The organism is Nonomuraea sp. B208 (assembly GCF_057536035.1).
The window spans coordinates 334,669-389,550 of record NZ_BAAJOU010000023.1 but is presented as its reverse complement, the minus strand read 5'-3'; the positions used below and the strand labels follow the sequence as shown (position 1 = coordinate 389,550).

Here is a 54,882-nt window from a genome sequence, read left to right as displayed (position 1 = left end):
TCTCCAGCGCGTCCCAGGTGCGCTTGGCGATCGTGCTGGTCGGCTTGATCCCGTTGACCTTCTGGAACGCCCACACGGCGGCCAGCGTGGTGCCGCCGTAGCTGCCGTCGGCCTTGCCGGGACGGTAGCCCAGCTCCGTGAGCCGCCGCTGCACCCAGGTGACGGCCTTGCCCTTGGCGCCCAGCTTCAGCGTCTTGCGCGGGGCTGCGGGAGCGGTGGTCGCGGGACCGGCCTGTGCCCCCGCGGGCGCGACCGCCGTCGCGGGGGTGGAGAGGCTCCGCGCGGGCGGGCTGAGCGCCGCCGTGCCGCATCCCGAGAGCGTTAAGGCTCCGGCCGTCAGCAGAGCCGCCATTCCGGGCAGTCGCGAAACTCCCACCCGTACCACCTCTCATGCCGTGGACAACGGATCACAGGACCCTACACCAGTCACCATGAACGGGTAATGAAGCCGTCAACCTGTTTAGAGTGTCCCCATGTCTGAGAAGTTGCCACCAAACGCCGTCGTCGTGCAGGCCGCCCTGCGCGAGCTGGGCGCGGACGGCGAGGTCATCGTGCTGCCGGAGAAGGCGCCCACGGCGGCCACCGCGGCGGCGCAGCTCGGCTGCGAGGTCGGCGCCATCGCCAACAGCCTGATCTTCGACGCCGACGGCGAGCCGCTGCTGGTGCTGACGAGCGGCGCGCACCGCGTCGACACCGCCCTCATCGCCCGTACGGCGGGCGCGGCGCGGGTGCGGCGGGCCACCCCCGAGTTCGTCCGGGCGGCGACCGGCCAGCCCATCGGCGGCGTGGCCCCGGTCGGGCATCCCGCGCCGGTGCGCACGCTGGTGGACAACTGGCTGGGCAAGCACGAGGTGGTGTGGGCGGCGGGCGGGCATCCGCTGACGGTGTTCCCGACCACGTTCGAGGAGCTGGTGGGGATCACCGGAGGCGTCGCGGTGGACGTCGAGTAGGGTGCGACGGTGATCGAGTTTCGCGGGGCGGGACCGGCCGAGTTCACCGAGCGGCTGGACACGGTGATCGGCATTTACACGGCCGCGATGCGCCCGCCCGCGGACCAGATCGCCGGCCGCAAGACCATCATGCGCAACCACGCGTCATATCCCTATTTCCAGGCTTATTTCGCAGAATTGCGCGATTCGTCCCTTTCGCCGGGTCACCGCGAGAAGCCGTACGTCGTCGGCTTCGCCTACGGTTTCCGCGGCGCGCCGGGGCAGTGGTGGCACGACGTCGTGCTGCGGGCGCTCACCGAGCGGACCGGGCCCGAGGCCGCCCACGCCTGGCTGGGCCACGCCTTCGAGCTGGCCGAGATCCACGTGCACCCCGACTACCAGGGCAAGGGCATCGGCCGCGCGATGATCAGGACGATCTGCGCGGGCCGCCCCGAACGCTCGGCCGTGCTGTCCACCCACGACCAGCCGACCGCCGCCCGCCACCTCTACGCGAGCCTCGGCTTCGTCGACCTGCTGTCCGGGTTCGTCTTCCCCGGCGGCTACGAGGAGTACGCCATCGCGGGCCGCCCGCTCCCTCTCCCCTGAATCGTGGTTTACCGCGTGATGACCTCGGGCATGAGTCATCACGGAAAGTGACCGACCCTTTACCGACCGATCCGGTTACCCTGCCGTCATCCGCCCGGTCCCCCTGCGGGCGGATGACGGCCCGCACCCGCTCATGGACGAGCCTTTACGCGGGCCTCTCAGGCGGGCCTCTCAGGCGGGCAGCGAGGCCGGCTCCAGGCGCTGGAACACCTCGCGGGAGGCGCTGGAGCGGTTGAAGGTGATGAAGTGGATGCCCGGCGCGCCCTCGTCCAGCAGCCGCTGGCACAGCTCGGCGCCGTGGTCGATGCCGAGCCGCCGCACCGCCGCGGGATCGTCCTTGACCGCCTCGAAGCGCGCCGCCACGTCCGCCGGGAACGGCGCGCCCGACAACTGCTCGGAACGCGCGATCGTGCTCATCTGGGTGACCGGCATGATGCACGGGATGATCGGCGTGTCGCAGCCCTGGGCCGCCACCCTGTCGCGCAGCCGCAGGTAGTCGTCGGCCTGGAAGAACATCTGGGTGATGGCGTAGTCGGCCCCGGCCCGGCACTTGCGTACGAAGTAGTCGGTGTCGGACTCGATGGACTCCGAGCGCGGATGTTTGTACGGGAACGCCGCCACGCCCACGCAGAAGTCGCCCGCCTGGCGGACCAGGCGTACGAGCTCCTCGGCGTAGAGCACGCCCTCGGGATGCCGCACCCACTCGCCCGTGGGGTCGCCGGGCGGGTCGCCGCGCACGGCCAGGATGTTGCGCACCCCGGCGTCGGCGAAGCGCCCCACCAGGTGGCGCAGCTCGCGAACGGAGTGGTTGACCGCGGTGAAGTGGGCCACGGGGGTCAGTGTGGTGTCGTGCGCGATGCGCTCGACGATGTCGACGGTGCGGTCACGGGTGGAGCCGCCGGCGCCGTAGGTCACCGACACGAACGTCGGCCGCAGGGACTCCAGCTCCCTGATCGCCTTCCACAGCTGCCGCTCGCCCTCGTCGGTCTTCGGCGGGAAGAACTCGAACGAGAACGTGCGTTTGCCGGAGGCGAGCATGTCGCGGACGGTGGGGACACGTCCCGGCAGGACGGAGGGTCGACCAAGCGCCATGCCCCACAGGTTACAGGCAGCGGCGCGGCCCGCCGTGGCCGCGGATCGGCGCCGCTCGCGCGCGCCCCGATCGGAACCGCTCGAACCGGCCACTAGTCTCGGAGTCATGACCAGTGACGCCGCGAGCATGGACGTCCTGCGCACGCGGGTTGAGCGTGCCCTGGGCGCCTTCGTCGAACGCCAGCTGCCCGCCTCCGGTGACCCCGACTTCCAGCCGCTCCGCACGGCCGCCGAGGACCTGCTGGCCGGCGGCAAGCGGCTGCGGCCCGCGTTCTGCTACTGGGGGTGGCGCGGCGCGGGCGGCGCGGACGGCCCCGGCATCTTCACCGCCGCCGCCTCCCTTGAGCTGCTGCAGGCCAGCGCGCTCGTGCACGACGACGTGATGGACAAGAGCGACCTGCGCAGGGGCATGCCGGCGGCGCACCGCCGCTTCGAGGCGCTGCACGAGAAGGAGAGCTGGCACGGCTCGGCCGCGCAGTTCGGCGAGGGCGCCGCGATCCTGCTGGGCAACCTGCTGCTGATCTGGTCGGGCGAGATGTGGCGCACGAGCGGGCTGCCCCGCGAGTCGCTGGAGGCGGCCCAGCCCGTGCACGACCACATGCGCACCGAGCTGATGTGCGGCCAGTACCTCGACCTGCTGGAGCAGGCCCACGGCGAGAACACCTTCGACTCGGCGCTGCGGGTGGCGCTCTACAAGAGCGGCAAGTACTCCGTCGAGCAGCCGCTGCGGCTCGGCCTCGCGCTGGCCGCCCGCGAGCTCGCGCCCTGGATGGACGAGCTGTGCACCGGCTACGGGCGGCGGGTCGGCATCGCCTTCCAGCTCCGCGACGACATCCTCGGCGTCTTCGGCGACCCGGCGCAGACCGGCAAGCCCGCGGGCGACGACCTGCGCGAGGGCAAGCGCACCATGCTCGTGGCGCGCACGCTCTCCGCCGCCTCCCCCGTCGAGGCCGCGACCGTGCGGCGCCTGCTCGGCGACCCCGGCCTCGACGAGGACGGCGTCGCCACGCTGCGCGGCGTCATCGAGGGCACCGGCGCGCTGAGCGCGTGCGAGGGCCTCATCGGCGACTACCTCGGCGAGGCGCTGGCCGCGCTCGACCGGGCCCCGGTCACCGAGGAGGCGCGCACAGCGCTGAAGGAGCTGGCGATCGCCGCCACGTCCCGCACCACCTGAGCGGCCGCGCAGGACAGCTGAAGGAGCTCGCCATCGCTGCCACGTCCCGCACCACCTGAGCGGCCGCGCCGGACAGCCCAAGGAGCCGGCGATCGCCGCCACCTCCCGCACCACCTGATCAGCCGCGCAGGACATGCGAGCGCCGCCCCGCCGGAGGGCGGGGCGGCGCGAGGGTCGGGTGGGTGGGTCAGGCCGCCGCGGCCAGGCGCTTGGCGAACTCCGCCGCCGCCGCGCCGGGATCGTCGGCCTCGGTGATGGCGCGCACGACGACGACCCGGCGCACGCCGTACGACAGGACCTCGTCGAGGTTGCCGAGGTCGATGCCGCCGATGCCGAACCACGGCCGCGCCTCGCCCAGCGACGCCGCGTGCCGCAGCAGCGACGGGCCGGGGGCCGGGCGGCCGGGCTTGGTCGGCGTGGGCCAGATCGGCCCGCAGCAGAAGTAGTCGACGCCCTCCTCCACGGCCGCGGCGGAGGCCTCGGCGGCGGAGTGGGTGGACCGTCCGATGACGATGTCGTCGCCGAGTATCTCTCGCGCGACCGTCGTGGGAAGGTCGTCCTGCCCCAGGTGGAGCACGTCGGGACGGGCGGCGTGGGCGATGTCGGCCCGGTCGTTGACCGCCAGCAGCTTGCCGTGCCGGTCGCAGGCGTCGCGGAAGACCTCGAGGAGGGCGAGCTCTTCGCGGGCCTCCAGGCCCTTCTCCCGCAGCTGGACGATGTCCACGCCGTTAGCCAGCACCGTGTCGAGGAACTGCGCGAGGTCGCTGCGGTCGCGGCGGCCGTCGGTGCAGAGATAGAGGCGGGCGTCAGAAAGCGAGGGCCTGGGCACGCCGCTTGACCTCTGTGTGACGGCCGGCCTTGATCGCCTCGATGGGCGAGCCTGGCAGCGAGTCGTCGGGGGTGAAGAGCCAGCGCAGGGACTCGGCGTCGTCGTAGCCGGCGTCCTGCAGCACGGTCAGGGTGCCGGGCAGGCCCTTCATCACGTCCTTCCCGTCGAGGAACACCGCGGGCACCTGCGGGGACCCGCTGCCCTCCCGGCGTACGCCGAGGAGCTTGTGATCCTTGAGGAGTTGCTTGGCCCGCCCGATCGGGAGTTCCAGGCGCTGGGCCACTTCGGGGAGCGTGAGCCACTCGCTGACGAGCTGGTCGGTCTCCCGGTCGATCTGTGCAACAGAAAGCGTCACGGAACCACAACTACCACATGCCGTGCTTGCTCAAACAACACAATCCCGTAGGGGGACGTCTGGATCTACCAGGCGTTCCGCGTCCAGCCGGGAGCCCGCGCCGATGATGCGGCGGCCCTGGACGAGGTCGCGCGGCCGGTCGACGGCGAACACCGCGGCGAGGGTGTCGTCGTCCCTCAGCCAGACGGCCGACCACTTGCCCTCGGGGCCGCCGCGGTAGAGCAGGCGCTCGCCCGCGGGGTGATGGCCGGCGTACTGGACCATGTGCCCGAACTGCTCCGACCAGAAGTACGGCACCGGGTCGTAGACGGCGTCCTCGCCGAGCAGGCTCGCGGCGGCGACCTCGGGGGCGTTGAGCGCGGTGTCCCAGTGCTCGACCCGCAGCCGGTCCTGGAAGCGGCGCGACCACCAGGCGGCGCAGTCGCCCACCGCGACCGTGCCGGGCAGCGAGGCGCGCAGGTGCTCGTCCACGACGACGCCGTTGTGCAGGTCGAGGTCGGCGTCGGCCAGCCACTGGACGGCCGGGCGCACGCCGATGCCGGCGACGACCACGTGCGCGTCGAGGAACTCGCCGCCGACCAGCTCGACGCCGCCCTCCTCGACGGAGTGGACCATGGCGCCGAGCCGCAGGTCGATGCCGTCGTACCAGCGTTCGGTGCGGGCGCCGATCTCCGGGCCGACGGCGGTGGCGAGCGGCGCGGGACCGGCCTCGACCACGGTGACCGCGCAGCCGGCCCGGCGGGCGGCCGTGGCCACCTCGGCCCCCACCCAGCCCGCGCCGGCGACCACGACGCGGGCGCCGGGCACGAGCGCGGCGCGCAGCTCGTGCGCGTCGTCGAGGGTGCGCAGGACGTGCTGCGGGCCGTCGCCGGGCAGCCGGACCGGGTCGGCGCCGGTGGCGATGACCAGGCCGTCGTAGCGCAGCTCGCCCTCGGTGGTCTCGACGGCGCCCGGCCGCAGCGCGGTGGCGGACACGCCGGGACGGAAGGCGACGCGCAGCGCGGCGAGGTCGGTGTCGACGAACGTGGTGTCGGACTCCCCGAGCAGCACGCTCTTGGTCAGGGGCGGACGGTCGTAGGGGCGATGGCGTTCCCGCCCGACGAGGGTGATCCTGCCGCCGAATCCGCGCCCGCGCAGCGCCTCGACCGTGCGTACGCCGGCCAGGCCCGCTCCCACCACCACGACATGGTCCACGACCAAGACCATAGACGGGTACGGGGCCCGGCGGCGAAGGGGGGCGTGTCTGGCGCCGCCGGCGAGGTCGTAGGCTGGGGGCGTAAGACGCGCGGGAGTCCGGCCGTGACCGGGCTGAGAGGAAGGCTGCACAGGGCCTTCGACCGCAAGACACCTGATCCGGATCATGCCGGCGAAGGGAGCGCATGGTGGAGGTCATCGTCGGCGGCGGGGTCGTCGGGCTGTCGGTCGCGTGGCGGCTGGCGCGGGCGGGGCGGCCGGTCACCGTGGTCGATCCCGACCCCGCGGGCGGGGCCTCGCACGCGGCGGCGGGCATGCTGGCGCCGGTCAGCGAGGTGACCTACACCGAGGAGCCGCTGTTGCGGCTGGGCCTGGCGTCGCTGCGCCGCTGGCCGGCCTTCGCGGCCGAGCTGGCCGCCGACGCGGGGCTGCCCGAGGGGGCGCGCGGGGTGGACCTGCGCGCGGAGGGCACGCTCGACGTGGCGTTCGGGGCCGACGACCTCGCGGCGCTGGACGAGCTGGCCGCGTTCATGGACAAGCTGGGGCTCCCGGTGGAGCGGCTGACCGGGCGTGAATGCCGCCGCCTGGAGCCGATGCTGGCGCCGTCGGTGCGCGGCGGCCTGCTGGCCGCCGGCGACGCCTGGGTGGACCCGCGCCGGGTGACGGCGGCGCTGCTGGCCGCGCTGGAACGGCGGGAGGTGCCGCTCGTCCGCGCCCGGGTCACCGCGCTGCTGCGCGAGGACGAGAGGGCGGGCCGGGTCACGGGTGTGCGGCTGGAGGGGGGTGCCGAGTTGCCCGCCACGACGGTGGTGCTGGCGGCCGGGGCCTGGAGCGCGGCGCTGGCCGGGGTGCCGGTGCGGCCGGTCAAGGGGCAGATCCTGCGCCTGCGCTCGCCGCAGCCGCTGCTGACCCGGTGCGTACGCGGCTCCGTGCACGGCTCCCCCGTCTACCTCGTCCCCCGGGGCGACGGCGAACTGGTGGTCGGCGCGACCCAGGAGGAGCTGGGCTTCGACACCCGGGTGACCGCCGGCGGCCTGTACGAGCTGCTGCGCGACGCCAGGGAGCTGGTGCCCGGCGTGACCGAGCTGGAGCTGGCCGACGTGGTGGCGGGCCTGCGCCCCGGCACGCCGGACAACGTGCCGATCGTCGGGCCGGCCGGGGACGGGCTGGCGCTCGCCACCGGACACCACCGGGGCGGCGTGCTGCTCGCGCCTCTGACGGCGGCCCTGGTGGCCGGGGAGGCGGGCGGCGAGGAGGGCGGGCTGGCGGCGTTGTGCTCGCCGGCGAGATTTGGAGAGATCGCATGATGGTGCAGATCAACGGGGCCACGCACGAGGTCGCCGACGGGACGACCGTGGCGCAGGCCGTACGGGCCCTGACCGCGGCGACCACCGGGGTCGCCGTGGCGGTCAACGACGAGGTGGTCACGCGCGGCGCATGGGAGACCACGGCGCTGCGCGAGCGCGACCGCGTGGAGGTGCTGACGGCGGTGCAGGGTGGATGATCTGATCATCGCCGGGGAGAAGTTCTCCTCCCGGCTCATCATGGGCACCGGCGGCGCCCCCTCGCTGGAGGTGCTGGACCAGGCGCTGGCGGCCTCCGGCACCGAGCTGACCACGGTCGCCATGCGGCGGCTCGACCCGCACGCCCGCGGCTCGGTGCTCGACGTGCTGCGCGAGCGCGACATCAAGGTGCTGCCCAACACGGCCGGCTGCTTCACGGCGGGCGACGCCGTGCTGACGGCCCGGCTGGCCAGGGAGGCGCTCGGCACGAACTGGGTCAAGCTGGAGGTCATCGCCGACGAGCGGACGCTGCTGCCCGACCCCATCGAGACCTTCGACGCGGCCGAGCGGCTGGTGGCCGACGGGTTCGTGGTGCTCCCGTACATCGGCGACGACCCGGCGCTGGCGCGGCGGCTTGAGCAGGCGGGCTGCGCGGCGGTGATGCCCCTGGGCGCGCCGATCGGGTCGGGCCTCGGCATCCGCAACCCGCACAACATCGAGCTGATCGTGGAGGCCGCGTCGGTACCGGTGATCCTCGACGCGGGGATCGGCACGGCCAGCGACGCCGCGCTGGCGATGGAGCTCGGCTGTGACGCGGTGCTGCTGGCGACGGCGGTCACCCGGGCCCAGCGCCCCGACCTCATGGCGGCGGCCATGAAGGCGGCGGTGACGGCCGGGCGGCTGGCGCGGCAGGCGGGGCGTATCCCGCGCCGCCGCTACGCCGAGGCGTCCTCCCCCATGATGCCCTGACGCGGGAGACAGGAGGGACGCGCCGGGGCTCGCGGGGCTCCGGCGCGTCGCAGGGGGCACGGCTCGGCATCGGTTTCGGGCGGCCGGGCCCTGCCGGTGCCAAAACGCCCGTAAACTCAGCGGGGTGGATACGACGACTGCGGACCCTCTGGTCGGGCGGCTCCTCGATGGACGCTATCGCATCGAGAGCCGGATCGCCCGGGGCGGTATGGCGACCGTCTACCTGGCGCTCGACGTCCGGCTGGACCGGACCGTCGCGCTGAAGGTCATGCACCGCTCGCTCGCCGAGGACCCGGCGTTCGTCAGGAGGTTCATCGGCGAGGCGAAGTCGGTGGCCAGTCTCTCCCATCCCAACGTCGTGCACGTCTTCGACCAGGGCACCGACAACGACGTCGTCTACCTGTCGATGGAGTACGTGCCGGGCCGCACGCTCCGCGACGTCCTGCGCGAGCGCGGCCGGCTGCCCGCCCGCGAGGCGCTGGAGATCCTGATCCCGGTGCTGGCCGCCCTGGGCGCGGCCCACCAGGCCGGCATGGTGCACCGCGACGTCAAGCCCGAGAACGTCCTGATGACCGACGACGGGCGGGTCAAGGTCGTGGACTTCGGCCTGGCCAAGGCCATCGAGGCGACCAACCAGACGCGCACCGGCGTGATGATCGGCACCATCGGCTACATGGCGCCCGAGCAGGTGCTCACCGGCGCGGCCGACGTGCGCAGCGACGTCTACGCGGCCGGCATCATGCTGTTCGAGCTGGTGACCGGGCAGCAGCCCTACGACGGCGAGACGCCGATGTCGATCGCCTACCGGCACGTCCACGACACGGTGCCGCCGCCTTCCGCGCTGGTGCCCGACGTGCCGCCGCTGATCGACACGCTGGTGGCGCAGGCGACCGCGCGCGAGCCGCACGACCGGCCGAAGGACGCCACGGCCCTGCTGGTGGCGGCGGTCGACGCGCACCGCATGCTGCCGCGCACCACGCTCCCGCCGACGCCGCAGGGGCAGCCGTACGGGCCGGGGCCGGGCTCCGGGCCGGTGCCGTTCCCCGGCTCGGGCGCGATGACGGGCGCGAGGGCGGTGTCGGGCGCGGTGTCGGGTGCGGTGTCGGGCGCGGTGTCGGGCGCGGTTCCTGGAGCGTTGTCCGGCCCGATGGCCGGGTCCGGGGCGCAGTTCCGCCCGCAGCCGCCGTCCCAGCCCAACGACCGCACCGCCGTGCACGCGGCCCCGTCGATGCCGCAGGACGCCCCCGCGCACACGCTCATCCAGCCGCGCGTCGAGGTGCCCGAGCCGGCGCGGCGGCGCGGGTTCCGGCCCAACTGGTTCCTGGTGGCGCTGGCCGTCGTCATGGTCGCCGCCATCGCGCTGACCGGGTGGTTCTTCGCCCAGCCCGACTACGTCAAGGTGCCCAGCCTGGTCGGCAGGAACATGCTGCTGGCCGAGCAGAGCGCGGTCAACGGCGGCTTCAAGGTCAAGAAGGCTCCCGGCCAGTACTCCGAGAAGACCGCCGAGGGCCTGGTGCTGGCCACCGAGCCGGTCGCCGGCACCGAGGTCGAGCAGGGCAGCACGATCACGCTGACGCCCTCGCTCGGCCCCAAGCGCGTGGTCGTGCCCAACGTCACCGGCATGACCGGCAACGACGCCCGCGCCGCGCTCGCCAAGGAAGGGCTCACCCCGGGCTCGGTGAAGCGCCTGCCCAACACGGAGGTCGAGCGCGACAAGGTGATCCGCTCCTCGCCGCAGGTGGGCGAGAAGGTCAAGGAGGGCGCGCGGGTCGACATCTTCGTCAGCGCCGGCCTGCTGATGCCCGACGTCGGCGGCATGCCGAAGGACGAGGCCGCCGCCTACCTCGGCCAGCAGGGCTTCCAGGTGCAGGTCCAGGAGGTGGACGACGACGCCGAGCCGTGCACCGTCATCGCCCAGGTGCCGAAGGCCAAGTCCGAGGTCGACGGGGGCGCGCAGGTCATGGTCACGGTGGCGCGCTGCCAGACCGACTTCTGGCAGTGGTTCGGCCAGGGCGACACCCAGGCCCGCGACGACCAGCAGCTCGCCATCGTCCCCCAGGTGATCGGCAAGAACGTCAACGACGCCCGCCGTGACCTGGAGGCACAGGGCTTCAAGGTGCAGGTCCACCGGCTCGGAAACCGCGGCGTGGTGCAGTTCCAGCGCCCGCTCCCCAACAGCGAGCGCCCGGCCGGAGCCACCGTCCACCTCTGGCAGTGACCCCCGGACTGACCCCCGGACGCCGGGTCAGGGCGTCAGGTGTCCGTGGAGGCGGACCCGCGCCAGGCCGCCGTCCGGGTGGATGTCCACCCGCACATGGGTGACCGGCGCGGCCGCCGCCAGGCGGAAGCGGTGCGGGGTGTCCGGCTGCAGGCGGGTGCGCGGCAGCAGCTCCACGGGCGCGGCCGCGCCGGGCTCGCCGTCGAAACCGGTGAGGGTGACCGCGGCGGGGGCGTTGAAGAGCAGGTTCGTGGTGTCGATCTCGGCCAGCACGGGCACGCCGCGCCCGGCCAGCCGGATGATCAGCCAGTCGTTGCCGCCGTCCCGCCGCCGCGCGGTCTCCCAGCCCTCCGCCTGGTGGCGGGCCAGGCCGGGGGCGATGACGTTGTGGGGGGCCGAGTAGAAGTCGTCGGAGCAGGCGGTGACGACGCCGCCGTTGGCGAGGGCGGCCAGGTCGAGGCCGAGGCCGTCGTACACCGACAGGTCGGGTCGGGGTTCGCCGTGCGCGCGCAGCCGGGCGACGCCGCCGTCAGGGAAGATGCTGAGCCGTACGTGGGTGGCGTGGAAGCCGCCCGCGACCTCGAAGTGGTGCTCGGCGTCGCCCTTCAGCGCGGCCCGCGGCACGATCTCCGTCCACGGGGCGGCCAGCAGCTCGGCGGGTGACGGGTGGCCCTCGACGCGGGCGGCCTCGACGGTCGCGTACGGCGGGTAGTTGCCCTTGAACCAGGCGGTGTCGATCACCACGCCGCGGATCACCCCCGGCACGCCGAGCCGGACCAGCGCCCAGTCGTGGCCGGGCTCGCGCCGGCGGCGGGTCTCCCAGCCGTCGTACACCTGGCCCTTGGGCCCGAAGTTCTCGGGGCGGAAGCCGGGCCGTCCCGGCCGGATCAGGCTCTCCTTCTCGGCGAAGGACTCGTCGCTGGCGGCCACGACCGCCCCGCCGAGGGTGCGCAGGGCGAGGTCGGGCAGGGCGGTGAAGCGGGTCATCCCGTGCTCTCTCTCAGGAGGAGTTTCCCGTGCGGCTCGCCGTCCACGGGCCGGCCGCGGAGCCAGGTGGTCAGCACCACGCCCTTGAGCACCTGCCCGTGGTAGGGGGTGACGGGGTTCTTGTGGTGCAGGCGGGCGGCGTCCACGGCGTGCGTGGCGGCCGGGTCGAAGGCGACGAGATCGGCGTCGTTGCCCGGCGCGATCGCGCCCTTGCCGGCGATCCCGGCCAGCGCGGCCGGGGCGGCGGCCATCCAGCGCGCCACGTCGGCGAGCCGGTGCCCCCGGCGGGCCGCCTCGGTCCACACGGCGGACAGGCCGAGCTGCAGCGAGGCGATCCCGCCCCAGGCCGCGGCGAAGTCGGGCACCTTGAGGTCGGCCGTGGACGGCGAGTGGTCCGACACCACGCAGCTCAGCGTGCCCTCGACCAGCCCTCGCCACAGCAGGTCGCGGTTGGCCGCCGAGCGGATCGGCGGGCAGCACTTGAACGCCGTCGCGCCCTCGGGCACCCGTTCGGCCTCCAGCGTCAGGTAGTGCGGGCAGGTCTCCGCGGTGACCGGCAGGCCGTCGGCGCGGGCCGCCGCCAGCACGTCCAGGCAGGCGGCGGCGGAGACGTGCAGGACGTGCACCCGCGCGCCGGTCTCCCTGGCCAGCTCCACGAGCCGGCGGACGGCGGCGCGCTCGGCCGCCTCCGGCCGCGAGGCCAGGAACTCGGGGTACGTCGGCCCGCCCGGCTCCGCCAGCAGCGCCGGGTCCTCGGCGTGCACCACCATGAGCCCGCCGAACCCGGCCACCTCCTCCAGCGCCCGCCGCAGGTCGCCGCCCGCCAGCGGCGGGAACTCCGGCACCCCCGACGGCGACATGAAGCACTTGAAGCCGAGCACGCCGCGCTCGTGCAGCGGGCCCAGCTCCTTGACGTTGCCCGGCACCGCCCCGCCCCAGAACCCGACGTCCACGTGGCACCGCCCGCGCGCGGCGGCCAGCTTGGCCTCCAGCGCGGCCACGTCGACGGTGGGCGGCAGCGCGTTGAGCGGCATGTCGACGATCGTCGTGACGCCGCCCGCGGCCGCCGCCCTGGTCGCCGAGGCGAACCCCTCCCAGTGGGTGCGGCCCGGCTCGTTCACGTGGACGTGCGTGTCCACCAGGCCGGGCAGCAGCGCGAGGTCGCGCAGGTCGACGTCCTCTGCGGCGTCGAGCGGGGCGTCGTAGGCGTGCAGGGCCTCGATCCGCTCCCCCCGTACGGCCACCGCGGCGGGCCGCTCCCCGTCCGGCGTGACGGTCCTGCGGGAGCGCACCACGAGGTCGAACGGCGTCATGGCGTCCCCTCCGCGAGGCGGCGGTCGGCGGCGATCCCGGCGGCCAGGCGTTCCAGCAGGGGGCCGGCCTCCGCCATGCAGCGATCAGGGTCGGGCTCCAGGTCGGTGAGGGCGTAGGCGGCCTCGATGCCGGCCGCCTTGAGCTCGGCGTCGGAGAGCGTACGCCGCCCGCAGACGGCGACGACGGGCACGCCGGCCCTGGCCGCGGCCTGCGCGACCCCGATGGGGGCCTTGCCGCGCAGCGACTGCTCGTCGAGCGAGCCCTCACCGGTGATCACCAGCCGGGCGCCGGCGGCGTGTTCGCCGAAGCCGAGCAGCCCGAGCAGGTAGTCGATGCCGGGGCGGATCTCGGCGTGCAGGAACGCCAGCGCCGCGAAGCCGACGCCGCCGGCCGCGCCCGCCCCCGGCGCGCCGGCCACGCCCATGGCCCGGACGATGTCGTCGTGCTCGACCGCGCCCATCAGCCCGTGCGTACGGGTCGCCACGGCGGCCAGCCGGGTCAGCCCCGACTCCAGGACCTTGACGTCGTCCGGCGTGGCGCCCTTCTGGGGGCCGTACACGGCGGCGGCGCCGTGCGGGCCGAGCAGCGGGTTGTCCACGTCGCTCGCGACCACGAACGAGACCTTCGACAGGTCGGGGAAGCCGGACAGGTCGATGCGGTCCAGCGTGCGCAGCGCCGCCCCGCCCCTGGGCAGCTCGCGGCCCTCTGCGTCCAGCAGGCGGGCGCCGAGCGCCTGCGCCATTCCCGCGCCGCCGTCGGTGCACGCGCTGCCGCCGAGCCCGAGGACCACGCGCCTGGCGCCGTGCCGCACCGCGTGCGCGACCAGCTCGCCGGTGCCGTGGCTGGTGGCGGTCAAAGGCTCGGGCCCGGCCGGGAGCCGGCGCAGCCCGGACGCCTCGGCCAGCTCGACCACGGCCGTGGCGTCGCCGGGGTTCCAGGCGTAGGAGGCCGTGACGCGCTCACCCGTCGGCCCGGTGACCTCGATCGTGACGCGTTCGAACCCGCAGGCCACGGCGGCGTCAACGGTGCCGTCGCCGCCGTCGGCCACCGGCAGCTCCACCGTGGGCACGCCGAGCCCCGCCGTCACCCGCGCCGCCACTTCCGCCGCCGTCAGCGACCCCTTGAACTTGTCCGGAGCCACCAGAACATGCTGAACCACTACCAACTCCCACATGATGATGAACAATGGCCGCACACGCCTTCCTGCCCGGTGCGAGCGGGCAGGAGGGCGTGCCTCATCATCCTGGCATCACGGGCGTGGCGGGCCTGCGTCAGGAGACGGTACGGATGAACTCCTCCAGGGAGTAGCGGCCGTCCTGGTCGGAGTCGGCGCTCTGGCTCAGCGCGCCCAGCGCCTCGGCCGGCAGGTCGGGAAAGTGCTGCTTCAGCTCGCTCTCGCTGATGTAGCCGTCGCCGTCGGTGTCGATCGCGGCGAAGGTGCTCTTGAGCCGCGCCAGCCGCTGTTCGGGGAGTTCCGCCGTCACGGGGCCGCCTTCCGGGGGGATGTTCGATCAGGACATCCACACCTTAACGGTCATGCCGTGCCTCCGGCCCGTTCGAGCAGCCTGCGCCCCGCCTCTGCGCCTGCCCGTCCGAGCGCGTCCTGGGAGGCGGTCCTGAGCTCGCCGTCCGCGACCACCGTACGCCCGCCGACCAGCAGCCGGACGAGCGGCAGCGCGGGCCCGAAGACCAGCGCGCAGACCGGGTCGGCGACGGCCGCCGCGTACGGCCCGTCCACCCGCCACAGGGCGACGTCGGCGAGCTTGCCGGGCTCCAGCGTGCCCAGCTCGCCCTCGCGGCCGAGGTTGCGCGCCCCGCCCAGGGTGGCCAGCTCCAGTGCCTGGCGGGCGGTCAGCGCCCGGGGGCCGTAGCGGGCCCGCTGGAACAGCAGGGCCTGGCGCATCTCGCCGGCCAGCGGCGTCAGCTCGGAGGAGGCGGCGCCGTCCACGCCGAGGCCGACGTTCACGCCGCGCCGCAGCATCTCCGAGACGCGCGCGATGCCGGCCCCGAGCCGGCCGTTGGAGGACGGGCAGTGGGCGGCGCCGGTGCCGGTGATGGCGAGCTTGGCGATGTCGGCGTCGCTGAGGTGCACCGTGTGCGCGAGCCACACGTCAGGGCCGAGCCAGCCCAGCTTGTCCATGTAGTCCACGGGCCGCAGGCCGAACTGCTCCAGGCAGTGCTCGTCCTCGTCCACGGTCTCGGCGAGATGGGTGTGCAGGCGTACGCCCATGTCCCGCGCCAGGGCGGCCGACTGCGTCATCAGCTCGCCGCTCGCCGAGAACGGCGAGCACGGCGCCACCGCCACCCGCAGCATCGAGGAGGGCGACGGGTCGTGGTAGGCGTCGACGGCCTCGGCGGTGGCGGCGAGGATCTCGTCCAGGTCCTCGACCACCTCGTCCGGCGGCAGCCCGCCCCGCGACTCTCCCCTGTCCATCGAGCCGCGGGCGGGATGGAAGCGGAGCCCGACCTCGCGCGCCGCCTCGATCCCGGCCGCGAACAGGTCGCCCCGCCCCTTCGGGAACAGGTAGTGGTGGTCGCTGGAGGTGGTGCAGCCGGACAGCGCCAGCCAGCCGAGCCCGGCCGCCGAGGCGCCCCTGACGATCTCGGCGTCCATGGCGGCCCACACGCGGTAGAGCGCCACCAGCCACTCGAACAGGGTGGCGTCCTGCGCGAGCCCCTGGGAGGCCCACTGGTAGAGGTGGTGGTGGGTGTTGACCAGCCCGGGGGTGGCCAGGCAGCCGGTGCCGTCGAGGCGTTCCGCGCCGGGCGCGTCGGGGGCGGGGCCGGGGCCCAGCCCGGCGATCCTGTCGCCCTCGATCCTCAGCCAGCCCGCGGGGATCTCGGAGCCGGCGACCGGCGCGAGGTGCACGTTCTCGATGATCAGGCTCATCCGGCGGCCCCTTTCCTGGTGGCGGCCAGGCGCACCGCGTCGAGGATCTTCTCGTAGCCGGTGCACCGGCACAGGTTGCCCGCCAGCGCCTCGCGGATCTCCGCGTCGGACGGGTCAGGCAGGCGTTCCAGCAGGTCGTGCGCCTGCACGAGCAGCCCGGGCGTGCAGAAGCCGCACTGCACGGCCCCGCACTCGACGAACGCCTCCTGCACCGGGTCGAGCCTGTCCCCCTCGGCCAGGCCCTCCACGGTGCGCACCCGCCGTCCCTCGGCCTGCCCGGCGGCGACCAGGCAGGAGCAGACCGGCTCGCCATCCAGGTAGACGGTGCACGAGCCGCACTCGCCCTGCTCGCAGGCGTTCTTGGAGCCGGGGAGGCCGAGCCGCTCACGCAGCACGTACAGCAGGCTCTCGCCCTCCCACACGCCGTCGGCGCTCTCCTCGCGGCCGTTGACGGTGAACGTGACGCGCATCAGGCCGCCCTCCTTCCTCGGTGGTCGTTCCAGGCCCAGGTCAGCGTGCGGCGGGCCATGACGTCGAGGGCGCGCAGGCGGTAGGCGGCGGTGCCGCGTACGTCGTCGATCGGCGCGGCCGCCCCCGCGCACAGCCGCCCGAACCGCTCGACCAGCGCCGGGTCGAGCACGGGCGCGTCCCAGTCGAGCTCGCGCGCCATCAGCTCCTCGGCCTCCTCGGCCCGGCGCGGGGTGGGGGCGGCCGAGCCGATGCCGGTGCCCACCCGCCGCCGCGCGGGGTCGAGCGCGATCGCGAACGAGCACACCGCGATCACCATGGCGTTGCGCGTGCCGACCTTGGAGAAGTACTGGGGACCCGGCGCGCTCGGCACGCGTACGGCCCTGATCAGCTCGTCCGGCCGCAGGGCGCTGCGCTTGACGCCGAGGTAGAACTGCGCGGCGGGGATCGTCCGCACGCCCCCGTCCCGCGACTCCACCTCGATCACCGCCCCGGCGGCCAGCAGGGGCGGATGGCTGTCGCCCGCGGGCGAGGCCGCGCCGAGGTTGCCGCCCACCGTGCCGCGGTTGCGGATCTGCGGCGAGCCGACCGTACGCGCCGCCTGCGCCAGCCCCGGCACGACGCCGCCCAGCTCCTCGACGATCACCCGGTACGGCACCCCGGCCCCGATCCGGCACTCCCCGCCGGCCACGGACCACTCCCGCAGCTCGGCCACCCGCGTGAGGTCGAGCAGCGCGGGCGGCCTGCGCACCGCGAAGTTGATCTCCACCATGACATCGGTGCCGCCCTGGAGGGGCACCGCCTCCGGCTGGTCCGCCTTGGCGGCCAGCGCCTCCGCCCACGTCGTGGGCCGCAAGAAGTCCATCGTGGCTACTCCCAGGCGAATCCGGCGTCGGGCGCGTCCTCGCGGAGCACGCCGCCCTCGATGAGCCCGTACGGCCGATCGGCGGCGTGGTAGACCTCGTTGTCGTTGTCCAGGCCGAACGGCGACAGGTCCACCAGGAAGTGGTGCCTGTTGGGCAGGGCGAGCCGCACCTCGCACAGCTCGGGACAGGAGGTCAGGACGCGCTCGCCCATGGCGTACAGGGTCTGCTGGAGCGACAGGCTGTGGGTGCCGGCGAACGCCTCCAGCAGGCAGCCGCGGGCCCGCTCGTACGAGGCCGCGTGGTCGGCGCTCTCCCCGCTGTGCCGCCAGCGGGCCGTGACGGCCGTGGCCAGGATGCGGTCGGTGGTGGGCTGCAGGGTGGTGTACTCGTCCACGGCGAACCCGTGGAACTCCGAGCCGGTGGTGTTGAGCAGCACCAGGTCCTTGAGTCCCGACACCACCGTGGTGCGGCCGTCGCGGTCGTGGTGGACGACGCAGGTGCGCACCTCGCCGCCGTCGCGGACGAACGAGTGCGGGCCGCCGCGGCGCCAGGCGTACTCCTCGATCTCCACCCGCGCGTGATGGACGGCCCGCCCCGCGCCGACGAAGTGCCGGGCCAGCAGCAGCGCGAACTCCTCGATCTCGCCGACGCCGTGCTTCCTGGCGAAGGCGTGCACGGTGTTCTTCTGGCTGTCGGTGGGCAGCACGGCGGCGTTGTCGCCGGTCAGGTGCACGGCCTCCATGTCGCCGGAGAGCGCGGTGGAGACGTTGAGGTCCTTGAGGTGGTGGACGGGGCCCTCGCGGACCACCCGGACGAGCCTGACGCCCGCCTTGCCGTAGCGGTTGGGGCCGAGCTTGACGGTCATCAGCTTCCTCGGTAGGTGGAGTAGGCGTAGGGGCTGAGCAGCAGCGGCACGTGGTGGTGCTGCGCGGGGTCGGTGACGGTGAAGGCGATGACCACCTCGGGATAGAAGGTCTCGGCGAGGTAGCCGCCGGTGTCGAAGACGACGCGGTGCACGCCCGCGCCCGCGGTGTCCCACCCCTTGATCCGGCCGTCGCCGTCGGTGCGGCCCTCGGCCAGGACGCGCCCGCCGGCGTCCTCCAGGCGCACCCGCACCCCGGCGGCCGGCCGCCCGGCGACCGCGTCGAGCACGTGCGTCGAGAAGCTCACTCCCCTCCTCCCATCAGCTTGACCAGCCGCAACCGGGTGATCTTCGCCAGCTCGCCGCGTACGGCCGCGCGCTCGCGCTCCTCGTCGTTGCCCAGCCGCTCGCGCAGCCGCGCCAGCAGCTCGGCCCCGCCGAGGCCGGTGGCGCACACCAGGTAGACGTGCCCGAAGCGGGCCTCGTAGGCCCGGTTGCCCTCGGCGAGCGCGGCGCGCAGGTCGTCGCCGACGCCGGACTGCTCCTGCCGCGACCAGGCCGCCTCCCGGCCCGCGCCGGCCGGCCGCTCCCCGATCCTCGGGTGGGCGGCCAGCGCCTCCAGCACGTCCGGCCAGGCCAGCGCGCCGGCCGCCGCCTCTGCCGCGGCCAGCAGGGCGGCGAGGTCACCGTACGGCCGGCCCGCCGCCACCCGCGCGGCGAAGGCGGTGGAGGCGCAGCAGGCGCGCAGCTCCTCCTCGGCCTGTCCCGCCGGGGCGGCGTTGAACGCGGCGAGCGCGCTGAGCGTTGCGGGCATGTGAGAAGTACACACAGGCCCTTCGTGCCCGGTCCATCCGCGAGAACTCCCAACTCCCGCCCCTGGGGCGGCCCGCTTTTCGTGTCATGCTCCAACACGCTCACTGCCGGCACGGGGGTTCGCGCAGGTGGCGGCGGCTCCGGGCGGCGCGGGGTGCGCCTAAACTGAGGGCATCATGAGCCCAACATCCCTGATCGGCGGACACGTGTCCGTGACCGGCGGCCTGGCGACCGGCGGCCTGAAGTACATGGCCGAGATCGGCGCCGAGATGATCCAGGTGTTCGTCACCAACCCGCGCGGCTGGGCGCTCAACGACGGCAAGCCCGACCAGGACGCCAAGCTGGCCGAGTCGGGGGTCACGGCCTTCATCCACGTGCCCTACCTCGTCAACTTCGGCTCGCCCAACGCCGACACGCTCGCCGGCTCGGTCGGCGTGGTCCGGCACGCGCTGCGGCGCGGCGTCGAGACCGGCGCGAAGGGCGTCGTGGTGCACACGGGCTCGGCGGTGACGCAGCCGCGCGACGACGCCATGCGCCAGCTCCGCGAGCACCTGCTGCCGCTGCTCGACGAGATCCCCGACGGCGGGCCCGACCTGCTGCTCGAACCGATGGCCGGGCAGGGCGCCATGCTGTGCGCGACCGTCCAGGACCTGGAGCCCTACCTGGCGGCGCTGGAGTGGCATCCGCGCGCCTGCGTCTGCCTCGACACCTGCCACGCCTTCGCCGCCGGCCACGACCTGGCCGCGCCGGGCGGGGTGGCCGAGACGTTCGACGCGCTGCACCGCATCGCGCCGGGCCGGCTCAAGCTGATCCACGCCAACGACTCCAAGGACGTGTGCGGGGCGAAGAAGGACCGGCACGAGAACATCGGGGCGGGGCACATCGGCGCGGAGCCGTTCGCGGAGATCATGCGGCATCCGGCGGTGGCGGGCGTGCCCATCTGCATCGAGACGCCCGGCAAGGCGCCCAAGCACGCCGAGGACATCGCCCTGCTGAAGAAACTGCGCGACGCCCACTGAGCCCCGCCCACGGCGGGATCTTGTGACGCTGGGGCGCCCGCGCGCGCGATCCGACCGCCCCCGTGGCCGGATCGCGGGGCCGGCGAACCGGCCTCGGCGGGCGCCCCTTCACGGTCCGGCGTGGCGGGCCCCACCCCCCGGTCAAGGGCCCGGCCGCCGCGGCGGCCAGCGAGGGCCGCCGGTGAGTCCGGCGCATCAGACCTGCGGTGAGCCCCCCGGCTCGTCCCCCCGATGCGCCGGAGTGGCTTCCGATGCCATGACACTACGGATGCGATCTTGGGAGCGAAACCCCGTTGCTGACCAGCGCGTCGAACGGTCCGTAGTCAGCGCTGTACGGAGAGTGGGTTGACGACGAGCGGTCACCCCGGAACGACGAGCGGCCGATCAGGGGCGTGCCCGGTGGCCCGGCGCCCGCGTCCGCCTTCCCGTCCGGCCCGTCCGCCCTGCCGCCCGAGGGCATGTGACCAGGGAAATCATTACCACCGGCGCGGACGGCCCCTGCCCCATGAGCGGCGCCGGGGCGGGAGTGCCCGCACCCCGTTTCACGCCCTTACGAGATCACGCCCCGGTGCTGGCGGACGAGCTGCTCGCGCACCTGGCGGCTGTGCCGGCGGCTCACCGGGAGCTGCTCGCCGCCGACGGTGAGGACCACCCGCCCGCCCTCGAAGCGCAGCTCGCTGACGTGCCGCGCCGACACCAGCGTGCTGCGGTGGATGCGCAGGAACCCGGCCTGCGACCAGCGCCGCTCCAGCGCGGCCAGCGACATGCGGACGAGGTAGCTGCCGTCCACGGTGTGCAGCCGCACGTAGTCGCCCTTGGCCTCGGCGTAGCGCACGGCCTGCTGCGGCACGAACCGGGTGCGCCCGCCCAGCTCGACCGGGATGACGTCGTCCTGGACCGGCACGGGCGCGGGCGCCGCGGCGGCCTCCAGCCGGCGCACGGCCTCCGACAGCCGCTCGGCCCGGACCGGCTTGAGCAGGTAGTCGACCGCCTCCAGCTCGAACGCCTGCACCGCGCACTCCTCGTGAGCGGTGACGAAGACCAGCCGTGGCGGGCTCGGGAAGCCGCCGACCAGCCGGGCCAGGTCGAGCCCGTTGAGCCCCGGCATGCCGATGTCGAGGAACACGGCGTCGAGCCGCTCGCCGCCGCCGATCATCTGGACCATGTCCTGCAGCGCCGTGACGCCGTCGGCCGCGGTCGAGACGTGCTCGATCCGGTCGTCCTGGCGCAGCAGGTAGGCCAGCTCCTCCAGGGCGGGGACCTCGTCGTCCACGGCCAGCACTCTCAGCATGGCGGCCACGCTGCCGCATGAACGCGAAGGTCACAAGCGACACGCCAACGGAGCGTGCTGATTCGGCTACACCCAGGTGACGCCGGGCGCACCCGCCGTGTCCGCTCGAGCACGGGTGTCAGGGAGGCCCTTCGCCGGGTTCTTCCTGGTAGGAGTAGCGCTGCTCGCGCCAGGGGTCGGCGACGTTGTGGTAGCCGCGCTCCTCCCAGAAGCCGCGCCGGTCCTCCAGGAGGTATTCGATGGCGCGCACCCACTTGACGCTCTTCCAGGCGTACAGGTGCGGCACCACGATGCGGACCGGGTGGCCGCGCTCGGCGCTGAGCGGCTTCTCGTCCAGCTCCATCGCGAACAACGTGTCGGGGGCCGCGAAGTCGGACATGCGCAGGTTGGCGCTGTAGCCGTACTCGGCCCAGATCATGACGTGGCTGACGCCCGGGTCGGGCGGGGCGGCCGCCATGAGGGTCGCCGGGGTGACGCCGCGCCACTCGTTGGCCATGAGCGAGAACTTGGTCACGCAGTGGAAGTCGGCCACGCGCGTCACGCGGGGCAGGGACTCGAACTCGCCCCAGGTGAAACGGTGCTCCTCGCCCGAGGCGGTGGCGCCGAACACCTTGAAGTCCCAGGTCTCCGGCTTGAACTGCGGCACTCTGCCGTAGTGGATGACGGGTCGGCCTCGCGGGACGTACTGGCCTGGTGGCAGGCGCGACTCCTCCACGATCTCTCCCCTCACCTGACTCGCGTCTGACGCACATCCTGCCACCGGTCCGCGCGCGGCTCGCGGCCGGGTCTCGTGCGATAGGATGCGGGCCTATGCGCAACGCGTTCCTGTTTTGGTATGGCGACGGACCCGAGTCCGTTCGCCATCTGACGCTGCGCTAGCAGACAGGCGAACGAAAGGCCCCGGGTCCGACAGGACCCGGGGCCTTTCGTGTTTTCCGGGGACGACAAGGAGAGTGTTCAGATGGTGATCGTCATGGGGCCCGAGGCCACGTCCGGCGACGTCGAGGCGATCGTCGGCCTCGTGCAGGCGGCCGGCGTGGAGGCGTTCGTCAGCAAGGGCGTACGGCGCACGATCGTCGGCCTGGTCGGCGACGTGGCCCAGCTCGACGGGGCGAGCCTGCGCGGCATGCCCGGGGTGCGCGACGTGATGCGGATCTCCGCGCCGTACAAACTGGTGAGCCGGGAGAACCATCCCGAACGCTCGACGGTCCATGTGGGCGGCGTGCCGATCGGCCCCGGCACCGTGACGCTCATCGCGGGGCCGTGCGCGGTGGAGACCCACCAGCAGACGCTGGACGCGGCCCGGATGGCGCAGGCGGCCGGGGCGCGGCTGCTGCGCGGCGGGGCGTTCAAGCCGCGCACCTCGCCGTACGCCTTCCAGGGGCTGGGCGAGGCGGGCCTGCGCATCCTGGCGGACGTGCGCGAGGAGACCGGGCTGCCGATCGTGACCGAGGTGGTGGACGCCCGGGACGTGGAGCTGGTGGCCGCGTACGCGGACATGCTGCAGGTCGGCACCCGCAACATGCAGAACTTCGCGCTGCTGCAGGCGGTCGGCGCGGCCGGCCGGCCGGTGATGCTGAAGCGCGGCATGAGCGCCACCATCGAGGAGTGGCTGATGGCCGCCGAGTACGTCGCCCAGCGCGGCAACCTCGACATCGTGCTGTGCGAGCGCGGCATCCGCACCTTCGAGCAGGCGACCCGCAACACGCTCGACATCGCGGCGGTGCCGGTGGCGCAGCGGCTGTCGCACCTGCCGGTGATCGTGGACCCGTCGCACTCGGGCGGCCGGCGCGACCTGGTGCTGCCGCTGACCCGGGCGGCCCTGGCGGTGGGCGCCGACGGCGTGATCATCGACGTGCACCCGCAGCCCGAGCAGGCGCTCTGCGACGGCCCGCAGGCGCTGGTGGAGGACGACCTGGGTGAGCTGGCCCAGGTGATGACGGACCTGCCGCCGCTGCTCGGCAAGTCGGCGGCGGCCGCGCTGGCGCTCTGAGAACCGGGGCGGCGCCGGCGCTCCGAGCGCCGCCCTCGGCCTCAGCCCCCTCGTCTCAGAGGGTGTATTCCTGGATCGAGTCGGCGAGCTGGACGCAGAGCTCCTCGGCGTCCAGCCGCCGCTCGATCTGCTTGAGGTCCTCGATCTTGGCGCGGGTCTCGGCCCGCTTGGGGGCGAGCAGGGAGCAGCAGTCCTCGTCGGGCAGCTCGGAGATCTCCAGCGTGCCGATGCGCCGGGCCTCAGCCATGATCTCGGTCTTGTCCCAGCCGACGAGCGGGCGCAGGATCGGCAGCTCGACCGCGTTGTCCTGGGCGGTGATGTTGGTCAGGGTCTGCGAGGAGACCTGCCCGAGCGCGTCGCCGGTGACCAGCGCGGCCGCCTTGATGCGGTGGGCGACCTCCTCGGCGGTCTTGAGCATGAGCCGCCGCTGCGCGATGACCGCCAGGCGGTCCTGGCCGGAGGTGCGGATCGACTGCTGCGCCTTGCCGAAGGGCACCACCCAGAGCCGCGAGCGGCCCTGGAAGCGGTCGAGCTTGCGCACCAGCGCGTACGCCTTGTAGATCGACTCGGAGGTGGTGAACGGGATGCCGGAGAAGTGCAGGAAGTCGACGTGGAGGCCGCGCCGCATCATGCGGTAGGCGGCCACCGGGGAGTCGATGCCGCCCGACATGAGGGCCAGCGCCCGGCCGCTGCTGCCGACGGGCAGGCCGCCCTGGCCGGGGATGCCGCCGGTGAAGACGAACACCTCGTCCCTGTCGACCTCGATGTGCAGGGTCAGCTCGGGGTTGCGCAGGTCGACGGGGAGGCCGTACTCGTCGTTGATGGCGCCGCCGACCAGGCGGTCGAGCTCGTTGGAGCGCAGGGGGAAGCGCTTGTCGCGGCGGCGCGAGCGGACCGCGAAGCGGGCGCCGCGCTTGGCCTCCTCGCTCTCGCCGACCAGCTCCAGGCCGGCCTTGAGGACGGCCTCGGGGTCCTTGGCGACCCGCCAGGCGCGGTGGATCCAGACCAGTCCGGGAACCTCGGCGACGCGCTGCGCGACGACCTCGGCCTGCTCGACGGTCGTGCCCTCGGGCAGGAAGATCGCGATCACGCCGTGCCGCTTGCGCACGTCGGTCTTGAGGTCGGTGCTGCCCTCCAGCGCGTGCCGGATGTTGGCGATCAGGCGGCGCTCGAACAGCTCGCGGTTCTTGCCCTTCAGGACGATCTCGCCCAGCTTGAGCAGTACGCACGGCTCGCCCAGGGCGGACATCGTCATGGTGGAACCTCCGGGGAGCAGGGATGGGACGGCCTTCATCGCAACGCCGTGACCCATCGAGTTTAGTCCGCGCGCGGCCTGCGCCGTTTCCGACAGGACATTTGACAGATAGTTCAAGTATCCATACGTAAGGGATATCCGGGATGGAAGAATTCGGCGACCCCTAACCTCCGAGGATCTCGGCTCCATGACCTCTGCTGTGAACCACTTCACCCACGGTCCGCTCACGCCGGCGCTCGCGTACGTGATGTCCTGCCTCGGGTCGATGCTGGGACTGCGGCTCACCGCCCAGGCGCACGCCTCGCGCGGCGGCGCGCGGACCCGCTGGCTGCTCGGCGCGGCCGTCTCCATCGGCGGCACCGGCATCTGGGTGATGCACTTCGTCGCGATGATGGGCTTCGCCGTGGACGGCACCAGGATCACCTACGACGTCCCGCTCACCGTGGCGTCGGCGCTCGTGGCGATCGTGGTCGTCGGCACCGGCCTGTTCCTCGTCTCGTACGGCCGGGGCCGGCTCCCCGCGCTGCTCGGCGGCGGCCTGCTCACGGGCCTCGGCGTGGCCTCCATGCACTACCTCGGCATGTACGCCATGAACATGTCCGCCCACGTCTCCTACGACCGCCCCACCGTGGTGCTCTCGGTGGCGATCGCCGTGGTCGCGGCGACGGCGGCGCTCTGGTTCACGCTGCGGGTCAAGAAGCCGGTCTGGATCACCGCCGCCGCCCTCGTCATGGGCCTCGCGGTGGCCGGGATGCACTACACCGGCATGGCCGCCATGCGCGTCACCCTGCACGCGCCCGCCGACGGGCGGCCCACCCCGGCGACGGGGGCCGACGCCCTCGACTTCCTCGTCCCGCTCATGACCGTGATCAGCCTGATCACGCTCACCATGCTGCTCATGGTGCTGCTGTCGCCGTCCCAGGAGGAGCTGCACGAGGACGCCGAGCTCGTGGCCAAGCTGGAGCTGCGCCGGCGTACGGCCCGGCAGGAGCGCCTGGCCCGCCCGCGCCCGCCGATGCCGCAGGAGCCGAGAGTCCCTCACGTCTCATAGGCACAGTTTGGCAACAGGTGGTTGCGCCCTGACGACTCGCTGTGGATACTCCCTTATCTCTGCGTAAGGGACTGGTGAGTCATGTCGCCGATTGACCATTTCTCCTTCGGGCCGCTGACGCCTGTCATGGCGTACCTCATCTCCACCGCCGGCAGCATGCTCGGCCTCATGCTCACCTCGCGGGCGCGGCTCATGGGCGGGCGCGAGGCGAACTACTGGCTGCTCGGCGCCGCGCTCGCCATCGGCGGCACGGGCATCTGGACCATGCACTTCATCGCCATGATGGGCTTCTCCGTGAGCGGCACGGTCATCCGCTACGACGTGCCGCGCACGGCCGCCTCCGCGGTGCTCGCCGTCGTCGTCGTGGGGCTCGGGCTGTTCCTCGCCTCCCACCGCGGTGAGCGGCTGCCCTACCTGCTCGGCGGCGGCCTGCTGACCGGGCTCGGCGTCGCCGGCATGCACTACCTCGGCATGTCCGCCATGAACCTGTCCGCCCACCTCTCCTACGACCCCGTCGTCGTGGCGCTGTCGGTGCTCGTCGCGATCGGGGCGGCCACGGCGGCCCTGTGGTTCACGCTGCGGGTCAGCGGCGCGCTGAAGGTCGGCGCGGCGGCGCTGGTGATGGGCGTGGCGGTCTCCGGCATGCACTACACGGGCATGTTCGCCCTGTCGGTGCACGACCACACGGAGATGGCGACGCCGCCGGGCGCGCGCGGCATCGACTTCCTGCTGCCACTGATCGTCGGCCTCAGCCTGGTGACCGTGGGGCTGCTGCTCGCGCTCATCCTGTCGCCGTCGGAGAAGGAGCTGCGCGGCGAGGCGGAGCTCCGCGAGCGGCTGCGCGGGCTCGGGGAGGAGGGCGTGCCGGAGATCGACCTGTTCGGCACGCCCCGCAGGTGATCTATGAGTGGGGGTACGGCCTGCGACACGTGGTGGGCCGCCGACTCTCCGCGGCGCAAGCCGTACCCTTGAGCGGGTTGTAGCGGAAACCCCGCTGGGCCCAAAGGTACGGCCGGCGCTTGCAGGCGGCTTGCAGCTAGCCGAAGAAGACCTCGGCCTCGGCGTAACGTTCCACCGGCACCGTCTTCAGCTCGGACGTCGCCTCGTCGAGGCCCACCCTCACGATGTCGGTGCCGCGCAGCGCGACCATCTTGCCGTAGTCGCCCTCGTGGGCCGCGTCGATCGCCTGCAGCCCGAACCTGGTGGCGAGCACCCGGTCGTAGGCCGTCGGCGTGCCGCCGCGCTGGATGTGGCCGAGGACCGTGGTGCGGGCCTCCTTGCCGGTGCGCTTCTCGATCTCCTTGGCCAGCGTCTCGCCGATGCCGCCGAGGCGTACGTGCCCGAACGCGTCCAGCTCGCTCGCCTGCAGCGCCATCTGCCCCTCCAGCGGATGGGCGCCCTCGGCGACGACGATGATCGGCGAGTAGCGGGTGCGGAAGCGGGACTCGACGTATTCGCAGACGCGGTCGATGTCGAACGGCTTCTCGGGGATGAGGATGACGTTGGCCCCGCCCGCCATGCCCGCGTGCAGCGCGATCCAGCCCGCGTGGCGGCCCATGACCTCGCAGATGAGCGCCCGGTGGTGGGACTCGGCCGTGGTGTGGAGGCGGTCGATGGCCTCGGTGGCGATGTTGACGGCCGTGTCGAAGCCGAAGGTGTAGTCGGTGCCGGACAGGTCGTTGTCGATGGTCTTGGGCACGCCCACGACGTTGACCTGGCGTTCGTAGAGCTGCCTGGCGACGCCCAGGGTGTCCTCGCCGCCGATGGCGATCAGCGCGTCCACGCCGCCGGCGGCCAGGTTCTCCTTGATGCGGTCGACGCCGCCCTCGATCTTGATGGGGTTGGTCCGGGAGGAGCCCAGGATGGTGCCGCCACGCGGGAGGATGCCGCGGACGGCCTGGATGTCGAGCGGCATGGTGTCGCCCTCCAGGGGGCCGCGCCAGCCGTCGCGGAAGCCCACGAACTCGTGGCCGTAGACGCTCACCCCCTTACGTACGACAGCCCTGATCACGGCGTTGAGCCCGGGGCAGTCGCCCCCTCCTGTGAGCACTCCGATACGCATGGCGGGTTCCTCCCGTTGGGGTTCACGAACCTGACCTCAGTATTCAGCTCGCATTCTGCCCACATCCCCCGCCAGTGGTCTAGACCAAACGCCGAACCCTGTCGGCGGAGAATCAGCCCACCAGCACGCAGGCGGGGCTCTCCGCCGCGTACGACTCCCCCGTGAGCCCGGGCACGCCGTCGGTCAGCGCGAGGACGGTCACCGTGCCCGAGTGCTGGTTGGCGACGTAGAGCCGGTCGCCGTCGATGGCGAAGTGGCGCGGCCACGCGCCGCCGCAGGGCACCTCGGCCACCGGCGCGAGGTCCGCGGCGCTCAGCACGGTGACGGTGTCGGGGCCGCGGTTGGCGACGTAGACGTGGTCGCCGTCGAGCTGGAGGTGGGAGGGGGCGTTGGCGACGCCGGCGACGCGGGAGGCGGGCGCGACGGTGCGCCGGCCGTCCTCCTCGATCATGGTGACGGTGCCGTCGAGCTCGCCCGCGACGTAGAGGCGGCCCCCGGCGAAGGCGAAGTGGCGCGGGCCGGTGCCGGGCTGCAGGGTGAGAGGCTCCAGCGGCGTGCCGTCGGGCAGGTAGCGCCGGATCTCGTCGGTGCCGAGGTCGGAGACGTGCAGGACGCCGTCGTGGAAGACGGCCTCGTGGGCGTGCGGGCCCTCCTGGCGCTCCGGGTCGGGGCCGGAGCCCTCGTGGCGCAGCACGATCGGCTCGCCCTCGAACGCGCCCCGCGCGTCGAGCCGGTAGAGCACGGCCGTGCCGTCGCCGTAGTTGGTGGCGGCGAGCAGCGTGCCGGACGGGTCCACGGCCACGTGGCACGGGCTGGAGCCCTCGCTGGGTCGTTCGTCGAGGGGCGCGAGCCCGTCCTCGCGGACGGCGAAGGCGGTGAGCCAGCCGCGTTCGAGCTCGCCGACGGCGTAGAGCACCGGCAGCGTGGGATGGACGGCGAGGAACGACGGCGCCGCGACCCGGGTGAGCTCACCCTCGCCGCCGAAGCGCCCGTCGCTGTCGCCGCCGAAGGTGAGGATGCCGGGGCCGTAGCCGCCGATGCGCAGGAGCTTCACAGCTCCCATCCAATCATGGTTGACTGTGGCAATGAGTTCGTTGACAGAAGCAAGGGTTTCTGAGGTCCGGGCCTTCAACCGCTTCTACACGCAGCTGATCGGCGTGCTGCGGGCGGGCATGCTGGACTCGCCGTACTCGCTGACCGAGGGGAGGGTGCTGTTCGAGCTGGCCCACGCCGAGCCGATGGAGACCGGGGAGCTGCGCGCGCTGCTCGACCTCGACGCCGGCTACCTCAGCAGGATCCTCACCCGCTTCGACGCCGAGGGGCTGATCCGGCGCGAGCGCTCGGCCTCCGACGCGCGCAAGCAGGTCGTCCGCCTCACCGACAAGGGCTCGGCCACGTACGCCGACCTCGACCGGCGCTCGGCCGAGCAGATCGAGCGGCTGCTGTCCGGGCTGCCGGAGGCCGACCAGGGGCGGCTGGTCGGCGGCATGGCCACGATCAGGTCGCTGCTGTCGGACGGGGAGCCCCGGCCGGAGCCGTACGTGATCAGGCCGCCGCGCACCGGCGATCTCGGCTGGGTCGTCCAGCGGCACGCCGACCTCTACAGCCGCGAGTACGGCTGGGGCACCGCCTTCGAGCAGACCGTCGCCGGCATCGTCGCGGGCCTCGACTTCACCAAGGACGCCGGCTGGATCGCCGAGGCCGGCGGCGAGCGCGTGGGCTGCGTCTTCTACGTGCGCGAGGACGACGGCCAGGCGAAGCTGCGGATCCTGCTGGTCGAGCCGTCCGCGCGCGGCATGGGCATCGGGCGGCGGCTGGTCGAGGAGTGCCTGCGGCACGCCAGGGCCGACGGCCGCCGGCGGATCACGCTGTGGACGCGCGACTGCCTGGTGAGCGCGCGGCGCATCTACGAGGCGGCCGGCTTCCGGCTGACGGCGGAGGAGAAGGGCACGGAGAACGGCGTCGAGGTCAACGAGCAGTGGTGGACGCTCGACCTGTGAGCCTCCCGCCGGGCTCTCAGGCTCGGAAGGGGCCGGCGACCTCGAACGTGCGGCCCTCCGCCCGGCCGCGCCTGGCCGAGAAGTAGAGCCGGTCGCCGCGCGGCGAGAACGCGAGGCCGGTCAGCTCCACCCCGGCCTGCCCCTCCAGCCGCAGGAACGGCGTGACCTCCCGGTCGGGGGCGATCACGTCGATCTGGGTGGTGCGCCGGGCCGCGTAGAGGTCGCCGGAGGGCGCGGCCGTGATGGTGCGCACCCCCTCGCACAGCCGGTCGAGCGCGGCGGTCTGCCCGTCGTAGGCCCACAGGCCGGCGTCGCCCTTGGTGGTGAAGTAGCAGACCCCGCCCGCGTAGTGGCAGGCGTCGCCGCCGTCGAAGCGGCGCGCGTCGGCCACCTGGTGGCGGGTCTCCTGCAGCAGCCCGGCCGGCGACGGCACCACCCGCCACTGCCCGGAGCCGCACAGCACCTCCAGCGTGCCCTCGGTGAGGTCGCCCCAGTCGGAGGGGCTGAAGCGGTAGAAGCAGCCGTCCGGCTCGTCCTCGGTGAGGTAGACCACGCGCCGCTCGGGGTCGCAGGCGGCGGCCTCGTGCCGGAAGCGGCCCATGGCGAGGCGGGGCCGCGCGGCCCGCGCGCCGTAGGGGTCGCACTCGAAGACCCGGCCGCGGTGGCCGAGCTCGCACGACAGCCAGGTGTGCCACGGCGTGGCGCCGCCGGCGCAGTTGAGATCGGTGCCGGACAGGATGCGGTAGGCGTCGCCCACCGTGCCGTCGGCACGGAAGCGCAGCGCCGACGCGCCGCCGAGCAGCGGCAGCTCGGAGTTGGACACGTAGATCCAGCCGTCGCCGTCGGGGAAACAGGCGCCGCCGTCGGGCGCGGCGTGCCAGGTCAGCCCGGCGACCTTGTCGCCGCTGCGGGCCACCACCCGGCCGGTGAACCCCGAGGGCAGCGCGAGACCTTCGGCGTCCGGCAGGCCGAGCGGTCCGTACGGGCTGGTGCCGCCCTGCATGAGCGGGCCCGTGCGGAGGAGAGTCTTGTGGGACATCGTGGGGCCTCCCTCTAGGTGCCACGCTAGTGGACCGCACGGACATGAATGGCAGGGATTCGCGAGTTCAAACTCTGCGCAAACCTCGCCGGGGGCCGGTCGCGCGCGGAGCCCGGGGCCGCTTCCTCGGTCCCCGGGCTCCGGGCATGCCGTGCTCCGCTCAGGTCATCGCCTGGAACATCCAGTGCTGCTTGTCGATCTCCTGGACCGCGGCGATGAGCAGGTCCTGGGTCACCGGGTCGGCCTCTTCGGTCTGCTGGATGCGCTCGTACATGCGCTTGCTGATCCCGCCCAGGCAGTCCGTGATGGTCGCGACGACCTTGCCGTCCTCCAGCCAGCCGCTCTCCAGCTGGGCCAGCTTGGTCGCCTTCGCGACGGTGGCGGCCCGGCCGTCGGGGTTGATCCCGAGGGCGACGGCACGCTCGGCGAGCGTGTCCATGTGCGTCCTCGCGAGTGCGACGACCTGGTCGAGCTGGAGGTGGACCGAGCGGAAGTGGCTGCCCACGAGGTTCCAGTGCGCCTGCTTGCCGACCAGCGACAGGTCGATCAGGTCGATCAGCGCGCCTTGCAGGCACTCGGCGACGGTGTTCCTGGCGTCGTCCGAGAGCGGACCTTTGATCGTGGCCATTGTCGAGATTCCTCCCCGTCCGTCGGTTTTGTTGCTATTTGCCATCAATCGGCAACGTCTGTCCCCCTGCCCAGCTCGGCGGCGGCCTAACATTGACACTGCAATAGTGACAGTGTCATTGTTGAGGTATGAGCGAGACCTGGACCATCGGCGAGCTGGCCGAGCACGCGGCGCGCGCCCTGCGCGACGGCGCCGCGCCGCTCAGCGGGCGGGTCCGCGACGTGCCCGGAGAACGGCTGATCCGGTGGTACACCACCATCGGGCTGCTCGACCCGCCGCTCACCCGGCGCGGCCGCGTCGCCCGGTACGGGCGGCGGCACCTGCTGCAGCTCGTCGCCGTCAAGCGCCTGCAGGCGGCGGGACGCTCGATCGCCGACATCCAGGCGGCGCTCGCGGGGGCGACGGACCACACCCTGGAGGAGACGGCGTCCCTCCCGGCCCATCCCGCGCCCCACCCCCCGGCCCATCCCGCGCCCCACCCCCCGGCCCATCCCGCGCCCCATCCCCCGGCCCATCCCGCGAGCCCTTCCCCGGCCCAGCCTCCGGTCCTTCCCTCGGCCTCTCCCCCGGTCGCCCCCTCTGTTCCTCCGCCCGTCGCGTCCGCCGACGGGACGCCGGGCGGGCGCGGGCGGTTCTGGGCGGAGCGGCCGGCGGCCGGCTCCGGGAGCACGCCCGCGACGGCCGGGGATCCGATGGTCGTGACGGGGGTCAGCTTGGGAGGCGGAGTCCGGCTCGTGTGGGACGGCGGCCGGGTCCCGTCGGAAGAGGACGTCCAGGCGGTCCTGGCGGCGGCGGGCCCGCTGCTCGCGGTGCTGACGGAGAGGAAGCTGACATGAAGATCACTTCGCTGGAGCCCGCCCGGTGCCTGCCGGTGCCGGAGGCCGGGTTCGGCGCCTTGCTGACCGAGCGCGGCAACCTGCCGCTGGAGAGCGTGGACGTCGCGGCGGACATCTCGGGCCTGATCGCCGGGGTCGAGGTCACGCAGGGCTTCCGCAACCCGTACGACGTCACGCTGGAGGCCACCTACGTCTTCCCGCTGCCCGACCGGGCCGCCGTGACCGGCTTCCGCATGGAGGCCGACGACCGCGTCATCGAGGGCGTGCTCAAGGAACGGGCGCAGGCCAGGGCCGACTACGACCGCGCGCTGCGCGAGGGCAGGCGGGCGGCCATCGCCGAGGAGGACCGCCCCGACGTCTTCACCATCCGGGTGGGCAACATCCTGCCCGGCGAGCGCGTCTCGGTGCGGCTGACGCTGAGCCAGCCGCTGCCGTACGAGGACGGCGCGGCCACCTTCCGCTTCCCGCTCGTCGTCGCGCCGCGCTACATCCCCGGCGACCCGATCGACGGCCCGCCCGCGGGCGGCGGCGTCGCGCCCGACACCGGCGCCGTGCCGGACGCCTCCAGGATCACGCCGCCGGTGCTGCTGCCCGGCTTCCCCCACCCGGTGCGCCTGTCGCTCGCCGCGACCGTGGACGCCGCCGGGCTGGAGCTGCGCGAGCTGGCCTCCAGCCTCCACGTCGTGGAGGAGGAGGGCAACACGGTACGGCTGAAGCCCGGCGAGCGGCTGGACCGCGACTTCGTCCTGCGCCTGTCGTTCGAGGCGTCCACGTCGCTCCAGCTCCACAGGGGCGGCGACGGGGAGGCCGGCACGTTCGCGCTCACGGTCGTGCCGCCGCCGCTGCAGGCCACCCGCACGCCGCGCGACCTGGTGCTGCTGCTCGACCGGTCGGGCAGCATGGGCGGCTGGAAGATGGTGGCCGCGCGCCGGGCCGCCGCCCGGATCGTGGACACGCTGACGCCGCAGGACCGCTTCGCGGTGCTGACGTTCGACTCGGTGGTGGAGCGGGCCTTCGAGGGGCTGGCAGAGGCGTCCGACCGCAACCGCTACCGCGCCGTCGAGCACCTGGCCCGCGTGGACGCCCGCGGCGGCACCGAGCTGCTGGAGCCGCTGCGCCAGGCCGTCGCGCTGCTGGGCGGCGGCGAGGCCGGGCGGGAGCGGGTCGTGGTGCTGGTCACCGACGGCCAGGTGGGCAACGAGGACCAGATCCTGGAGCAGGCGGGCGGCGCGCTCTCGGCCATGCGGGTGCACGCGGTCGGCATCGACCGGGCCGTGAACGCCGGCTTCCTCGGCCGCCTGGCCGGGCTCGGCGCGGGCCGGTGCGAGCTGGTCGAGTCGGAGGACCGCCTCGACGCCGCCATGGAGCACATCCACCGCCGCATCGGCGCCCCCCTGGTCACGGACCTGTCGCTCGACGGCCTGGACGCCGAGCCTGACACCGTCACGCACCTCGGCTCGATCTTCCCTGGCGTGCCGCTGCGCGTGTACGGGCGGTGCCGCGAGGGCTCGGCGGTGACCGTGCGCGGCGTGGCCGCGGGCGGGCCGTGGGAGGAGCGGGTCGAGGGCGTGCCGGTGGACGCCCCCGCCCTGCGCGCCGTCTGGGCCCGCGCGCACCTGCGCGAGCTCGAGGACCGGTACGCCATGGGCGAGCACGACCTCGAGTCCCGGATCGTGCGGGTCTCGCTGGACAACGGCGTGTTGTGCCGCTTCACGGCGTACGTGGCCGTGGACACCCGCCAGGTCGCCGACGGCGAGCCCGAGCACCACGTCATCCAGCCGGTCGAGCCGCCGAGCGGGTGGGACTCGCCGGTCCCGCCGGCGGGCGGCACCTTCGCCGCGGCGGCCCTGATGGCCATGCCGCCCTCCGCTCCCCGGATGCGGGCGCCGGAGCCGACGCTGGGGGCGGCCGAGGGCTTCGACGACCTGGACGTCCCCGACTTCCTCACCCCCGGCCCGGCCGCCCCGGGCGGCGGCGGGCCCGGTGTTCCTGGCGGAGGTCCCGGCGGGCCCGGCTTCCCCGGGCGGCCGCCGATGCCGCCGCCGAGGGCGCCCTTCCCGGCCGGTCCGCCCGCGGGCGGCCTGCGCGGGCGGGGCAAGTCGCGGCCCGCGCCGCGCCGTACACAGGGGCTGGAGGCGGTGCGCCCGCAGCTCGCCATCGAGCTGGACCGGCTCAGGGCCCTGCCGGCGCCCGACCTGGCGTACCTGGCCGACCTCGGGACGCGGCTGGCGGCGCTGGCGGCGTACCTGGGCGGGGAGGAGCGGCTGGAGGCGCTGGCGCGCGACCTGGAGGCGGCCGAGCGGCCGGGCGCCGACGCCCGCGCGCTCCACGACCACGCCGTCGCGTCGCTGACCGCCCTGCTCGGCTCCCCGCCCGTCCCGCCGGAGGCCCCGCGCCGGGGCCCCTTCTGGAAACGCTCCTGAGCGGAACGCCGCCGTGAGCACGCGATGCTGGGTTTGCGCCGGAGGTGCCTCCGGCGCAAATACCCTGTACGGGTGACCACACTTGTCCTGGACGGCGGCCTGTCCACCCACCTCGAACGCCTCGGCGCCGACCTCAGCGACGAGCTCTGGTCGGCCCGCCTGCTGCTCGAACGCCCCGAGCTGATCCGCCAGGCGCACGCCGACTACTTCGCGGCGGGCGCCGACGTGGCCACGACGGCCAGCTATCAGGCGACGTTCGAGGGCTTCGCCCGCCACGGCATCGACGCCGCCCGCGCGGAGGCGCTGATCAGGCTGTCGGTGGAGCTGGCCAGGCAGGCCCGCGACGCGGCCGGGCGCGGCCTGGTGGCGGCGTCCGTCGGCCCGTACGGCGCCTTCCTGGCCAACGGCGCCGAGTACACCGGCGACTACGACCTCGACGAGGACGCTCTGTACTCCTGGCACCGCCGCCGGTGGGACGTCCTCGCCTCCGCCGGCGCCGACCTGCTGGCCTGCGAGACCATCCCCTCCTACCCGGAGGCGCGGGCCCTGGCCCGGCTGCTGGAGGACACGCCCCGCGTCCGGGCCTGGGTCAGCTTCTCCTGCCGCGACGGCGAGCGGCTGAACGACGGCACCCCGATCCGTGAGGCCGCGGCGCTGTTCGCGGGCAACGCGCGGGTGGTCGCCGTCGGCGTCAACTGCACGGCCCCCCGCCACATGCCCGCGCTGATCGCGGCTCTCCAGGGCGGCCTGCCGGTCGTGGTCTATCCCAACTCGGGCGAGAGCTGGGACGCCGGTCACCGGCGCTGGCTGGGGCTCGCCGATCCGGTGGAGTTCGGGCAGGCGGCCGCCGAGTGGCAGCGGGCGGGCGCGTCGCTCATCGGCGGCTGCTGCCGTACGACGCCGCAGCACATCGAGCAGATCCGCGCCCACCTCACCTGACCGGCGGGCGCGGCCGTGGAACGGCTCAGAACGGCTCAGAACGGCTCAGGTGATGACGGGCTGGGTGCGGCGGCGGCGGGTCAGCGCGTTGTCGAGGGCGAAGGCGCCGCCGCCGGTGAACCCGACCGCGAGGCTCCCGGCGGCCAGCGCCAGGACGAACTCGTAGCCGCCGTCGCCGGTCAGCCCGTGCGGGCCGTGGACGAAGACGATCGCGCCGATCATGTCGAGGGCGAGCAGCGCGCCCGCGATCGGCAGCGCCGCGCCGAGCACGAGCGCGACGCCGCCCGCCACCTCCAGCGCGGCCACGGCGGGCGCGGCCAGCCCGGGCAGCGGTATGCCGGCGGCGGCGAAGAACTCGGCCGTGCCCGCGATCCCCATGGTCGCGAACTTCTGGTAGCCGTGCACCAGGAAGATCACCCCGAGGGCGATCCTGGCCAGCAGCAGGACGACGGGACGGGCTTGGTCGAGCATGCGGTCTCCTCGGCTCAGGACAGCGCACATCACTCTACGCCACCGAGCCGCTACCGTCAGTTCACTGCTGGGCCGCGCCGGTCGCGCGGGCGGCCCGCTCCATCTCGATGCGGGCGCTGACGGCGTACTTGTCGACGTATTCCTGGCCGGACAGCTCCATCAGGGCGTACATGATCTCGTCGGTGACCGCGCGCAGCACGAGCCGGTCGTCCTCCATGCCGTAGTAGCGGGAGAAGTCGAGCGGCTTGCCGAACCTGACGCCGGGCCGGATGCCGAGCTTGGGCAGCGGCCGTCCCGGCGGCATCATCTCGTACGTGTTGACCATCGCCCACGGGATGACCGGGGCCCGCGACTCCAGCGCCAGCCGGGCGACGCCGGTCTTGCCCTTGTAGAGCCGGCCGTCGGGCGAACGGGTGCCCTCGGGGTAGATGCCGAGGATGTGCCCCTCACGCAGGATGCGCAGGCCGGTGCGGAGCGCCGCCTCGCTGGCCTTGCCGCCGGAGCGGTCGATCGGCACGGTGCCGACGCCGCTGAAGAACAGTCTGGTGAAGAAGCCCTTGATGCCGCGCCCGGTGAAGTAGTCGGACTTGCCGAGCGAGATGACCTTGCGCTTGAGTTGGAGCGGTCCGAAGAAGTGGTCGGCGAACGACAGGTGGTTGCCGGCCAGGATCACCCCGCCCTCTCTGGGCACGTTTTCGACGCCCTCGGCCCACGGCCTGAACACGAGGTGGAGGAACGGCCCCAAGATGGCCTTGACCACCCAGTAGAACACTCCGGCACCTCTTTTCCAGCAAATTTGTCCGTGGGCAGAGTCATCTTCCCATCCCGAGCGCCTTGCAACTACACCAGCTCTCGCACAAACACCCTTGAACGTGCGACGATCGGGCCGTTCCAGGATGAACAGCTGGAATGAAACTGCATGGAGGAGCTGTTATGCCGCTCATGCCAGGCGCGGAGCCCTACCACCACGACGGAGGCCAAGTCGGCGTGCTGCTCTGCCACGGGTTCACCGGCACGCCGCAGTCGCTGCGGCCATGGGCGGAGTTCCTCGCGGCGCACGGGCTCAGCGTCTCGCTGCCCCGCCTGCCCGGCCACGGCACGCGCTGGCAGGAGATGAACCGCACCCATTGGGAAGACTGGTACGCCGAGGTGGAGAAGGCGTTCGAGGACCTCCAGGGGCGCTGCGCCGAGGTGTTCGTGGCGGGGCTGTCGCTCGGCGGCTGCCTGGCGCTGCGGCTCGCCGAGGTGCACGGCCCGGCCGTCAGGGGTGCGGTCGTGGTCAACCCGTCCATCGCCAGCGACGTCCCGCTGCTGCGGCTGGCGCCGCTGCTGAAGTGGTTCGTGCCGTCGGTGCCCGGCGTCGCGAACGACGTCAAGAAGGCCGGCGCGCGCGAGCTGGCCTACGCCCGCACCCCGGTCAAGGCGGCGGCCTCGCTGCCCGGCCTGTGGGCACTGGTGCAGGCCGACCTGGCGAAGGTGACGCAGCCGCTGCTGGTCTACCGCAGCGTGGACGACCACGTGGTGAAGCCTACGAGTGTGGCGATCATCCGCAGGAGGGTCCCGCACGCCACGATCGAGGAGCTTACCGATAGCTATCATGTTGCGACGCTCGACAACGACGCCGACACGATCTTTGCCGGCAGCCTCGACTTCATCCGGACACATGCCTCGGTACCCTTGCAGAGGGACTGATCGCACCCAGGGGGAAGTCGCGATCACTGTGGAGAGGCCCATCTAGGTGACGCCCCAGAGTGACGAGGACGAGGTCTGGCGGCAGATCGTCGCGTCCTTCAACGACACCGCCGAGCGCGACTCGGCCGACCAGCCATGGCCGGACAGCGAGAACGTCCCCGCGGAGCCCACCCGGCGGGTGGTGAAACCCTCGGAGGAGCTCGAAGAGGACCTCGACGAGCCCGAGGACAAGAACGACGAGGGCGAGGACGGCGAGGAGGAGGGGCACTACGTGCCGCCGCCGCCCCCGCCGCTGCCCAAGGTCGACCTGGCGACGAAGGTGGCGTGGGTGGCGCTGTTCGGCGGCCCCGCCTACCTCCTGATCGCCGCCATGGCGAACTGGCACATGGAGGGGTGGGCGCTGTTCACGGCGGTGGCGGCGTTCATCGGCGGGTTCGTGGCGCTGGTGGTGCGCATGGGCGACGGGCCGCCGTCCAACGACTCCGGCTGGGACGACGGCGCGGTGCTCTGACAGCGCGGACCCTCGCGCCGCCGGCTCAGGATCTCGTCCGGGCGGCGGTGGAGGCGGCCGTGGTCTTGGGGGCGAACGACTCCACGACGTCGGTGTAGCGGTCGGAGGTGTCGACCGCGTGCCCGACCGCCCACACCGCGCCCTTGCCCGCGAGGTAGGTGACGGCCTGGAGACGCACGCTGCTGCGGCCCTTGTCGGCGCCGCCCCGGATGATCGAGCACGAGCCCTTCTCGCAGCGCGCCACGAACGGCTCGGCCGCCCGGTCGGGGTCGTAGCCGGTCATCCAGTAGCGGCCCTTGCCGTCGCCGGTCACGCCGTAGAGCCGGGCGCCGGTGACGGGCAGGCTCTGCCGCTTCCAGCGCTTGCCGTTCCAGACGAGCACGAGCGGCGAGATGTCGCCGGGGCCGCTGTAGACGCCGCCGACCGCGACCGCCCGCTTGGCGTTGTCGGTCTGGATGTCGCGGAGGTAGCCGCCGGGGATCGAGGGCAGCGGCATCGGCTTCCACGTGCCGCCCGAGTTGTGGGCGATGAGCGGCTCGGTGCCGGTGTCGCCGACGGCGAAGCCGCCCGCCACCGCGTAGAGCGCGCCCTTGTCCTTGAGCTGCTGCACCGTCCAGGCGCCGTTCTGGCCGGTGAGCACGAGTGCGCGCTTCTCGCGGCTGCCGACCGCCACGACCTTGGCGCCCTTGGCGTCGACGCCGCCGAGCCAGTCGCCCGAGCGCAGCCCCTGCGGGCGGACCCGGTCGAAACCGGTCACGTCGCCGTGCGCGAGGTAGGGCAGCCCGTCGTGGCTGTCGCCCACCGCCCACACGTCGGACGGGCCGGCCGCGGCGAGGCTGCGCAGGTTGCCGGCCGCCGTGGCGTCGCGGATGGCCACCTCGCTCCACTGGGAGCCGTCCCAGTGGCGGATGGTGCCGCGGTTCTTCCACACGTCCCAGATCTGCTGCTGGCCGACCGCCCATACGTCGCCGGACGAGACGGCGAGCACGTCGGACAGCGAGCCGTCGGCCTGCAGGCGCACGCTGGTCGACTGCTGCCACGCCTCGATCGCGGCGGGGCTGCGAGGATCGGCATGCGCGGCGGGCGTGACCTGCGGCAAGGCCACGGACGTCGCCAAGATCAGAAAGAGCGCACGCCGCCGAGAGCGACGGGTCATGAACAAATGCTACGGGCTGGCCGTCGGTCCCCGCCCGCCCGGTGCCTGACTCGGGCGCCCGGATACCCCCGTTTGTCCCCTCATGTACCCTTCGGGGCGCCCCCTGGTGCTGTCCTCAGCCGCCGGGGAGGCACAGCTCGGCCACCACCGGCAGGTGATCGCTGGCGGCCGCGAGGTCGGCCGCGGCGGCGTCCGCTCCCCCGCAGGACACGACCCGCGCCTCGGGCGCGGCGAACACCCCGTCGATGCGCGCCGAGGGCCGCGCGGCCGGGAACGTCAACCCTCCTGACGCGAGAGGGGACGCCGCCGCCTCGTGGCAGTCGGACAGCCGCCCGGCCAGGTAACGCCAGGCCGGCTGGTGCGGCCGCTCGTTGACGTCGCCGCCGAGCACGATCGCCGCCCCGTACGGCGCCGCCGCCCGCTCCATCAGCGCCACCGCCTCGGCCGCGTGGTGCACCCGCGCCGGGTCGTGCAGGTCGAGGTGGAGCGAGCCGACCGCGAGCCGCGCCCCGCCGGCCTCCACCACGGCGATCGCGAGCCCGCGCAGCTCCAGCCCGAGGAAGACGCGCAGCGCGTGGCTGCGTGCCTCCAGCACGCGTACCCGAGGCCCGGTCAGCACGGCGACGCCGCCGAGCCGGCCGGGGGTGGCCAGCCGCATGCCCGCCGCGGCGGCGAGCGCGCGCCGCCTGGCCCGCCACCGGCCGAACCTGGGCGCCTCCTGCACGCACAGCACGTCGGCCCTCAGGCCGGCGATCACGCGCGTGAGCGCGGGCAGGCTGTCGCGCAGCCCGTGCAGGTTGTACGTGCCGATCCGGACCGTCACGGACGGGCCGCTAGCGCTGCCTGGCCAGGTCGGCGGCGCCGACGACGCCGGCCGCGGCGCCCAGCTCGGCCAGCCTGATGTCGGCGAGCGGCCGGTGTCCGCGCCCGGTTAGCCGGGCGGCGAAGGACTCGCGGGCCCGGTCGATGAACAGGTCGGCGGCCCTGGACACGCCGCCGCCGACGATGAAGCAGCCGGGGTCGAGCACCGCGGCGAGGTCGGCCATGCCCTGGCCGAGCCAGTCGGCGAAGGACGCGAACGCCCGCAGCGCCACCTCGTCGCCCCGGCGGGCGGCCTCGGTGATCTCCTCGCCGTCGATCCTGCCGCCGGCCAGCCCGAGCAGGACGGAGGCCCGCTCCGGCTCGGCGCCGGCCAGCTCCCTGGCCTCCTTGACCAGGGCCTGGCCGCTGGCGTACTGCTCCCAGCAGCCGATGTTGCCGCAGCCGCACGGCCGGCCGCCCGGCTGGACCTGCATGTGGCCCAGCTCGGCGCCCATGCCCCACCGGCCGCGGAAGAGCGCGCCGTCGAACACCAGGCCGCCGCCTATGCCGGTGCCGAGCGTCACGCAGACCACGTGGGACTGGCCGCGCCCCGCGCCGAACCTGGTCTCGCCCCAGGCCATGGCGTTGGCGTCGTTCTCGATGACGACCGGCAGGCCGACCATGTCGCTGATCTTCTTCTGCAGCGGCTCCTCGCGCCAGGCGAGGTTGGGGGCGAAGCGCACGACCGAGCGGGTCTCGTCCACGAAACCGGCCGCGCCCACGCCCACCGCCTCGATCCGCCGGCCCGCGGACAGCTCGCGAACGACGTCGGCCACCGTGTCGGCCACCAGGTCGGGGCGGTCGGCGGCGGTGGGCCGCAGCGTGTGTTCGACGATCTTCCCTTGGTCGTCGACCACACCCGCGGCGACCTTGGTCCCGCCGATGTCGACACCGATCGTGAGCATGCCCGTCGTTCTCCCTATCCCAGATCTATGTGTTCCACGTCGTCGCGGCCGGCCCGGTCGTCCTGCCGCGGCTCCCTCCGGGGGCCCGTCCTGGTGCCGCTCTGCGGGGCGGGGCGGCTCAGCGCGTCGAGCGCGCCCCGGACGGCGGCGAACAGCTCACCGCCCGCGGCCACGAGGTGACCGGTCACGTCGGCGGCGGAGGCGGCGGAGCCGGACTCCCGCTGGTCGGCGATCGCCCGGCAGAGCGGGCAGGCGCGGCAGACGTACTCGTCGTGGGGGTCGGACACGGCCTCCTCCCACACGTCGCGCTCCCTCCGGCCGCCGCCGGTGAACGAGTTGAACACCTGCTTGCCGACCTGGCGCGTGGCGCGCCCCTGGATCGAGTCGAACAGCTTGCGCGCCTCGTCGGCGACGGTGCCGATCGGATCCCTGTCGTTGCTCTCGGTCATCTGGCCCTCCCTGAACCGGCGGCCCTGCCTGCGGGGTCGCTCATCCTCCTCAACTCCTCAGGAGCCGGATTCGCTCCCCGGGCTGAACGCTACCCGCAGCACCCCGTCGCGGAGCGCCGCCCCGCTGATCTTCCTGCGGGCGAGCGCGACGGGCAGGGCGAGGATCCTGCGGTAGGGGCCCGCCGTGACGATGAGCTCGTCGCCCTTGCGGGCCAGGTCGACGTCGGCGCGGTCGGCGCCGGGCAGGTCGAGGGCCAGCTCGTCGGCGCTCATGCGCAGCGGCGGAGGGCTGGCGGGCGGCGCGAACGGGTCGCTGTCGCCGTAGAGCCGCGCGCCGACCTCGGTCAGCGCCTCCCTGCCGACGGGCTCGGCGGGCAGGTAGGGGACGACGTGGACGGGCAGCGGGGCGAACGACTGCTCCGCCTCGGTCAGCAGCCGCGTCTGCGCCGCCACCCACTGGGCGCGCCACTCGTCGGCGCCGCCCGGCGGGAAGACGCGGTTGGCGATGACGCCGTCGACGCGGTAGCCGTACAGGTTGAGCGAGGTGAGGGTGCGCCGGGCCTCGGCCAGCACCACCGACTCGGGCGTGAGCACGAGCCGGACGGACGCCTGGTCGCCGGTGAGCAGCTCGCGTACCTCCATGAGGCCGCGGTGGAAGCGCTCGCCGGCGCTCATGACCTCCTCGCCGGGCGCGCTGACCCTGGCCACGCCGCGCACGAACGGCGCGACCAGCCGCACCAGCCGGCGGCCGACCGGCAGGAGCCGGTTGACGTGCCAGTCGAGCGCCTCGGGCAGGGCCAGCAGGCGCAGCGTCTCGGCGGTGGGCGCGCAGTCGACGACGATGACGTCCCAGCGGCCGGAGCGGGCGTGCTCGCGCAGCTCCAGCAGGGCGATGACCTCCTCCGCGCCGGGCAGCACCGTGATCTCCTCGGAGGTGACCTCGTCCAGGCCCAGCTCCGACAGCACGCCCCTCGCGTAGTCCTGCAGCTCGCCCCAGTGCCGCTCCAGCGTCCGCTGCGTGTCGACCTGGTGCAGGTGCAGGCCGGGCGCCACCTCGCCGGGCTCGACGGCGAGCGCGTCGGCCAGCGAGTGCGCGGTGTCGGTGGAGACGACGAGCGTCTTCAAGCCCCTGCTCGCGGCGAGGGTCGCGGTGGCCGCGGCGGCGGTGGTCTTGCCCACGCCGCCCTTTCCGGTGAACAGCAGGACCCTGGGGTTCACCTCAGCGGCCTTCGACGCGCTTCTTGAGGCCCTTGAGCGCGGTGTCCACGATCACCTTCTCCGCCTTGCGCTTGATCATGCCGATCATCGGCACGCTGAGATCGACGGCCAGCTCGTACGTCACGCCGGTGCCACTGCCCGAGGCGGCGAGGCGGTAACTTCCGCGCAGCTGCGAGACCATCCTGCCGGGATCGACGATCTCCCAGGAGACGCCGTCGTCGCCGTCCCAGGTGTAGCCGAGGGTGTAGGTGTCGCTGATCATGCCGGCGTCGAGGACGAAACGGACCTTGCTCGCCCGGCCGTCGTCACCCGTGCCGAGGACCTCGGCGTTCTTGATCGACCCGGCCCACTCCGGGTAACGGGGGAAGTCGGCGATGACCGCCATGACGTCGGCGAGAGCGGCGTCGATGGTGATGCTCGAAGTGGTGCGATCAGCCATGAGGACACCGTACCGGTCAGGTCACCATTCGAGGATGAAGGGAACGCCCTTCCCCCGGAAATGGCCCACGTTGACGCATTCGGTGCGGCCCACCCGGGCGCGGGCGTGCAGCGGGTTGTGGACGTGACCGAAGAGCGCGTAACGGGGCTGGGTGCGCCTGATGGCCTCCAGCGTGGCCTCGCTGCCACGTTCGAAGCGCCGGGCCACGACGTCGTAGAGCAGCTCGGGCAGGGCGGGCGGGATGTGGCAGCACAGGACGTCCACCTCGCCGACCGCCTCGACCTTGGCGGCGTACTCCTCGTCGCTGATCTCGTTGGGGGTGCGGTAGGGCGTCTTCAGCCCGCCGCCCACGAACCCGAAGCGCAGCCCGCCGATCTCCACGCTCTGGCCGTCGAGCACCTGGTGGCCGGGGCGCAGGTAGTCGGCCCACAGGCGGGGCAGGTCCACGTTGCCGTAGGTGAGGTAGGCGGGGGTGGGCATGGCGGCGAACAGACTGGCGTACTGGGCGCGGACGTTGCGCTCGATGTGCTCGCGCGGGTCGCCGTCGAGCGTCGCCCACAGGGCCGCCGACATGGCCCTGGCCTCGTCGAACCGCTTGGCCGTGCGCAGCCCGATGAACTCGGCGGCCTTCTCGCGGCCGAACAGGTCGGCGAAGATGCCCTGCGCGTGGTCGTCGTAGTCGATGAACAGGATCAGGTCGCCGAGGCAGATCAGCGCGTCGGCGCCCTGCCCGGCGACGGCGAGGGCATCGGCCCTGCCGTGGACGTCGCTCACCACATGGACCCGCATGAGGGGAATCTTACGAGCGGTGGCTGCTAGCGTGATGAATGCCCTTCATAACGCCTCCATGACGACGTGACCTGCGAGGCTACCGGCGCGTAACTTAACGCGATAACGTCCAGGCGTCCTTCGAAGAGGAGTTGATCCGTGCGCGAGTACAGCGTCCCGATCCTGGTCGACGTGCCTGCCTCGGCCAGCCTGGCCGACACGGTCTTCCGGCGGGCCGAGCAGGAGCCCGGCGTCGTCGTCATGCGCCGCAAGACCGACGCGGGGTGGCCCGCGGTCACCGCGTCGGAGTTCCGCGACCAGGTCGTGGCGGTGGCCCGCGGGCTGATCGCGGCCGGCGTGGAGCACGGCGACCGGGTGGCGCTGATGTCCCGCACCCGCTACGAGTGGACGCTCGTCGACTACGCGATCTGGTCGATCGGCGCGGTCACGGTGCCGATCTACGAGACCTCCTCGGGCGACCAGGTGCGCTGGATCCTCTCCGACAGCGAGGCCAAGGCCGCGTTCGTGGAGCTGGACGGGCACGAGGAGACGGTGCGCGAGGCCGCGCCCGAGCTGAAGAACGTCTGGCGCGTCGACGCGCCGCCGCTCGGCGCCGACGTGCCCGCCTCCGAGGTGGACGAGCGGCGCGGTCGCGTCTGCGCCGCCGACCTCGCCACGATCGTCTACACCTCCGGCACCACGGGCCGGCCCAAGGGCTGCCGGATCACGCACGACAACCTGCTGTTCACCGCGCTCAACGTGCTGCGGGGGCCGCTGGAGCCGCTGTTCTCCCGCAAGGAGCCGGCCGCGCTGCTGTTCCTGCCGCTGGCGCACATCTTCGCGCGGATGATCCAGGTGGTGCTCGTCGAGGCGGGCGCGATCATGGCGCACACCCCCAACATGAAGAACGTCGCCCCCGACCTGCAGGACTTCCGGCCGACGTTCCTGCTGGGCGTGCCGCGCGTGTTCGAGAAGGTCTACAACGGGGCCGAGCAGAAGGCCATCGCGGGCGGCAAGGGCAAGATCTTCGCCAGCGCCGTCGAGGTGGCGGTGGCCTGGAGCCGGGCCGAGAGCGCCGGGGGCGCGCCGCTCGGGCTGCGGCTGCGCAAGGCCGTCTTCGACCGGCTCGTCTACTCCAAGCTGCGGGCCGCCACCGGCGGGCGGCTGACCGCCGCCGTGTCGGGCGGGTCGGCGCTGGGCGAGCGGCTCGGCCACTTCTTCAAGGGCGTCGGCATCGAGGTCTTCGAGGGCTACGGCCTCACCGAGACCTCCGCGCCGTGCTCGGTCAACATCCCGGGCGCCAACAAGATCGGCACCGTGGGCAAGCCGCTGCCCGGCGTCACGCTGCGCATCGGCGACGACGGCGAGGTGCTGGCCAAGGGGCGCAACGTCTTCGCCGGCTACTGGAAGAACGAGGCGGCGACCGCCGAAGCCCTCGACGCCGACGGCTTCTACCGCACGGGCGACGTGGGCGAGCTGGACGACGACGGCTACCTGCGGATCACCGGGCGCAAGAAGGAGATCCTGGTGACGGCGGCCGGCAAGAACGTCGCGCCGGGGCCGCTGGAGGACCTGCTGCGGGCCCATCCGCTGATCTCCCAGGCGATGGTCGTCGGCGACGGCCGTCCCTTCGTGGCCGCCCTCGTGACCCTGGACCCGGAGGCGGTGCCCGCCGGGCGGACGGTCGCCGAGCTGCGTACCGATCCCGAGGTGCTGGCCGAGGTGCAGGCCGCGGTGGACCGGGCGAACCAGTCGGTGTCGAAGGCCGAGCAGATCAAGAAGTTCGCGATCCTGGAGCAGGACATCACCGAGGAGAGCGGGCACCTGACGCCGACGCTCAAGGTCAAGCGCAACCTCGTCATGCGTGATTTCGCCGGGCAGATCGAGGAGCTGTACGGCGGGCACTGATCCGGCCCCGGCATTGCGTGATCTGACGCTGGTCGAGCTCGCCGGGCCGGCGGGCATGATGAGCCCGGCGGTCGGTCACCCTGGAGATGGCCGGGCCGGAGGGCTGCCGAGGGTCGTCCAGGCGGATGCGATCGGACTCGCCGCAGCACTGGCCCGGCAGTCCGCTCTGCTGAAAGGGCGCTTGTCGTGTCGGTGGGTGCTGCGAGCATGACGAGATGATCGCGACTCCTGACTACTACTCCTGGTTCTCCCCCGAGCGCTTTCCCGGCCTGGCGGACGCCTACTGCTTCACCTACGTCCGTGGCCTGACGCCTGAGAAAGTGGTGACCCGACTCGGCGTCCGGGTTGAGGACTGCTCCCGCGTGACGCTTGATGAGCTGATCCGGTGGCAGACCTTCGGAGCCGTCGCCGTTGGAGAGTGGGTGCTCCTCGTCGAGGCCTGCAGCGGGCTCGGCGTCACCGAAGAGATCATCATGCCGTTGTCGGCGGGCACCCGTCTCGTCTCCCACTTCTACCTCGACGTCGATGACATGGACTACTTCTACTGGATCGACGACGGGAAGATCCGGTTCGAGTTCGCGCACGAGGAAGGCTATTCCCACTGGGTCAAGGACGGGAGGATCGAGTTCCTGTTCAGGCCCCATGAAAGCTACTCAGAGGAGAAGCCGGACGAACTCGTAGAGATCCTGGAGCGGATCCACTCCCCCGGCCACGCGGTCGCCGGCCCCCACGAAGGACCGGCGTTCCTCCTGGCCGAGCGCTTCACCGGGATCACGATGACGCCGCGGTTGCTGGAGGAATCCACTTACCTGTGCGGAGTCGTTCCTGGATCGAGATGAGCCGGAGAGCGGGCACCTGACGCCGACGCTCAAATTCCGATTTAATCGGCTATATGCCGTCTGACCAGGGGAATCTTCTTTCGATTCCGGCTTTCTCGCCGTCCCTTCCGGGGTATTCTTGCGGCAAAGAAAACGGGACCGGGAATCTCTACCATCCCCGGTCCCTTACCTCACGGTAAGGGAGAACAGCATGGACATCAAGGAAGCAGGCCCCGCGTTCACCACGGCTCTGGAGAACGAGCTCATTCAGATTCGGGCGGACCAGCGCGAGCTGGCGCAGGACCTCACCGAGCGCATCAACGGGGTCGGCAGGCGGCTCAAGAGCCTCGACGCCAAGGTCGAGCTCAGGTTCTCGTCGGTCGACGCCCAGCTCCAGATCCTCGATTCGCGCATCAAGGTCATGGACGCCAAGTTCGAGGGCAAGTTCGACGCGGTGAACAGCCGTCTTGACGTGGTGGACAGCCGTCTCGGCGCGGTAGAGAGCCGGCTCGGCGGCATGCAGGAGACGCAGCAGGAGATGCTGGGCGTGCTGGTCGGTATTCAGCGGAGGCTGGAAGCCGCCTGATCCACAGGGGCGTCTCGAAGGGCGGGTTCGCGGTGAGCGGGCCCGCCCTTTTGTGCGCGTACGGCCGGACTCGAGCTGCGGTGTGGGGGCTTTGTCATGAAATCGTGCTTTGACAAGTGGGAAATGTTGGCTTTTCGATGTATGAAAGTGCGCGAAGTCGGGGGAATCTGAAGGTTCGGGTAGGAGGACCTCACATGGACCATCGGCCGCCGTTAACCCGTCGTTCTCTGTTCCTCGGCGCCGCCGCGTTCGGCGTCCCGGCCATTCTCGCCGGATGCGGATCCGGCAGTCCCTCCCCCGCTCCCGGCGGCTCGTCCTCCGGCGGCCTCGGCACCGTCACCCTGGGCTCCAACGCCTCCGACGAGGTGCCGAAGAAGTCGCTGGAGGCCCAGATCAAGGCGTTCACGCAGGGCGCGGTCAAGGTCAACACCGTCGACCACAACACGTTCCAGGAGAACATCAACCGCTACCTGCGCGGCACGCCGGACGACGTGTTCACCTGGTTCGCCGGTTACCGCATGCAGTTCTTCGCCGAGCAGGGCCTCGCCCTCGACATCTCCGACGTGTGGCGCGACATCGGCGGCGACTTCACGCAGGCGTTCAAGGACCAGTCGACCGGCGTGGACGGCAAGCAGTACTTCGTGCCGTCCACCTACTACCCGTGGGCCGTCTTCTACCGCAAGAGCGTCTGGGAGGAGAAGGGCTACCAGCCGCCCAAGACGCTGGACGAGCTCACCGCGCTGGCCGGGAAGATGAAGGCCGACGGGCTGATCCCGATCGCGTTCGCCGACAAGGACGGCTGGCCGGCCATGGGCACGTTCGACATCCTCAACATGCGGACGAACGGCTACGACTTCCACATCCAGCTCATGCAGGGCAAGCAGTCGTGGACCGACCCGAAGGTCCGGCAGGTGTTCGACACCTGGCGGGGGCTGATGGAGTACCACCAGCCGGCCGCGCTGGGCCGCACCTGGCAGGAGGCCGCGCAGTCGCTGGCGCAGAAGAAGACCGGGATGTACCTGCTCGGGATGTTCGTCGCCCAGCAGTTCCCCGAGGCCGACCGCGACGACCTCGACTTCTTCACCTTCCCCGAGATCAACCCGGCCTACGGCACCGACTCCATCGACGCCCCCATCGACGGCTACATGGTCTCGGCCAAGGCCAAGAACGTGGACGGCGCCAAGGCGCTGATCAAGCAGCTCGCCCAGGCCTCGTCCCAGAACATCGCCACGGGCCTCGACCCGGGCACGCTCGCCTCCAACTCCAAGGCCGACACCTCCGGCTACAGCGCGCTGCAGAAGCGCGGCGCGGAGCTCGTGTCGCAGGCCAAGCACATCGCCCAGTTCCTCGACCGCGACACGCGGCCCGACTTCGCCTCCACGGTCATGATCCCCTCGCTGCAGTCGTTCGTCGGCAAACCGGACGAGATCGATCCGCTGCTGGCGAGCATCGAGAAGCAGAAGGCCACCATCTTCCGCTGATGAGCGCGAAGACCCGTCGCTACTCCGCCCGCGACGTGACCGTCCTGGTCGCCGGGCTGGGGGTGGCCATCGTCGTCAATGTGGGCCTCGTCTGGGGGCCCACGCTGGCCAGCGTCGGCCTGTCGGCCACCGACTGGAACGGCATCGGCCCGATCGAGTGGATCGGCGGCCGGAACTACGAGGATCTGGCCGGGACGTACCCGCCGTTCTGGTCGGCCGTCCGCAACAACGTGTTGTGGCTGGCCTTCCTCGGGCTGGTCGCCACGCCGTTCGGGCTGTTCTGCGCGGTGCTGCTGGACCGGCGGCTGCGGATGTCGCGCGTCTACCAGAGCGCGCTCTACATGCCGGTCGTGCTGTCGCTGGCCGTCGTGGGCTTCATCGCCCAGCTCGTCTTCTCCTCCGACTACGGCGTGCTGAACGCGGTCAGCGGGCTGCACGTGGACTGGCTCGGCGACAGGGCGGTCAACATCTGGGTCGTCATGGTCGCGGCGGGCTGGCGGCACGTCGGCTACGTCATGATCATCTACTTGGCGGGGCTGAAGGCGGTCGATCCGGCGCTGAAGGAGGCGGCGGCCATCGACGGGGCGAGCGAGCGCCAGGCGTTCTTCCGCGTGGTGTTCCCGACGCTCCGGCCGGTCAACGTGATCGTGCTGGTGATCACGGTGATCGAGGCGCTGCGGGCCTTCGACATCGTCTACGCCATCAACAAGGGCAGGAACGGATTGGAGCTGCTGTCGGTGCTGGTCACCGAGAACATCGTGGGCGAGGCCAGCCGGATCGGGTTCGGCTCGGCGATCGCGGTGATCCTGCTGGTCATCTCGCTGGGGTTCATCGTGACGTACCTGTCGCAGCTGTTCCGGGGGGAGGAGCGGTGACGGCCGCGCGGGTGCGGCCGCTGCGGGTCCTCCTGCACGTCTTCCTCGGGCTGGTGGCGCTGGGCTGGCTGCTGCCGCTGGCGCTGGCGGTGTACGCGTCGCTGCGCCCGTACGACGAGACGGCCCGCCTGGGCTACTTCTCGCTGCCGGAGCGGCTGACGCTCGACTACTACGGTGAGGCGTGGAGCCAGGCCGAGCTGCCCCGCTACTACCTCAACACCTTGATCATCGTGATCCCGGCCCTGGTGTTCACGCTGCTGCTGGCGTCGTTCACGGCGTTCGCGATCGCGCGGGTGCGCATCCCCGGCCGCCGGACGCTGCTGATCGTGTTCACGGCGGGCAACCTGCTGCCGCCGCAGGCGCTCATCACGCCGCTCTACACGCTCTACACGATGGTCCCGCTGCCCGCGTGGCTGTCGGACTCGCAGTCGCTGTACGACTCCTACCTCGGGCTGATCCTCGTCCACGTGGCGTTCCAGTTCGGCTTCTGCGTGTTCGTCATGGCGAACTTCATGCGCACGATCCCGGAGGAGATCACCGAGGCGGCGCTGGTGGACGGTGCGAGCGTGTGGAAACGGTACTGGCGGCTGACCATGCCGCTGTGCCGGCCGGTGCTGGCGGCGCTGGCCACGCTGCAGTTCACCTGGATGTACAACGACTTCCTGTGGGCGCTGGTGCTGATGTCGTCGGGCGACAAGCTGCCCGTCACCTCGGCGCTGAACAACCTGCGCGGCCAGTTCTTCACCGACTACAACCTGCTGGCGGCCGGCTCGGTGCTGGTGGCGCTGCCGACGCTGATCGTCTTCCAGCTCCTGCACAAGCAGTTCGTGGCCGGGCTGACGCTCGGCGCGACCAAGGGGTGATCCGTCAGAGGAGGGCGTGGAAGCGGGCCGCCACCTGCTCCCACGTCCACTCCCGCGTGATCCACTCGCGGCCGTTGGCGCCCATCTTGCACGCCTTGTCGGGATCGGTGAGCAGTTCGACGACGGCCTGGGCGATCTCGGCGGGGTTCTCGCCGTCCACGACGAGGCCGGTCTCGCCGGGGCGTACGGCGTCCGGCGCGCCCCCGGACGCCCCGGCCACCACGGGCAGCCCCGTCGCGGACGCCTCCAGGAACACGATGCCGAGCCCTTCCACGTCCACGCCGTTCCAGCGGGTACGGCACGGCATCGCGAACACGTCGGCCGCCGCGTAGTAGCCCGGCAGGTCCGCGGCCGGGACGGTGCCGGTGAAGCGGATGGAGGGGTGCCCGCCCGCCAGCCGCTCCAGCTTCCCCCGGTACGGCCCGCCGCCCACCAGCAGCAGGAGGGCGTCCGGCACCGCCCGCAGCACCCGAGGCCAGGCCGCGATGAGCCGGTCCTGGCCCTTGCGCGGCACCAGCCGCGACACGCAGACCACCACGGGACGGCCCGCGAGCCCCGGCACGGCGGCCCCGGGCAGGCCGGGGCGGAACTGCCCGGCGTCCACGCCGGGGGCCAGCCGGACGAGCTTGCCGGGCGCGATCGCGGCCTCCAGCCGGCGGCGGGTGTAGTCGCCGAGGTAGGTCACCACGTCCGCGTGCGCGCCGATCCTGCGCAACACGGCGCGGAAGCCCGGCGCGCTCGCCCACGACGCCTCGTGGCCGTGGGTGAGCATCACCACGCGCCGCGCGCCGGCCCGGCGCAGGTGCGGCGCGAGCAGGCCGAGGGGCGCCGCCGCGCCGAAGACGACGGTACGCGCTCCGTGCTCGGCCACCAGCCGGGCGGCCCGGCGCGCCACGTCGGGGGTCGGCAGCATGAGCCGCGTCGGGTGCCGTACGACCGGGTACGGCTGCCGCCGGTCGAACTCCTCGCAGCCCGGCCAGGCGGGGGCGTAGACCGCGACGCCCGGCGTGCGGAGCGCGAGCCCGTGCACGAACGACTGGATCCCGCCCGGCCGCGGCGGGAAGTCGTTCGTGACGACGACCACCCTGGTGTCCGGATCTGGTGCGGAGTGGGTCACGGCGCGTTGACGCCGTTCAGTCGCGCCCAGGCGCGGGCCATGGCGATGCGTTCGGGGCCGGAGGGATGGGAGGCATAGAGGACATATTCCACCGCATCGGGCGACAAGTCGGAAATGTTGGAAAGGGCGAGGCGTTTCTGCATGGCCACGAACGTCTCCGGGTCTCTCGTCAGCTCCAGCGCGTGCAGGTCGGCCCGCGCCTCCACCTGCCGGCTGACCACGTTCTGGACGGGGCCGAGGAGGAGGGTGCCGAGGCTCATCAGGCCCATCAGCGCCCCGGCCGCGCGCGGGTCGGCGATCGAGGGGACGGCGGCGCGGCGGCGTACCAGGTCGAAGATCAGGAACAGCAGGACGGCGCCCAGCGCCGCGCCCAGGCCGGCGAGGAGCGTGCCGTGGAGGACGTCGTCGTGCTTCGCGTGGCCCAGCTCGTGCGCGACCACCAGCTCCACCTCCGCCTCCGGGGCGCGCAGCAGCGTGTCGTAGACGACGACGCGGCGGGTGGCGCCGAAGCCGGAGACGTAGGCGTTGAGCGCCGTCGTACGGCGTGAGGCGTCGGCGACCAGCACGTCCTCCACCGGCACGCCGTCCCGCTCGGCCATCGCCAGCAGGCTCGTGCGCAGCGGGCCCTCGCGCATCGGGGTGAAGTCGTTGAACATCGGCTCGAACACCACGGGATAGACGAACGAGGCCGCCACCGTGAGGGCGAACGCGCCCGCGGCCGCCGGGATCCACCAGCGGCGGAACCGGCGCGCCAGCGCCACCAGCGCCGTGATGGTCAGGGCGAGCAGGAACGCCTCGACGGCCGCGTTCTTCAGCCGGTCGCCGCTCCAGGACGGCCAGGTCTGGGTGGACAGGCCGTACTCGCGCAGGACGGTCTCGAACCACATGCCGAGGGGCCAGCGGAGCGCCAGCGTGGCCGCGGCGATCACCGCCACGCCCAGGATCGTCCGCAGCCACCACGGGCCGCGCAGCCACCCGGTCGCCCGCGCGCCGAGCGGGGTGGCGACCAGGAGGCCCGCGACGAGGACCGTCAGGGCCAGGGAGAGGTAGCTCGGCAGGCTCGTCGCGGCGTCGAACGCCTGGGAGCGGGCGAGCTGGGCGGCGGTGAAGTCGCGGGCCGGGCCGGGCGGCTCCCCTGCGGTCAGCAGCGCCTGCCAGGGGGTGGTGAGGGCGGCCACGCCCAGGACGAGGGCGGCGAGGACGGCCAGCGCGAGCGCGGCCTGGCGGCGCAGGCGGACCTCGCCGCCCTCCTCCTGGCCGTCGTAGGCGGGCGCGCCGCTCACGGCCCGATCGCCGCCTTCATAGGCGGGCGCGCCGCTCACGGCCCGATCGCCGCCTTCATAGGCTGGCGCGCCGCTCATGGCCCGATCGCCGCCGTCGCCCGCGGGCTTGGCGCCGTCCGGCGGCCGGCGTTCGCTCATCTGCCTCCCCCTCCTACGCTCTCACGCTCTCACGCGAGCTGTTCGCGCACGTACGCGCGCCAGCGGGCCGTCAGCGTGGCCGTGGAGAGCCCGAGCCCGGCGAGTGCCCGGTCGGCGCCGTCCACCCGGGCCTCACGGTAGAGGCGTACCAGAGTCCCCTCGCCGAAGCGGTCGGCGAGGAAGCGACACGCCAGCCAGGCCTCCTGGTACGCCCGCGCGAGCCGCGCCGGGTCGTTCCCGTCGGCGGCGAAGGCGGCGGGGCCGGGCAGTGCGGCGGGCAGGCGTCCCGCGCGCACCTCGTCCGCCAGTTCGGCGGCGGCCGTCCGTACGGGCAGTCCCGAGTCGCGGTAGCCGACGTAGTCGGCGAAACCCTCGTACAGCCAGATGGGGAGGCGGTCGGTGCCGGCGGCGACGTGGGTGAGCTCGTGCGCCAGGACGACGTCCCTGCCGGTGGGGTTGAGGCGGGCGAAGACCTCGGGGACGACGAGCACCCGGTCGCCGTCGGCGAGCGCGGCGAGGCCCTCGATCGGGCCGGTCCCGGCCAGGCGGGCCGCCTCGGCGGCGGAGGCGGGGACGACGACGAGCGGGCGTACGGGCTCGCCGAGGACCGTTCCGACGCGGAGCGCGGCCGTGTCGGCCAGCCGCGCCAGCTCGGCCAGCGACACGGACGAGGCGGACGTGGCCGGGGCGATGATCACGGACCGTGTCCCACGGACGGTGACGGACTCCCCTGGCCACAGGGCACGCGCGCCCGCGAGCGGCGCGGGAGCGTCCGCGATCGGGACGAGGGCGAGAGCGACGAGGAGCGGCGCCAGGAGGAGAGCCGCCGGGGCGGCTCGTCGGCGTCGGCTCACCTGGTCGGACACGATGCTCGATGTTGACGCGCTCCCCGGCGTGATCGCCGAGGATTCAGCCTGTGCCGCCTGGTGTCACGCGGCACTTCTGTGGCTTCCTGTTTCATCGACCGTGCCCCCTCGCTCGCCCCGGATGGGCGGGCGAGAGGGTCTCACCGGTCTCCGCAGGCGTTTTCCGTCTCCGCTTCCCGCCCATCTCAGGCACGGGTTTCCGTCCAGCGGCGACGATCCGACGTCCTTCGGCACGGATGTTGATCTCGGCATTGACATCCCGGTCGTGGGTAACCCCGCAAGGGCAGGTCCACTTCCGTACGGCCAGCGGCATCTGCCCGGCCAACGCTCTGCAGGCCGAACAGAGCTTGGAGGAGGGGAAGAACCTGCCGACCTTCACGAACGTCCGGCCGTACAGCTTCGCCTTGTACTCCACCATACCGATGAACGATGCCCAGCCCGCATCGTGCACGCTCTTGGCCAGCCTGGTGCGTGCCAGTCCCTTGACCGCCAGATCCTCCACATAGATCGCTTGGTTTTCGCGGATCAGCTTCGTGGACAACTGGTGGTGGAACTCGCGGCGCGCGTCGGCGACCTCGGCATGCCGGCGGGCGATCTTCACCCGGGCCTTGGCCCGGTTCTTGCTGCCTTTCTCCTTGCGTGACAGGGCAATTTGCGCCCGCTTGAGGTTCTTCTCCGCTCGGCGCAGGAACCGCGGGCTGTCGATCTTCCGTCCGCCCGACAGCACCGCGAAATGCGTCAGGCCCAGGTCGATCCCGGTCTCGGCTTCGATCGCGGGCAAAGGAGTCTGGGCGGCCTCGACCACGAAAGAAGCGAAATGCCTCCCGGCGGCATCCCTGACCACGGTGACAGAAGAGGGCTCGGACGGCAGGCTGCGTGACCAGCACACCGCCACATCACCGATCTTCGGCAGCCGCAGCTTGCCGGCCGGGGTGATAGCGAAACGCGCGTTGCGGGTGAAGCGGATCGCCTGCCGGTTGTCCTTGCGCGACCGGAAACGCGGCGGCCCCAGCGCGGGCCCCTTGCGCGTTCCGGACCTGGAGGCGAAGAAGTTCCGGAACGCCGCACAGGCGTCGGACAGCGCCTGCTGAA

58 protein-coding genes and 1 riboswitch (2 of these 59 cut by a window edge) are annotated in these 54,882 nt (G+C 72.8%); of the genes, 23 read left to right on the top strand and 35 right to left on the bottom strand.

What is annotated here, in order from left to right; translation table 11 throughout:
- Positions 1-376 carry the 5' portion of a L,D-transpeptidase family protein gene (locus AC27IY_RS25730; RefSeq protein WP_487179405.1) on the bottom strand. Its footprint begins 440 nt before the window's first position, so the window shows 376 of its 816 coding nt (coding positions 1-376); its start codon is at positions 374-376; the stop codon falls past the left edge of the window.
- A gap of 97 nt (positions 377-473) precedes the next feature.
- Here AC27IY_RS25730 and AC27IY_RS25725 point away from each other — a divergent pair, with 97 nt between their 5' ends.
- Positions 474-950, top strand: a complete 477-nt coding sequence (locus AC27IY_RS25725; protein WP_487179404.1) for a YbaK/EbsC family protein — start codon at positions 474-476, stop codon at positions 948-950.
- A 9-nt stretch (positions 951-959) separates the two neighbouring features.
- The gene (locus AC27IY_RS25720; RefSeq protein ID WP_344214759.1) at positions 960-1,535 is read left to right on the top strand and encodes a GNAT family N-acetyltransferase; all 576 of its coding nucleotides are present in this window, start codon (positions 960-962) and stop codon (positions 1,533-1,535) included.
- Positions 1,536-1,706: 171 nt separating this feature from the next.
- Here AC27IY_RS25720 and metF read toward each other — a convergent pair whose 3' ends face one another.
- Positions 1,707-2,627 carry a methylenetetrahydrofolate reductase [NAD(P)H] gene (gene metF / locus AC27IY_RS25715; RefSeq protein ID WP_344214757.1) on the bottom strand — a complete coding sequence of 307 codons (921 nt, stop codon included), beginning with the start codon at positions 2,625-2,627 and terminating at the stop codon, positions 1,707-1,709.
- Between the two features lie 106 nt (positions 2,628-2,733).
- Between metF and AC27IY_RS25710 the strand changes: the two genes are divergently transcribed.
- Entirely contained in the window at positions 2,734-3,801 is a 1,068-nt protein-coding gene (locus AC27IY_RS25710) for a polyprenyl synthetase family protein (protein ID WP_371250280.1), read from the top strand.
- A gap of 187 nt (positions 3,802-3,988) precedes the next feature.
- Here AC27IY_RS25710 and thiE read toward each other — a convergent pair whose 3' ends face one another.
- Genes thiE through AC27IY_RS25695 form a run of 3 tightly spaced genes read right to left on the bottom strand, consistent with a single transcriptional unit; the run spans position 3,989 to position 6,179 of the window.
- Positions 3,989-4,630 carry a thiamine phosphate synthase gene (thiE, locus tag AC27IY_RS25705; RefSeq protein ID WP_487179403.1) on the bottom strand — a complete coding sequence of 214 codons (642 nt, stop codon included), beginning with the start codon at positions 4,628-4,630 and terminating at the stop codon, positions 3,989-3,991.
- Positions 4,608-4,985 carry an Rv2175c family DNA-binding protein gene (locus AC27IY_RS25700; protein ID WP_344214751.1) on the bottom strand — a complete coding sequence of 126 codons (378 nt, stop codon included), beginning with the start codon at positions 4,983-4,985 and terminating at the stop codon, positions 4,608-4,610. Before AC27IY_RS25700 ends, thiE begins: the two co-directional genes overlap by 23 nt.
- Before the next feature lie 30 nt (positions 4,986-5,015).
- Positions 5,016-6,179, bottom strand: coding sequence for an NAD(P)/FAD-dependent oxidoreductase (locus AC27IY_RS25695; RefSeq protein ID WP_423452770.1), 1,164 nt, complete (start codon positions 6,177-6,179; stop codon positions 5,016-5,018).
- Positions 6,180-6,260: 81 nt separating this feature from the next.
- A riboswitch (TPP riboswitch) is annotated at positions 6,261-6,377 on the top strand.
- Between AC27IY_RS25695 and thiO the strand changes: the two genes are divergently transcribed.
- From thiO to AC27IY_RS25675, 4 genes are all read left to right on the top strand, one after another.
- Positions 6,365-7,486, top strand: coding sequence for a glycine oxidase ThiO (gene thiO / locus AC27IY_RS25690; protein WP_487179402.1), 1,122 nt, complete (start codon positions 6,365-6,367; stop codon positions 7,484-7,486). (Overlaps the previous riboswitch by 13 nt.)
- Positions 7,483-7,683: a sulfur carrier protein ThiS gene (thiS, locus tag AC27IY_RS25685; RefSeq protein ID WP_344214745.1), complete on the top strand. Its 201-nt coding sequence runs from the start codon at positions 7,483-7,485 to the stop codon at positions 7,681-7,683. The genes thiO and thiS overlap by 4 nt, the downstream gene beginning before the upstream one ends.
- Positions 7,676-8,431 (top strand): thiazole synthase, encoded by a 756-nt coding sequence (locus tag AC27IY_RS25680; protein WP_487179401.1) that lies wholly within the window; start codon positions 7,676-7,678, stop codon positions 8,429-8,431. Before thiS ends, AC27IY_RS25680 begins: the two co-directional genes overlap by 8 nt.
- A 124-nt stretch (positions 8,432-8,555) precedes the next feature.
- A complete protein-coding gene (locus AC27IY_RS25675) occupies positions 8,556-10,649 on the top strand; it encodes a Stk1 family PASTA domain-containing Ser/Thr kinase (protein WP_487179400.1) in 2,094 nt (697 codons plus the stop codon).
- 27 nt (positions 10,650-10,676) lie between these two features.
- Here AC27IY_RS25675 and alc read toward each other — a convergent pair whose 3' ends face one another.
- The 10 genes from alc to uraD all read right to left on the bottom strand — a co-directional run bounded on the left by alc (position 10,677) and on the right by uraD (position 18,850).
- A complete protein-coding gene (gene alc / locus AC27IY_RS25670) occupies positions 10,677-11,636 on the bottom strand; it encodes an allantoicase (protein WP_487179399.1) in 960 nt (319 codons plus the stop codon).
- Positions 11,633-12,949 (bottom strand): allantoinase AllB, encoded by a 1,317-nt coding sequence (gene allB / locus AC27IY_RS25665; RefSeq protein WP_487179398.1) that lies wholly within the window; start codon positions 12,947-12,949, stop codon positions 11,633-11,635. Before allB ends, alc begins: the two co-directional genes overlap by 4 nt.
- Complete coding sequence (locus tag AC27IY_RS25660; RefSeq protein ID WP_487179397.1) at positions 12,946-14,091, bottom strand: glycerate kinase; 1,146 nt, start codon at positions 14,089-14,091, stop codon at positions 12,946-12,948. The genes allB and AC27IY_RS25660 overlap by 4 nt, the downstream gene beginning before the upstream one ends.
- 130 nt (positions 14,092-14,221) lie before the next feature.
- Positions 14,222-14,434, bottom strand: a complete 213-nt coding sequence (locus AC27IY_RS25655) for an EF-hand domain-containing protein (RefSeq protein ID WP_329580652.1) — start codon at positions 14,432-14,434, stop codon at positions 14,222-14,224.
- Between the two features lie 50 nt (positions 14,435-14,484).
- The gene (locus AC27IY_RS25650; RefSeq protein ID WP_487179396.1) at positions 14,485-15,840 is read right to left on the bottom strand and encodes an 8-oxoguanine deaminase; all 1,356 of its coding nucleotides are present in this window, start codon (positions 15,838-15,840) and stop codon (positions 14,485-14,487) included.
- Complete coding sequence (locus AC27IY_RS25645) at positions 15,837-16,310, bottom strand: (2Fe-2S)-binding protein (protein ID WP_329580656.1); 474 nt, start codon at positions 16,308-16,310, stop codon at positions 15,837-15,839. The genes AC27IY_RS25650 and AC27IY_RS25645 overlap by 4 nt, the downstream gene beginning before the upstream one ends.
- On the bottom strand, positions 16,310-17,173 hold the full coding sequence (locus tag AC27IY_RS25640) for an FAD binding domain-containing protein (protein WP_487179395.1): 864 nt from the start codon (positions 17,171-17,173) through the stop codon (positions 16,310-16,312). Before AC27IY_RS25640 ends, AC27IY_RS25645 begins: the two co-directional genes overlap by 1 nt.
- 5 nt (positions 17,174-17,178) lie before the next feature.
- On the bottom strand, positions 17,179-18,039 hold the full coding sequence (pucL, locus tag AC27IY_RS25635; RefSeq protein ID WP_344214731.1) for a factor-independent urate hydroxylase: 861 nt from the start codon (positions 18,037-18,039) through the stop codon (positions 17,179-17,181).
- Positions 18,039-18,344, bottom strand: coding sequence for a hydroxyisourate hydrolase (gene uraH, locus AC27IY_RS25630; RefSeq protein WP_344214729.1), 306 nt, complete (start codon positions 18,342-18,344; stop codon positions 18,039-18,041). Before uraH ends, pucL begins: the two co-directional genes overlap by 1 nt.
- A complete protein-coding gene (uraD, locus tag AC27IY_RS25625) occupies positions 18,341-18,850 on the bottom strand; it encodes a 2-oxo-4-hydroxy-4-carboxy-5-ureidoimidazoline decarboxylase (RefSeq protein ID WP_423452779.1) in 510 nt (169 codons plus the stop codon). Before uraD ends, uraH begins: the two co-directional genes overlap by 4 nt.
- A 175-nt stretch (positions 18,851-19,025) precedes the next feature.
- Between uraD and AC27IY_RS25620 the strand changes: the two genes are divergently transcribed.
- Positions 19,026-19,868, top strand: a complete 843-nt coding sequence (locus AC27IY_RS25620) for a deoxyribonuclease IV (protein ID WP_487179394.1) — start codon at positions 19,026-19,028, stop codon at positions 19,866-19,868.
- Between the two features lie 550 nt (positions 19,869-20,418).
- Here AC27IY_RS25620 and AC27IY_RS25615 read toward each other — a convergent pair.
- Together AC27IY_RS25615 and AC27IY_RS25610 are read right to left on the bottom strand one after the other, a co-directional pair.
- Complete coding sequence (locus AC27IY_RS25615) at positions 20,419-21,159, bottom strand: LytR/AlgR family response regulator transcription factor (protein ID WP_344214725.1); 741 nt, start codon at positions 21,157-21,159, stop codon at positions 20,419-20,421.
- 118 nt (positions 21,160-21,277) lie between these two features.
- Positions 21,278-21,874 carry a molybdopterin-dependent oxidoreductase gene (locus AC27IY_RS25610; protein WP_364445597.1) on the bottom strand — a complete coding sequence of 199 codons (597 nt, stop codon included), beginning with the start codon at positions 21,872-21,874 and terminating at the stop codon, positions 21,278-21,280.
- Between the two features lie 246 nt (positions 21,875-22,120).
- Here AC27IY_RS25610 and aroF point away from each other — a divergent pair, with 246 nt between their 5' ends.
- Positions 22,121-23,152 carry a 3-deoxy-7-phosphoheptulonate synthase gene (aroF, locus tag AC27IY_RS25605; protein ID WP_423452781.1) on the top strand — a complete coding sequence of 344 codons (1,032 nt, stop codon included), beginning with the start codon at positions 22,121-22,123 and terminating at the stop codon, positions 23,150-23,152.
- Between the two features lie 55 nt (positions 23,153-23,207).
- On the opposite strand, the gene thiI is transcribed toward aroF, so the two are convergent.
- Positions 23,208-24,407: a tRNA uracil 4-sulfurtransferase ThiI gene (gene thiI, locus AC27IY_RS25600; protein ID WP_344214719.1), complete on the bottom strand. Its 1,200-nt coding sequence runs from the start codon at positions 24,405-24,407 to the stop codon at positions 23,208-23,210.
- A gap of 187 nt (positions 24,408-24,594) precedes the next feature.
- On the opposite strand from thiI, the gene AC27IY_RS25595 reads away from it, so the two are divergent.
- Both AC27IY_RS25595 and AC27IY_RS25590 read left to right on the top strand, forming a co-directional pair.
- Positions 24,595-25,458: an MHYT domain-containing protein gene (locus AC27IY_RS25595; RefSeq protein ID WP_487179393.1), complete on the top strand. Its 864-nt coding sequence runs from the start codon at positions 24,595-24,597 to the stop codon at positions 25,456-25,458.
- Between the two features lie 81 nt (positions 25,459-25,539).
- Positions 25,540-26,358 carry an MHYT domain-containing protein gene (locus AC27IY_RS25590; RefSeq protein WP_487179392.1) on the top strand — a complete coding sequence of 273 codons (819 nt, stop codon included), beginning with the start codon at positions 25,540-25,542 and terminating at the stop codon, positions 26,356-26,358.
- A gap of 136 nt (positions 26,359-26,494) precedes the next feature.
- On the opposite strand, the gene AC27IY_RS25585 is transcribed toward AC27IY_RS25590, so the two are convergent.
- Positions 26,495-27,520, bottom strand: coding sequence for a 6-phosphofructokinase (locus tag AC27IY_RS25585; protein WP_329580691.1), 1,026 nt, complete (start codon positions 27,518-27,520; stop codon positions 26,495-26,497).
- A 112-nt stretch (positions 27,521-27,632) separates the two neighbouring features.
- A complete protein-coding gene (locus tag AC27IY_RS25580; RefSeq protein ID WP_487179391.1) occupies positions 27,633-28,583 on the bottom strand; it encodes a lactonase family protein in 951 nt (316 codons plus the stop codon).
- 22 nt (positions 28,584-28,605) lie between these two features.
- Between AC27IY_RS25580 and AC27IY_RS25575 the strand changes: the two genes are divergently transcribed.
- Positions 28,606-29,520 (top strand): bifunctional helix-turn-helix transcriptional regulator/GNAT family N-acetyltransferase, encoded by a 915-nt coding sequence (locus AC27IY_RS25575; RefSeq protein WP_487179390.1) that lies wholly within the window; start codon positions 28,606-28,608, stop codon positions 29,518-29,520.
- A 16-nt stretch (positions 29,521-29,536) separates the two neighbouring features.
- Here AC27IY_RS25575 and AC27IY_RS25570 read toward each other — a convergent pair whose 3' ends face one another.
- Together AC27IY_RS25570 and AC27IY_RS25565 are read right to left on the bottom strand one after the other, a co-directional pair.
- Positions 29,537-30,559: an alkaline phosphatase PhoX gene (locus AC27IY_RS25570; protein WP_364445611.1), complete on the bottom strand. Its 1,023-nt coding sequence runs from the start codon at positions 30,557-30,559 to the stop codon at positions 29,537-29,539.
- Between the two features lie 160 nt (positions 30,560-30,719).
- Entirely contained in the window at positions 30,720-31,187 is a 468-nt protein-coding gene (locus tag AC27IY_RS25565; protein ID WP_364445613.1) for a Dps family protein, read from the bottom strand.
- Positions 31,188-31,315: 128 nt separating this feature from the next.
- Between AC27IY_RS25565 and AC27IY_RS25560 the strand changes: the two genes are divergently transcribed.
- The 3 genes from AC27IY_RS25560 to mmuM all read left to right on the top strand — a co-directional run bounded on the left by AC27IY_RS25560 (position 31,316) and on the right by mmuM (position 35,385).
- A complete protein-coding gene (locus AC27IY_RS25560) occupies positions 31,316-32,023 on the top strand; it encodes a helix-turn-helix domain-containing protein (protein ID WP_487179389.1) in 708 nt (235 codons plus the stop codon).
- Positions 32,020-34,446: a VIT domain-containing protein gene (locus AC27IY_RS25555; protein ID WP_487179388.1), complete on the top strand. Its 2,427-nt coding sequence runs from the start codon at positions 32,020-32,022 to the stop codon at positions 34,444-34,446. The genes AC27IY_RS25560 and AC27IY_RS25555 overlap by 4 nt, the downstream gene beginning before the upstream one ends.
- 72 nt (positions 34,447-34,518) lie before the next feature.
- On the top strand, positions 34,519-35,385 hold the full coding sequence (gene mmuM / locus AC27IY_RS25550) for a homocysteine S-methyltransferase (protein WP_487179387.1): 867 nt from the start codon (positions 34,519-34,521) through the stop codon (positions 35,383-35,385).
- A gap of 45 nt (positions 35,386-35,430) precedes the next feature.
- Here mmuM and AC27IY_RS25545 read toward each other — a convergent pair whose 3' ends face one another.
- Positions 35,431-35,856, bottom strand: a complete 426-nt coding sequence (locus AC27IY_RS25545) for a DoxX family protein (protein WP_487179386.1) — start codon at positions 35,854-35,856, stop codon at positions 35,431-35,433.
- A 61-nt stretch (positions 35,857-35,917) separates the two neighbouring features.
- Positions 35,918-36,628 carry a lysophospholipid acyltransferase family protein gene (locus AC27IY_RS25540; RefSeq protein ID WP_344214697.1) on the bottom strand — a complete coding sequence of 237 codons (711 nt, stop codon included), beginning with the start codon at positions 36,626-36,628 and terminating at the stop codon, positions 35,918-35,920.
- 161 nt (positions 36,629-36,789) lie between these two features.
- Between AC27IY_RS25540 and AC27IY_RS25535 the strand changes: the two genes are divergently transcribed.
- Positions 36,790-37,548: an alpha/beta hydrolase gene (locus AC27IY_RS25535; protein WP_344214695.1), complete on the top strand. Its 759-nt coding sequence runs from the start codon at positions 36,790-36,792 to the stop codon at positions 37,546-37,548.
- Positions 37,549-37,594: 46 nt separating this feature from the next.
- Positions 37,595-38,059: a hypothetical protein gene (locus tag AC27IY_RS25530; RefSeq protein ID WP_344214693.1), complete on the top strand. Its 465-nt coding sequence runs from the start codon at positions 37,595-37,597 to the stop codon at positions 38,057-38,059.
- Positions 38,060-38,084: 25 nt separating this feature from the next.
- Here the strand turns inward: AC27IY_RS25530 and AC27IY_RS25525 are convergent, their stop codons facing one another.
- From AC27IY_RS25525 to AC27IY_RS25495, 7 genes are all read right to left on the bottom strand, one after another.
- A complete protein-coding gene (locus tag AC27IY_RS25525) occupies positions 38,085-39,215 on the bottom strand; it encodes a hypothetical protein (protein WP_364445627.1) in 1,131 nt (376 codons plus the stop codon).
- Positions 39,216-39,330: 115 nt separating this feature from the next.
- Entirely contained in the window at positions 39,331-40,038 is a 708-nt protein-coding gene (locus tag AC27IY_RS25520; RefSeq protein ID WP_344214689.1) for an endonuclease/exonuclease/phosphatase family protein, read from the bottom strand.
- 10 nt (positions 40,039-40,048) lie between these two features.
- A complete protein-coding gene (locus AC27IY_RS25515; RefSeq protein ID WP_344214687.1) occupies positions 40,049-40,981 on the bottom strand; it encodes an ROK family glucokinase in 933 nt (310 codons plus the stop codon).
- Positions 40,982-40,995: 14 nt separating this feature from the next.
- The gene (locus tag AC27IY_RS25510) at positions 40,996-41,430 is read right to left on the bottom strand and encodes a hypothetical protein (protein ID WP_487179385.1); all 435 of its coding nucleotides are present in this window, start codon (positions 41,428-41,430) and stop codon (positions 40,996-40,998) included.
- Positions 41,431-41,487: 57 nt separating this feature from the next.
- The gene (locus tag AC27IY_RS25505) at positions 41,488-42,648 is read right to left on the bottom strand and encodes an ArsA family ATPase (protein ID WP_487179384.1); all 1,161 of its coding nucleotides are present in this window, start codon (positions 42,646-42,648) and stop codon (positions 41,488-41,490) included.
- Position 42,649: 1 nt separating this feature from the next.
- Complete coding sequence (locus AC27IY_RS25500) at positions 42,650-43,087, bottom strand: SRPBCC family protein (protein ID WP_344214681.1); 438 nt, start codon at positions 43,085-43,087, stop codon at positions 42,650-42,652.
- Positions 43,088-43,108: 21 nt separating this feature from the next.
- Positions 43,109-43,876 carry a metallophosphoesterase family protein gene (locus tag AC27IY_RS25495; protein WP_344214679.1) on the bottom strand — a complete coding sequence of 256 codons (768 nt, stop codon included), beginning with the start codon at positions 43,874-43,876 and terminating at the stop codon, positions 43,109-43,111.
- A gap of 138 nt (positions 43,877-44,014) precedes the next feature.
- On the opposite strand from AC27IY_RS25495, the gene AC27IY_RS25490 reads away from it, so the two are divergent.
- The 6 genes from AC27IY_RS25490 (at position 44,015) to AC27IY_RS25465 (ending at position 50,386) form a co-directional block, all read left to right on the top strand.
- Positions 44,015-45,763, top strand: coding sequence for an AMP-dependent synthetase/ligase (locus AC27IY_RS25490; protein WP_487179383.1), 1,749 nt, complete (start codon positions 44,015-44,017; stop codon positions 45,761-45,763).
- 215 nt (positions 45,764-45,978) lie between these two features.
- Positions 45,979-46,602, top strand: coding sequence for a DUF6461 domain-containing protein (locus tag AC27IY_RS25485; protein WP_487179382.1), 624 nt, complete (start codon positions 45,979-45,981; stop codon positions 46,600-46,602).
- Between the two features lie 190 nt (positions 46,603-46,792).
- The gene (locus AC27IY_RS25480) at positions 46,793-47,167 is read left to right on the top strand and encodes a hypothetical protein (protein WP_487179381.1); all 375 of its coding nucleotides are present in this window, start codon (positions 46,793-46,795) and stop codon (positions 47,165-47,167) included.
- A 194-nt stretch (positions 47,168-47,361) separates the two neighbouring features.
- Entirely contained in the window at positions 47,362-48,648 is a 1,287-nt protein-coding gene (locus AC27IY_RS25475) for an ABC transporter substrate-binding protein (RefSeq protein ID WP_344214671.1), read from the top strand.
- Positions 48,648-49,523: a carbohydrate ABC transporter permease gene (locus AC27IY_RS25470; protein WP_423452792.1), complete on the top strand. Its 876-nt coding sequence runs from the start codon at positions 48,648-48,650 to the stop codon at positions 49,521-49,523. Before AC27IY_RS25475 ends, AC27IY_RS25470 begins: the two co-directional genes overlap by 1 nt.
- A complete protein-coding gene (locus AC27IY_RS25465; protein WP_487179380.1) occupies positions 49,520-50,386 on the top strand; it encodes a carbohydrate ABC transporter permease in 867 nt (288 codons plus the stop codon). Before AC27IY_RS25470 ends, AC27IY_RS25465 begins: the two co-directional genes overlap by 4 nt.
- 4 nt (positions 50,387-50,390) lie before the next feature.
- Here the strand turns inward: AC27IY_RS25465 and AC27IY_RS25460 are convergent, their stop codons facing one another.
- The 4 genes from AC27IY_RS25460 to AC27IY_RS25445 form a co-directional block, all read right to left on the bottom strand.
- Positions 50,391-51,503 carry a glycosyltransferase family 4 protein gene (locus tag AC27IY_RS25460; RefSeq protein WP_487179379.1) on the bottom strand — a complete coding sequence of 371 codons (1,113 nt, stop codon included), beginning with the start codon at positions 51,501-51,503 and terminating at the stop codon, positions 50,391-50,393.
- Positions 51,500-52,924: a M48 family metallopeptidase gene (locus tag AC27IY_RS25455; RefSeq protein WP_487179378.1), complete on the bottom strand. Its 1,425-nt coding sequence runs from the start codon at positions 52,922-52,924 to the stop codon at positions 51,500-51,502. Before AC27IY_RS25455 ends, AC27IY_RS25460 begins: the two co-directional genes overlap by 4 nt.
- 29 nt (positions 52,925-52,953) lie before the next feature.
- On the bottom strand, positions 52,954-53,622 hold the full coding sequence (locus AC27IY_RS25450; protein WP_487179377.1) for a hypothetical protein: 669 nt from the start codon (positions 53,620-53,622) through the stop codon (positions 52,954-52,956).
- A 259-nt stretch (positions 53,623-53,881) separates the two neighbouring features.
- Positions 53,882-54,882, bottom strand: the 3' portion of a protein-coding gene (locus AC27IY_RS25445) for an RNA-guided endonuclease InsQ/TnpB family protein (protein ID WP_487179376.1). It continues 232 nt past the right edge of the window; 1,001 of the gene's 1,233 nt are visible here — the last part of the coding sequence; its start codon lies beyond the right edge, outside the window; its stop codon occupies positions 53,882-53,884.

Excerpts from the sequence above, each read along its gene's own strand:
- allB (WP_487179398.1), bottom strand. The coding sequence starts at position 12,949 with ATGACGCCGTTCGACCTCGTGGTGCGCTCCCGCAGGACCGTCACGCCG.
- pucL (WP_344214731.1), bottom strand. The coding sequence starts at position 18,039 with ATGACCGTCAAGCTCGGCCCCAACCGCTACGGCAAGGCGGGCGTCAGG.
- AC27IY_RS25525 (WP_364445627.1), bottom strand. The coding sequence starts at position 39,215 with ATGACCCGTCGCTCTCGGCGGCGTGCGCTCTTTCTGATCTTGGCGACG.
- AC27IY_RS25560 (WP_487179389.1), top strand. The coding sequence starts at position 31,316 with ATGAGCGAGACCTGGACCATCGGCGAGCTGGCCGAGCACGCGGCGCGC.
- AC27IY_RS25510 (WP_487179385.1), bottom strand. The coding sequence starts at position 41,430 with ATGACCGAGAGCAACGACAGGGATCCGATCGGCACCGTCGCCGACGAG.
- AC27IY_RS25455 (WP_487179378.1), bottom strand. The coding sequence starts at position 52,924 with ATGAGCGAACGCCGGCCGCCGGACGGCGCCAAGCCCGCGGGCGACGGC.
- AC27IY_RS25645 (WP_329580656.1), bottom strand. The coding sequence starts at position 16,310 with ATGCGCGTCACGTTCACCGTCAACGGCCGCGAGGAGAGCGCCGACGGC.
- thiS (WP_344214745.1), top strand. The coding sequence starts at position 7,483 with ATGATGGTGCAGATCAACGGGGCCACGCACGAGGTCGCCGACGGGACG.
- AC27IY_RS25585 (WP_329580691.1), bottom strand. The coding sequence starts at position 27,520 with ATGCGTATCGGAGTGCTCACAGGAGGGGGCGACTGCCCCGGGCTCAAC.
- AC27IY_RS25615 (WP_344214725.1), bottom strand. The coding sequence starts at position 21,159 with ATGCTGAGAGTGCTGGCCGTGGACGACGAGGTCCCCGCCCTGGAGGAG.
- AC27IY_RS25485 (WP_487179382.1), top strand. The coding sequence starts at position 45,979 with ATGATCGCGACTCCTGACTACTACTCCTGGTTCTCCCCCGAGCGCTTT.
- metF (WP_344214757.1), bottom strand. The coding sequence starts at position 2,627 with ATGGCGCTTGGTCGACCCTCCGTCCTGCCGGGACGTGTCCCCACCGTC.
- AC27IY_RS25595 (WP_487179393.1), top strand. The coding sequence starts at position 24,595 with ATGACCTCTGCTGTGAACCACTTCACCCACGGTCCGCTCACGCCGGCG.
- alc (WP_487179399.1), bottom strand. The coding sequence starts at position 11,636 with ATGACCCGCTTCACCGCCCTGCCCGACCTCGCCCTGCGCACCCTCGGC.
- AC27IY_RS25590 (WP_487179392.1), top strand. The coding sequence starts at position 25,540 with ATGTCGCCGATTGACCATTTCTCCTTCGGGCCGCTGACGCCTGTCATG.
- uraD (WP_423452779.1), bottom strand. The coding sequence starts at position 18,850 with ATGCCCGCAACGCTCAGCGCGCTCGCCGCGTTCAACGCCGCCCCGGCG.
- AC27IY_RS25650 (WP_487179396.1), bottom strand. The coding sequence starts at position 15,840 with ATGAGCCTGATCATCGAGAACGTGCACCTCGCGCCGGTCGCCGGCTCC.
- AC27IY_RS25580 (WP_487179391.1), bottom strand. The coding sequence starts at position 28,583 with ATGGGAGCTGTGAAGCTCCTGCGCATCGGCGGCTACGGCCCCGGCATC.
- AC27IY_RS25480 (WP_487179381.1), top strand. The coding sequence starts at position 46,793 with ATGGACATCAAGGAAGCAGGCCCCGCGTTCACCACGGCTCTGGAGAAC.
- AC27IY_RS25565 (WP_364445613.1), bottom strand. The coding sequence starts at position 31,187 with ATGGCCACGATCAAAGGTCCGCTCTCGGACGACGCCAGGAACACCGTC.
- AC27IY_RS25470 (WP_423452792.1), top strand. The coding sequence starts at position 48,648 with ATGAGCGCGAAGACCCGTCGCTACTCCGCCCGCGACGTGACCGTCCTG.
- AC27IY_RS25515 (WP_344214687.1), bottom strand. The coding sequence starts at position 40,981 with ATGCTCACGATCGGTGTCGACATCGGCGGGACCAAGGTCGCCGCGGGT.
- AC27IY_RS25710 (WP_371250280.1), top strand. The coding sequence starts at position 2,734 with ATGACCAGTGACGCCGCGAGCATGGACGTCCTGCGCACGCGGGTTGAG.
- AC27IY_RS25500 (WP_344214681.1), bottom strand. The coding sequence starts at position 43,087 with ATGGCTGATCGCACCACTTCGAGCATCACCATCGACGCCGCTCTCGCC.
- AC27IY_RS25725 (WP_487179404.1), top strand. The coding sequence starts at position 474 with ATGTCTGAGAAGTTGCCACCAAACGCCGTCGTCGTGCAGGCCGCCCTG.
- AC27IY_RS25475 (WP_344214671.1), top strand. The coding sequence starts at position 47,362 with ATGGACCATCGGCCGCCGTTAACCCGTCGTTCTCTGTTCCTCGGCGCC.
- aroF (WP_423452781.1), top strand. The coding sequence starts at position 22,121 with ATGGTGATCGTCATGGGGCCCGAGGCCACGTCCGGCGACGTCGAGGCG.
- AC27IY_RS25620 (WP_487179394.1), top strand. The coding sequence starts at position 19,026 with ATGAGCCCAACATCCCTGATCGGCGGACACGTGTCCGTGACCGGCGGC.
- thiO (WP_487179402.1), top strand. The coding sequence starts at position 6,365 with ATGGTGGAGGTCATCGTCGGCGGCGGGGTCGTCGGGCTGTCGGTCGCG.
- thiI (WP_344214719.1), bottom strand. The coding sequence starts at position 24,407 with ATGACGATGTCCGCCCTGGGCGAGCCGTGCGTACTGCTCAAGCTGGGC.
- AC27IY_RS25495 (WP_344214679.1), bottom strand. The coding sequence starts at position 43,876 with ATGCGGGTCCATGTGGTGAGCGACGTCCACGGCAGGGCCGATGCCCTC.
- AC27IY_RS25575 (WP_487179390.1), top strand. The coding sequence starts at position 28,606 with ATGAGTTCGTTGACAGAAGCAAGGGTTTCTGAGGTCCGGGCCTTCAAC.
- AC27IY_RS25640 (WP_487179395.1), bottom strand. The coding sequence starts at position 17,173 with ATGGACTTCTTGCGGCCCACGACGTGGGCGGAGGCGCTGGCCGCCAAG.
- AC27IY_RS25555 (WP_487179388.1), top strand. The coding sequence starts at position 32,020 with ATGAAGATCACTTCGCTGGAGCCCGCCCGGTGCCTGCCGGTGCCGGAG.
- AC27IY_RS25545 (WP_487179386.1), bottom strand. The coding sequence starts at position 35,856 with ATGCTCGACCAAGCCCGTCCCGTCGTCCTGCTGCTGGCCAGGATCGCC.
- AC27IY_RS25570 (WP_364445611.1), bottom strand. The coding sequence starts at position 30,559 with ATGTCCCACAAGACTCTCCTCCGCACGGGCCCGCTCATGCAGGGCGGC.
- AC27IY_RS25535 (WP_344214695.1), top strand. The coding sequence starts at position 36,790 with ATGCCGCTCATGCCAGGCGCGGAGCCCTACCACCACGACGGAGGCCAA.